Genomic DNA, 41,855 nt, shown 5'->3' with positions numbered 1-41,855 from the left:
AGCGCCAGGATGCCGGCCGGCAGGCCGGCGGCGACCGCGGCGGGAGACAGCGCGCTGGCGGCGCAGATGTCGCCAGCGCCCACGCCGTGGCCGCGATCCACCCCGGCGTCGGCGCCCGGGCCATTGGTTTCCAGCGCCACGGACCGCAGGCCCAGGCGCACGGCGGCGGCCTCGAAGTCCTGGCGCAGGCCGGCATCGCCGGCGGGCAGGCTCAGGAACAACGGCAGGTCGGCGTCGGCGACGGCCGGCGCGTCATCGGCGGCGAACGCGGCCGCCGCGTCCAGCAGCCGTTCGACATGGCGTCGCGGCAACCCTTCCGTCGTCAGCAGATGCAGCAGTTCGCCACGGCGGTCGAGTTGCGGATTGAGCATGGGCGGGCCGGCGTCGGCGTCAAGGCGCCGGCGGCTTGTCCAGGTAACGTTGCAGGATGACGGCGGCGGCCATCGCGTCGTCGGCCGCGTGGGTGCCCAGCAGGCGCTGGGCCTCCATGCTGGAGCCGCGCTCGTCGACCAGCTCCACCGCCACGCCGAAGCGGCCGTGCAGCTGGTTGGCGAAGCGGCGGCAGCGCGCGGTGGCGGGCTGTTCGCCGCCATCGGCGTCGAGCGCCAGGCCGACCACCACGCGATGCGGCTGCCATTCCCGCAGCAGCGCCTCGATGCGCGCGAAGCGCACGTCGCGCACCTCGCTGAAGATGATCTCCAGCGGCCGCGCGTGGCCCGTCAGCGTATTGCCGATGGCCACGCCGATTTTCTTCTCGCCGAAATCGAATGCCAGCAGGGTCTCTTCAGGCATGGCCCGCGTCGCCGGCCAGCATCACGGGATCGATGCCCAGCAGCTTGAGCGCCGCGGGGTAGCGATCCTCGGGCGGCACGTCGAAGATGATGTGGTCGTCGGCGCCGACCGACAGCCAGGCGTTCTGGCCCATTTCGCTTTCGAGCTGGCCGGCGCCCCAGCCGGCGTAGCCCAGCGTGACCAGCATGCGGGCGGGCCCGTTGCCGTCGGCCACCGCCTGCAGCACGTCGCGCGAGGTGGTCAGGGCCATGGCGCCGAGCTTGATGCTGGAGCTGTAGTCGCCCGCGGGCGCGTGCAGCACGAAACCGCGGTCGGTCTGCACCGGACCGCCGAAGAACACCAGCGTGTCCTTGACCGGACCGATCTCGAGCGACAGTTCGATGCGCTCGAACAACGTGCCCAGGGTCAGGTCGGTGGGCCGGTTGATGACCAAGCCCAATGCGCCGCGTTCGGTGTGCTCGCAGATATAGATGACCGAGCCGGCCAGGCTGCCTTCGACCATGCCCGGCATGGCGATCAGGAACTGGTTGGCGAAGTTGGCGGCCTGTTGCGTACTGGCCTCTTCGTGGTGTTTTTCCGTCATGGCAACCCCCTCTATGGGTAGTCAGATCGAACCGCCTTGGCGGAAGACGTCGGCGCTGCGCGTCAGATTTCCATCAGTTCGAAGTCCTCTTTGCGGGCGCCGCATTCAGGACAGACCCAGTTCGGCGGCACATCTTCCCAGCGGGTGCCGGGCGCGATGCCTTCGTCGGGCAGGCCGGCCTCTTCGTCGTAGACCCAGCCACAAATCAGACACATCCAAGTACGCATAGTTCTCTCTTACATCAATTCCCTGCCGTTGTCCCCGCGACGGGGCAAAGGCGGGAGGCATCCATTAGAATGGGGACAATCTTACCGAAACCCAATAGGGGTTCCCCTGATTCTCCGCAAATGAGTCCGGGCACCCTTACTCTAGCGCTGTCCACGTGGCCCCCGTTACTCCCCCTCTCGTTTTGGTCTTCGGTCCGCTCGATCCCTCGGGCGCCGACGGTTTGCCCGCGGACGCCGTGACCTGCGCCCGCCTCGGCTGTCATGGCCTGGCGGCCGTCACGGCGTTGACCGTGCAGGATACCGCCGGCATCGAAGAAATCCATCCCGTTTCACCCGACCTGCTGGACGACCAGGCGCGCTGCCTGCTCGAGGACATGTCCGTACAGGCCATCAAGGTGGGCGGACTATACACCGCCGAAACGGCAAGCGTCGCCGCGCAGGTTGCCGCGGATTACAGCCAGGTGCCGCTGGTGCTGCACCTGGGCCAGCGCGCCCAGGTGCCGGCCGACGCCGCCGACGAGGATGACGCCGACGACCTGCTGGCCGCCATCCTCGAACTGGTGCTGCCGCAGACCGACCTGCTGATCGTCGAGCACCTGCGGCTGGCCCAATGGCACGCCGACGGTGATATCGATATCGGGGACGCACCATCGCCGATGCACGCCCTGGTGGCCGCCGGCGCCGAATGGGTGCTGGTGCTGGGCAGCCCGCAGCGGCCCGGCCACCACGCCAACGTGCTGCTGGGCCCCAACGGCCAGACCACCACCCTGCCCTGGCAGGCGCCCCCGGACCGCAACGGCGACGCCGGCGGCCTGGCCGCCACCGCCATCACCGCCCTGCTGGCGCGCGGACTGGACATGCCCGAGGCCGTGCGCCAGGGCCTGGCCCACGCCGACGCGGCGGTCGCCGCCAGTTTCCTGCCGGGCATGGGCCGGCGCATTCCCAACCGGATCCAGCCGCAATGAAAGCCTTGCGATTCCCCGCCGGCCTGTATGGCGTCACCCCCGAATGGGACGACACCGAGCGCCTGATGCGCGCGGTGCGCCAGGCGGCCGAGGGCGGCATGCGCGCGCTGCAGCTGCGCCGCAAGGACGTGCCCGACGCGGTGCGCGCCGAGCAGGCGCGCGCCCTGGCGCCCCTATGCCGCGAGCTGGGCGTGGTGTTCCTCATCAATGATGACTGGCGCCTGGCGCTGGAAGTCGACGCCGACGGCGCCCACGTCGGCCGCGACGACGACAGCCTGGCCCGCATCCGCGCCGAAGCCGGCCCCGACCTGATCCTGGGCGGCTCCAGCTACGACGACCTGGGCCGCGCCCGCGAACTGCTGGACGCCGGCGCCGACTACATCGCCTTCGGCGCCATGTTCCCCTCGCGCGTCAAGCCCGACACCGTGCGCGCGCCGCTCTCGGTCCTGACCGAGGCCCGCGCGCTGGTCGAGGAACGCGATGCGCCGCGCCCCGCCGTGGTCGCCATCGGCGGCATCACGCCCGAGAACGTGGCGCTGGTGGCCGCCGCCGGCGCCGATTCGGTCGCCGTCATCACCGGCCTGTTCGAGGCGCCCGCGATCCGCGCCGCCGCCGCGGCCTGCGCCGCGCCCTACTCCATCAACCGCAACCTGAAGCCCTGACCGCCATGTCCCGTAACGCCCAGCTCTTCGAACGTGCCAGCCGCAGCATCCCCGGCGGCGTCAACTCGCCCGTGCGCGCCTTCCGCTCCGTGGGCGGCACGCCGCGCTTCATCAAGCGCGCGCAGGGTCCGTACGTCTGGGACGCGGAAGACAAGCAATACATCGACTACGTCGGCTCCTGGGGCCCGGCCATCCTGGGCCACTCGCATCCGGAAGTGGTGCGCGCGGTGCAGGAAGCGGCCGTCAACGGCCTGTCGTTCGGCGCCCCCACCGAGGCCGAGATCGAACTGGCCGAAGTGCTGATCGCGCGCCTGCCCTCGCTGGAACAGGTGCGCCTGGTCAGCTCCGGCACGGAAGCCACCATGACGGCCATCCGCCTGGCGCGCGGCGCCACCGGCCGCAACAAGATCGTCAAGTTCGAGGGCTGCTACCACGGCCATTCCGACAGCCTGCTGGTCAAGGCCGGCTCGGGCCTGCTGACCTTCGGCAACCCCAGCTCGGCCGGCGTGCCGCCCGAATTCGTCTCGCACACGCTGACCCTGGAATACAACAACCTGGACGCGGTGCGCGAAGCCTTCGCCCAGCACGGCGCCGACATCGCCTGCATCATCGTCGAGCCGATCGCCGGCAACATGAACCTGATCAAGCCGGCCGCCGGCTTCCTGGAAGGGCTGCGCGAGGTCTGCACGCAGCACGGCGCGCTGCTGATCTTCGACGAGGTCATGACCGGCTTCCGCGTCGGCCCGCAGGGCGTGCAGGGCCTGTCGGGCGTCAAGCCCGACCTGACCACGCTGGCCAAGGTGATCGGCGGCGGCATGCCGGTGGGCGCCTTCGGCGGCAGCGCCGAGATCATGAAGCACATCGCGCCGCTGGGCGGCGTCTACCAGGCGGGCACGCTGTCGGGCAACCCGGTGGCCGTGGCCGCCGGCCTGGCCACGCTGCGCCTGATCGCCGCCCCCGGTTTCTACGACAAGCTGGCGGCGCAGACCGCCAAGCTGGCCCAGGGCCTGCAGGAACGCGCCCGCGCCGCCGGCCTGCCGTTCTCGGCCGACTCGGTCGGCGGCATGTTCGGCCTGTACTTCAGCGACAAGGTGCCGGCCACGTTCGCCGAGGTCTCGGCCTGCGACACGGCGCGCTTCAACCGCTTCTTCCACGCCATGCTGGACCACGGCGTGCATTTCGCGCCGTCGGCCTTCGAAGCCGGCTTCGTCTCGGCCACCCACGACGACGCGGTCATCCAGGCCACGCTGGATATCGCCGAAAAGGTCTTCGCGACGATCTGAGCGCCGCGCGGGGTTGGGCCTTGCCCGCCGCGCGCCGACACGCCCTGGCGGCCCGACAAGGGCTTCCAGGGCGTTTTTGCATCGATCACTAGGGCGTCTTGTACTGCTGGTACAGCGCCGTGACGTTGCGCACGTACTGCTGGGTCTCGGCATAGGGCGGCACCGCGTCGTACTTGCGCACCGCGCCCTCGCCCGCGTTGTAGGCGGCCAGCGCCAGGTCCAGGCGGTTGGGGTATTGGTCGATCAGGCGGCGCAGCAGGCTCGACCCCGCCTTGACGTTGGTGGCCGGGTCGACCAGCGCCCGCTCGATGTCGTCCGAGACCAGCAGGGTGGCCGCCGTCGCCGGCATCAGCTGCATCAGGCCCAGCGCCCCCTTGGGCGAGCGCGCGTCGCTGCGAAAACCCGATTCCACCGCGATGACCGCGGTCAGCAAGGCCCGGTCCACCCCTGAATCCCTGGCCGCCTGCGCGATCAGTTCGTCATGCGCGGTCGATGGCGGCGCCGGGCCCCAGCCCGCGGCCCGGTCGCCCAGGGTCAGCAGGCTGGCGCCGTCGCCCGAGCGCGGCTCGCAGTCCAGGCAGACCTTGATGCGGTTGCCGCGCAGCGCGGTGCGGACCTGGGCCCGCTTGTAATACTTGGCGTAGCCGTTGGGCACCTTCATCGCGCGCCAGACGCCGAACGGATCTTTGTAACGGTAGATCTCGGTGGCGCGCGCGGCGTCCGTGGGCAGCAGCGCGCCGGCGGCCAGCATGGCCGCCACCGCCAGGCCGGCCAGGAACGTCCGCCCGGCGCGTGGCCGGGCGGGCGGAATGGGAGAGACTCGGAACATGGGGAAGGCGCTCCGGCGGCGTCCAGGGACGCGGAATCGAACGCCTATGCTGAGCCGACGCGCCGGCTTTGTCGCTCCTGCCTATGCCCTAGTACCCGGCCTGCGGGGCGCAGCAGGCCGTCCGTGGACGGCCCGCCTCGGGGTGGCTCGGGAAAATATGTCGCTGAAATAAGGGCCTGATCTACATCTTTTATCTTCATCCTCCCCGTACTACTACGCAGTAGCCCGGAGTTCCTGGGTTAACATATGTCGCAATATTTCGTTTAATTACTAAATGAATGGAACCCGGCGACAACTGCCGGGCGGGAGGCGGAGATGGGCGCAGACAACACGCTCCAGCTGGTGCTGGATGCCACTACCAACGTCCTGACGGCGATTTACTCGCCGCCACCTGCGCCGCAGACCGATGCCGCCCCGGTCGACGCTGCGGCTGACGGCGCCCCGGTCCAGGAGGCCGGTGCCCCGGATACCGAAACCGCCGACGCCACGCCGGCCGCGCCGGCCGCCGACCTGCCCAGCTGGGACACCCTCGCCGCCATGGCCACCGCCCAGGGGTGGTCGACCGAGGCGCTGGACAACCACGCCGTCATCGCCTTCATCGACCTGTGCCGCCACGCCACCGAACCCGTGCAGGTGCCGGTGGGCAAGCTGATCGACGGCTCGTTCGACCTGGAAGTGGATGCCGCCTGCATGTCGGCCCTGGTCACCCTGCATCCGCCCAAGGGCGGCAAGCCGGTGACGCTGCCCGTGCTGCGCCAGGCCATCGCCGACCAGGGCATCGTCCACGGCGTGCTGGAAAAGGAACTGGCCGAGGCCATCGAGCGCGGCGGCGCGCAGACCGTGCTGATCGCGCAGGGCACGCCGCCCACGCGCGGCACCCCCACCCGCTTCGAAAGCCTGCTGGACCGCCTGAAGCCGCGCGCCCAGGAAATCGACGAACTGGCGCAGATCGACTACCGCGACCTGGGCAGCCTGCTGCTGGTCACGCCCGGCATGCCGCTGATGCGCCGCATCCCGCCGCTGCCCGGCATCGATGGCTGCAACGTGCTGGGCCAGCCGGTGCTGCCCGACGAACTGCCGGACACGCCCTTCAACGCCGAGATGTCCGGCGTCGAGATCGACCCGGAAGACCCGAACCTGCTGCGCGCCGCCATCGCCGGTTCACCCAAGCTGATCCACCAGGGCGCGCAGGTCAATCCGGTGGTCGAGGTCGACGCGGTCGACCTGTCCACCGGCAACATCAATTTCCAGGGCTCGCTGCAGGTGCGCGGCGACATCAGCGCCACCATGGAAGTGCGCGTGACCGGCGACGTGGTCGTCAACGGCACCATGGAAGCCGCGCTGGTCGAGGCCGGCGGCAACGTCACGGTCAAGGGCGGCATCATCGGCATGGCCGAGGCGATGCAGGAAGGCACCAGCGAATCGGCCAACAACGCCGCCGCGCGCACCGCCCATATCGTCTGTGGCGGCGAAGTGCGCGCCCGCTTCATCGCCAACGCCATCATCAGCGCCGGCCAGAACGTGGAAGTGGAACGCGAGATCCGCCAGAGCAGCATCGCGGCGGGCGGCAGCGTCAACGTCGGCGCGCCCAACACCCAGCAGACCGCCATCACCGGCGGCCAGACCCGCGCCCTGCAATCGGTGCGCGCCGGCACCATCGGCTCGCCGGCCGGCGTGCCGACGCTGGTGCAGGCCGGGCTGGATCCGCATGCCGACATCAAGCGCTCGGCGCTGACGCGCAAGCGCCTGAAGATGAACGAGGAAAAGGCCAAGCTCGAACAGCTGCTGCTGTTCCTGCACGCCAACCCCGGCCGGGCCGCCGGCGACGTGGTCGAGCGCGCCCGCAACACCCACACCAAGCTGGGCCGCGACCTGATCGAGCTGGACGAGGAAGAGGCCCAGCTGATCCGCGACCTGCAGCCGCTGCATACCGCCACCATCATCGCGGCGCGGCGCTTCTGCGGCGGCGCCAAGATCCAGGTGGGCAACCGGATGCAGGAGTTCCTGGAAGACCAGGTGGGCGGCAAGGCCGGCCTGGAAGAAGGCGAGATCGTCATCCGCTGAGACTCGCGCGGCGGCCGGGGATGTACCGCCGCCGGCGCGGATGGCCCCTCCCGCCGCCAGGCGTCGATGGCGCGCCATCGACGCGCCGTCGGCAATCCGGGCGGGCCAAGCGCAGCGAACGCCGTGGGCGGCGGGCATGCCCGGCCCAGGCCGGGTCTACCGCCCGCTCAAGGCGCCAGCTGCTTGAACCACGCGCGCGGTGAAATGCCCCGGTCCGGTCCCAGGATCGAGAAGCCGCCATCCACCGGGATATCCACACCGGTCATCCACGACGCCGCGTCCGAGCAGGCGAAGCACACCGCCGCGGCGATCTCCTCGCCCGAACCGACCCGGCCCAGCGGATGGAAATGCGCGCCCACGGCGTCGGCGGCCTCGCGCGAGCCGCCCGCCAATTGTTCGACCGACGGCGACCAGGTCCAGGCCGGCGACACCGCCAGCACGCGGATGCCGGCCGGCGCCAGCTCCACCGCGAAGTTCTTGGTGATCTGCAGCAAGGCCGCCTTGGAAGCGGGATACAGCGCGCGCCCGGCCGCGCCGAACTTGCCGCCGGTGCTGCCCAGGTTGACCACCACCCCGCCGCGCGGCAGCAGCGGCGCCGCCATCTGCGTGAAGATCGCGGCCGACACCAGGTTGGTGTCGAGCGTCGCATGCCACTCCGCGCGGCTGGAGGCCAGGCCGCGGTCGTTGTACTGGCAGGCGTTGTTCACCAGGATATCGACCCGCCCGAAGCGCGCCAGCGCGGCGTTCAGGCAGTGGCGGATCTGGTCGTCCTGGCCGATGTCGGTTTCGTGGAACAGCGCCCGCTCGCCGATCTCGTCCGCCAGTGCCTGGCCGGCCTGGGCGTTGCGCCCCACCAGCACCACGTTGGCGCCGGCCGCCGCCAGCCCGCGCGCGATGTCCGCGCCCAGCCCCTGGGTGCTGCCGGTGACGATGGCGGTCTTGCCGGCCAAGCCGGGAAAGCCTGAGAAATCCATGAACAGTCCTTGATCAATGAGGCGCGGCGGCCCAGTGCATGGCCTGCGCCACCGAGCCGGTCTGCGCGATCAGCCGCATGCTGGCCAGCGACGCGTCGTGCACCGCCGGGTCCGCCGACGCGCAGGCGTCCTCGGCCACCATGACATTGAACCCGATATCGGCGGCGTGCCGCACGGTGCCCTCGACCACCGAATGCGTCGCCACGCCCGCCACCACCAGCCGGCGCGCGCCCAGTAGCCGCAGCGTTTCCTCCAGCGGCGTGCCGTAGAAGGCGCTGATGCGGGTGTGCTTGACCACGAATTCGCGCGGGCTGCCCGCCAGGGGCTGCAGCCCTTCATAGAAGGCGCTGCCCCATTGCCCCTCGGCGACCGCGCCGATGCTGGCGACGTTGCGGAAGATGTCGCAATTGGGCAGCAGGTCGGCGTAGTCCGGGCGGAAGGCGATGCGCACGTGCACGATCGGCAGGCCATGGCCGCGGGCGCTGTCCAGCAGCGCCGCCGCGCCATGCAGCACGCGCTGGCGCACCGCGCCGTCGGCATCCAGCCCGACGCGGATCTTGCCGTCGGGATGCAGCACGTCGTTCTGGTAGTGCAGCGCCAGCACCGCGGCGTCGGGCGCGCTCACACGAACACCTCGAACACGTCGTGGGCGTCGTCGCAGTTCACCAGGTCCACGCGCTTCATGCGGATGCGCCAGCCGTCGCCGTCGGCGGCCAGCTTGTGGGTGTAGCGGCCGGCCAGCTGGCGCGGCTGGCGCTTGCGCCATTCGGTCATCTGGAACGCCGAATGCACCACCAGGTTGCCGCCCGCGTCCACGCCCTCGACCTGCACCCCGCCCACCAGCCGCACGCTGCGCGTGGGCGGCTGCTGCGACCAGTTGCGCGGGTGTTCCAGCCGGCGGATGCGCACGTCGCGCAGCATGCGGTCTTCCCAGAACAGCGAAATGTGGTCGTAGGGGCTGGACTGGCCCGGCTCGCGCGGCATCCAGTACATGCCGTCGTCGGTCCACAGCGACTGCCAGTCGTCGTAGCGGCGCTCGTCCAGCAGCCGCGCCTCGCGGTACAGGAACTGGGCGATGCGGTGATAGGCCTCGGCCGGCACGTCGGCCGGCGCCAGGTCGGCGGTGGATACGTCGAATTCCAGGTCTAGCAGCATGCGCCTTCTCCTTGGCCGTGGGCGGGCGCCACGGGGCCGGCCTCCATGTAGTTCTTCCAGGCGCGGAACTGGTTGCGCATCGGCAGCTCGCTGGTGCCGTTGACCGACACCATGCCGTCGGCGTCGCTGCGGTCGGTGCCGTGGTAGCGGTGCATGCTGACCCATTCGCCGCCGCGGGTGGCGTTGCCTTCCTGGCAGCGGTTGTAGAGCTCGATGTCGTCCGGCATGACGTTGGACGACGGCGAGTTGATCACGTTGGCGTACAGCATGGCGCGCTTGAACACGCCGTCCGGCGCGCCCTTGCAGCGGAAGGTCTGGATCTCGATCAGCGTGCGGTCCACGGCGATGGGGCGGATTACGCGGAACTGCTGGAACACCGTGTGCGGCGAGCCGCTGCCGTAGATGACGGTGTTGTGGCGGTTCATGCCGAGGATCTCGCGGGCGCGGTCGGCGCCGTAGGCCGTGGTCAGCGCCTCGAAATGGGCGCGCGACACCGGATCGCGTTCGGCCGCGCCCGGGTTGAAGATGCCTTCCATGTAGCCGTGGCCGTTGTCGTAGGCGCGCAGCTCCAGCTTTTCCCAGAACTCGTAGGGCTCGCCGTTGCCGTCCATGATGTGCAGCTCGAACGGCATCTCGCCGATTTCCTTGGCCTCGTCGCGCGCGGCGGCAAAGGACGACTCGTGCGTCACGCGGGCATGCATGGTGTCATGCAGGTTCTCGTAGAACACCTTCCAGTTGGAACGCTGCATCACGCGGAAGATGCCGCCGGCCACCTCGACCTCGCCCACCGGCGAGCGGTCGCACAGGTTGTCGATCGACGAACGCACGCCGCCCAGGAATTCCTCCAGGCCCTGGCCGTCGCGGGCCTGGCTGGCGAAGACGAAGCCGCGATAGCTTTCCACGCGCGGCAGGCGCCGCATCGAGAAGCTGGGATCGGTCGGATCGTAGGAGGTGCCCTCCAGCCCCTGCTTGAGCGGCACGCCGAGATGGCTGCCGTCGAGCTTGAAGGTCCAGGCGTGGTACGGGCAGCGGAAGAACTTGCCGACACAGCCGTCGCCGTCCGCCACCACCTTCGCGCCCTTGTGCGGGCAGCGGTTGTAGAGCACGTGCACGCGGCCGTCGCTGGCGCGCACCATCAGCACGTCCTGGTCGCCCAGGCGCGTGGTGTGATAGTCGCCGGTCTTGGGCACCTGGCTTTCGTGGCCGACGTAGACCCAGGCGCGGCCATAGATGCGCTGCATCTCCAGCTCGAAGATCGCCGGGTCGGTGTACAGGGCGCGGTGCACGCTGTCGCCGCGCACCATTTCGCCCAATTGTTGATCGCTATACGGCATGGCGGTCTCCTACTTGTTCTCGCTGTCTTTCCAGCGCGCCATCAGGGTGTTGGAAGGCAGGGTCTCGTCCAGCAGCTTCCGCGCGGTCTCGCGGCCGGCCACCGGCAGGCCCTGGGGATCGAGCACGCCGATTTGCACCAGCACGCTGGCCTGGTCCCAGTAGATGTGTTCGTGGCAGAGCTTGTCGCCGCGGAACTTGACGATGGCCACCAGCGGAATCTCGACGTACTTGCCGGTAGGCGCGACGCCGGGCAGCAGCCAGTCGATCTCGGTGGTGTGGGTGAAGCAGAACAGCAGCTCGTCGACGATCTGCGTCGCGCCCACGGTGCGCGACAGCGGCACCAGCCGGGTGTCGGGCGGATTGCTGCTGACGAAGTGGTGCTGGTAGAAGCGCGACAGCTCGCGGTAGCCCACGCCGCCCGTCATGGTGGGGATGTGGTTGACGTAGGGCTCGGCCACCATCGTGGCCATGGTCGCGGCCACGTCGCGCGTGCCGAATTCGTATTCGCAGTGCTTGTCCCATAAGTACGAATAGTCGAACTGCGGACCGATTACGCGTTGCAGCGCGGCCATGCTGCGCTGGTGCGCCATCAGCGCCGACGGCTTGTCGTAGTGCGCGCCGCCGGTGCGGGCAAAGGCGTGGTCCATGCCGGGATAGACATACAGCTCGACGTTGGCCTTGCCGCCCAGCGCCTCCAGGATGCGCTGGCGCGCCGGCGGCGGACAGAAGCCGTCCTGCTCGGCGATGTGCAGCACCAGCCGGCCGCGCAGATTGGCGGCTTCTTCCAGGCTGTCCTCGATGCCCACGCCGTAGTAGCCGATGGCTACGTCGGCGTCGGTGCGGCAGGCGGCCAGGTAGGCCAGCTTGCCGCCCAGGCAATAGCCCAGCACGCCGGCGCCGCCCTGCTGCTCGGGCAGCGCGCGCAGCGCGGCCAGGGTCGCGGCGATGTCCTTGATGCCCAGGTCGACGTCAAAGCCCTGGTACAGCTCGAACGCGCGCGGCATGTCGGCCGGGCCGTCGGTCAGCTGGATGCCGGGCTGCTGGCGCCAGAACAGGTCCGGCGCCAGCACCACGTAGCCTTCCTCGGCCAGCGACTGCGCGGTGCGGCGCATGAAGTCGTTGATGCCGAAGATCTCCTGGCACAGCACCAGCCCCGGCCCGTGGCCCGCGGCGGGCACGGCCAGGTAGGCGCTGAATGATTGGCCGTCGTGCGAGGCGATGGTCACCTCGCGCGTCGTGATGGTTGCGGTCATGCGTCTCTCCTTGATGCGTGCGTCGCCTGCCTTACTTCATCTGGCAGGCGGCGGCGAACGGGTCGTGATACTGCGTCAGCACCGTGCCCGACAGCTTGTTGGCCAGCTTGCCGTCCGCGCCCTTGACGATGGTGCGCAGGTAGTAGTTCTGGATCGGGTACTGGTTGCGATTGAAGGTGAAGTCGCCGCGCACCGACTTGAAATCGGCGCGGCGCAGGGCCGGGCGCAGCGCGTCGGCGCCCAGCTTGCCGCCGGTCTGCCTGACCGCGCTGTCCAGCAGCATGGCGGCGTCGTAGCCTTGCGAGGCGTACAGCGTGGGCGTGCGGTTGTAGGTCTTCCTGAAGTCCTCGACGAACTTGCGGTTGGCCGGGTTGTCCAGGTCGGCCGCCCATTGCGACGAGTTGTGCAGGCCTTCGATCGGCGCGCCCACCGCGGCGATGGTGTCCTCGTCGCCCGAAAAGCCCGGCGCCAGCAGCGCGATCTCCTTGCCCAGGCCGGCGCCGTTGAACTGCTTGATGAAGTTCACGCCCATGCCGCCGGGCAGGAAGAAGAACACGGCGTCCGGCTTGCTGGCCCGCAGCCGCGTGATCTCGACGCCATAGTCGAGCTGGCCCAGCTGGGTGTAGATCTCTTCCGACAGCCCGCCCTTGTACAGGCGCTTGAAGCCGTTGAGCGATTCGCGCCCGCCCGGATAGTCGGGCGCGATCAGCGCCACCCGCTTGAAGCCCTGGTCGACGGCGTACTTGCCCATCGCGGCCGGGATGTCCTCGTTCTGCCAGGCCACCGCGAAGAAATTCGGATTGCAGCCGGCGCCGGCATAGTTCTCCGGCCCCGTATTGGTGCTGAGATAGATGGTGCCCGACTGCAGGATGGCCGGCATCACCGGCAGCAGCACGTTCGAGAACACGATGCCCGTCATCACGTCGACCTTGTCGCGCTTGAGCAGGCGCTCGACCGCCTGGCGCCCGGCATCGGCCTTCTGCTGGTCATCGGCCACCACCACCTCGGCCGGCAGCCCGCCCAGCTTGCCGCCGGTATGCTGCAGCGCGAGATTGAAGCCGTCGCGGATCTCGTTGCCCAGCGCCGCGCCCGGCCCCGACAGCGTGGTCAAGAGGCCGACCTTGATCTTGTCCGCGGCCGATGCGCCGGCCGCGGCCGTCATACAGCCCACCGAAACCAGCGTCGCCAGCGCGCGCCGGCCCCATAGCTTTCCATTCATGAGCCACCCCGTTCGTGTCCGCCGGCGCCGCCGGCGCGATGCTGACAGAATCCGTCTGCCGTCGGTACACCCAGCCACCGATGAAAACTGCCAGCTTACGCGCCGCGGCGCCGCCTTCCAACAACCCCCAGCTTAGGGCGGCCGGGCGCGCGGCTCTATCCGAATCGGCCCACGCCTATCCGGGATTCACTTAATTCCCAACGCTTGACGATTGCATTACGCTCGACGGCGATACGGGAGCGTTCCCGTCCCGGAGGCATCCATGCACGGCTGGTCCCGCATCGAGCTGGCGCCATTGCTCAAACGACGCGTCTTCAGTTCCACCCAGCCGGCCGAAACCCGCGAGCGCGTCTCCGAAGCGCTCAAGGAACACCGGCTGACCTGGAAGGGCGGCCGCGTCGACGCCGAGCTGAACCGCGCCCGCTTCGGCGCCCTGAGCGTCTGTACGCTGCGCTACGGCGCCGAAGTCCACATCGAACCCGACCGCCTGCAGGACTTCATGCTGGTGCAGGTGCCGCTGCGCGGCCGCGCCCGCATCGAATGCGGCACCGACTGCGTCGACGCCCACCCCGACTGCGCCGCCGTCATCGCCCCCAACCGCGCCCTGAAACTGCACTGGGAAGCCGGCTGCGAACAACTGCTGCTGAAGATCCCGCGCGGCAAGCTCGAAGCCATCGGCCACCGCATCTTCGGCGACGCCGCCGCCCGCCCCCTGGACTTCAGCCCCGCGCTACGCCTGGACACCCCCGTCGGCGCCGCCTGGCGCAGCATGATGACCAGCCTGATCCACCTGCTCCCCACCCTGGACGACGGCGCGCCGAGACCGCCCGCCGCCTGGCTGGAGCACCTGGAAGACACGCTCGTCCTGCACCTGCTCTACAACCAGCCCAACACCTGGCAACGCCACGCCGGCCTGGCCCCCGCCCTGCCGCGCCGCGTCGCCCAGGCCGAAGCCTACATGCGCGCCCACCTGGCCGCCCCCCTGACCCTCACCGACATCGCCCGCGGCGCCGGCGCCAGCCCCAGCGCCCTCACCCGCCTGTTCCAGCAACACCGCGAGACCACCCCCATGCAGGCGCTACGCGTCCTGCGCCTGGACGCCGCCCGCGAAAAGCTGCAGCAAGGCGCCTGCGAAAGCGTGACCGAGGTCGCCGTCTCCGTAGGCATCAGCCACCTGGGCCGCTTCTCCGAGTATTACCGCGACCGCTTCGGCGAACTCCCCCGCGAAACCTTCCAAGCCGCCAAATAGCCAGCCCCCTGGCGCCATGCGCCAACCCCGCAGCCACAGGCACAGAATCACTAACGTAGTTAAGCCACTACATATGTGATAAATCACCCCGCAAGCGCGCAGCGTCATCCGCCCCCGCAAGACACCAAGTAAGCTTCAAAAGGCCGCCCGCGCGGCCGCCTTGAAGCGGGCCCCGCAAATCGCTCTGAACCCGAGTTGCCGCCTGTCAGAACGCCAAGAAACACCCCCTCCCCAGCACCCGCCATTAATTCTTATCGTGAGCGGGTGACGGGGCAGGCGGGGGATGGCGGGGCGTGTAGATGCGCCCGAGGGAATCCGTAGGGAGCCGAAGGCGGACGAGGATGACAACGGGGCAGTCCGGAGCGAAGGCTCCGGACCGCAATCGTAGCCCCGCCATCCCCCGCCTGCCCCGTCACCCGCGGCTAAAGAACCCAACCCGACGCAAATACCCCGCCAGGCCGGCCCACCATCAAGCCGGCACCACCGCAGTAACCTCAATCTCCACCTTGGCCCGATCCTCCACCAGATCCGCCACCTCCACCGCCGTCATCGCCGGAAAATGCCTCCCGATCAACTCCCGGTAATGCTTCCCGATCTCCGGATAAGCCGCCACATAGGCATCCTTGTCCGTCACATACCACGTCATCCGAACGATATGCTCCGGCCTGGCCCCGCCCTCGGCGAGAATCGCCACGATATTGGCCAACGTCTGCCGCACCTGGTCGGCCAGGTCATCCGACTCGAACTGCTGCTGCCCGTTCCAGCCCACCTGCCCGCCCACGAACACCAGCTTGCTCCCCACCGTCATCTCGGTCAGGATCCCATTCGAATAGCCCCTCGGCGCCATCCAATCCGGCGGTTGCAGAATCTTCATAACGTCTCATCCTATTTTCAAAAAACAAACACCAGGGTGACCCCCGCCGAACTCATTCGGCGGCGACCAGATAATCCTGCATACGTTCACGCAGATCCGCCGGCAGCGGCATCGACTTCATCGTGCGCAGATCCACCGTCACGATCGTCAGCGTCGCCGACAGGCGCAACTGCCCGTCCGGGCCCTCGAACCGCACCAGCGCCTTGAACGACGCGCCGCCGATGCGCTGCACCTGCAGCGTCTGCCGCAGCTTCTCGTGCCAGCGGCTCGGCGCGCTGAAGTCGCACGTCACCGACGCCATCGGCGTGCCGATGTGGCGATCCACGTGCAGCGCGTGGAATGGCAAGCCCATGCCCTTGTCGAACCATTCCTCGACAAAGTCATTGATCATCTCGAAATAGCGAGGATAGAAAACGATGCCCGCCGGGTCACAATGACGGAAGCGGACCTCTACCTGACTGATGAATGGTGCTGCCATGGCATTTCCTTGATGCAAAATCACGCCATCTTGCGCAGCGCGAAACGCTGCAGCTTGCCCGTCTCGGTGCGCGGCAGCGCGGCGACGAACTCGATGGCGCGGGGGTACTTGTAGGGCGCGATATTGGCCTTGACGAACTGCTGCATCGCGGCCACCAGCGCCTCGCTCGGCTCGAAGCCGGGCTTGAGCACCACGAAAGCCTTGACCAGCTGGCCGCGCTCGTCATCGGCCGCGCCGACCACGCCGCATTCGGCCACGGCCTCGTGGCGCAGCAGCGCGTCCTCGACCTCCGGGCCGGCGATGTTGTAGCCGGCCGAGACGATCATGTCGTCATTGCGCGCCTGGTAGAACAGATAGCCGTCGTCGTCCTGCATGAACGTGTCGCCGGGCAGGTTCCAGCCCTTCTGCACGAAACGCAGCTGGCGCTCGTCGGCCAGGTAGCGACAGCCCGTCGGGCCCTTGATGGCCAGGCGGCCCACCGTGCCGTTGGGCACGGGGTTCATGTCGTCGTCCACGATCTGCGCGATATAGCCCGGCACCACGCGGCCGATGGCGCCGCGGCGCACCGACTCGGGCGGGCTGGAGACGAACACGTGGATCATTTCCGTGCCGCCGATGCCGTCGATCATCTCGATGCCGCTGGCCTCTTTCCACAGCTGGCGGGTGGCGTCGGGCAGGGCCTCGCCGGCCGACACGCTCTTCTTGAGCGAGGACAGGTCGAACTTGCCCACCAGCGCCGCCATCTGGCGGTAGAACGTGGGCGCGGTGAAGACGATGGTGGCGCGGAAGTCCTGGATCAGCTGCAACAGGCTTTCCGGCGTCAGGCGCTCGGCCAGCACGGTGCTGGCGCCGACCCGCAGCGGGAAGCACAGCAGGCCGCCCAGGCCGAAGGTGAACGCCAGCGGCGGCGTGCCGCAGAAAATGTCGTCCGGGCCCGGCTTGATGACGTGCTTGGGAAACAGGTCGCACATCGCCAGCACATCGCGATGGAAGTGCATGCAGCCCTTGGGCGCGCCGGTGGTGCCGCTGGTGAAGGCGATCAGGCAGACGTCGTCGGCGGCGGTGTCGCAGGCCGTGAAGTCGTCCGGCTTGGCCGCGGCCAGCGCGTCCAGCGCGTCGGGCGCGGTGTCGTTGAAATACACGATCTGCGCCAGCCCCGGGCAATGGTGCTCGTGATCCGGCTGGGCGCAGAACTGCGCCTCGTCCTTCAGGCGCACATCGCACAGCACCGCCTGGATCTGCGCCTTGTCGATGATCTGCTTGAGTTCCTTGGCGCGCAGCAGCGGCATGGTCGGCACTGTCACCAGGCCGGCCTTGATCGCGGCCAGCCAGGCGGCCGCCATCATCGGGTTGTTGGGGCCGCGCAGCAGCAGGCGGTTGCCCGGCACCAGCTTCATGTCCTCGACCAGCACGCGGGCGATGCGGTTGGTCAGCGCGGCCAGCTCGCGGTAGGTCATGGCGGCCGGCTTGCCGTCCTGCGCCCAGCGCAGCGCGACGCGCTCGCCATGGCCTCGCTCGACCATCGCGTCGACCAGTTCCACCGCGCAATTGAAGCGCTTGGGATAGGCCACGTCGGGACCGTCCAGCAGGAATTCTGGCCATTGTTCGCCCGGGGGCAGATTGTCCCGGGTGAAGGTGTCGATGTGGGCGGATACTTCCATGGAATTCCCCTTGCTGCTGCGGTGTGGTTGACTGTGCCGAAAGCGGAAGCTCGATGGCTTCTTCAGGCTTTCAGCAGTTCGCGGGCGATGATCAACTTCTGCACTTCGGTGGCGCCTTCGTAGATACGCAGCGCTCTGATTTCCCTGTAAAGCTTCTCCACCGGCATCCCCGACACCACGCCCGCGCCGCCGAACATCTGCAGCGCGCGGTCGATCACGGTCTGCGCCGATTCGGTGGCCGTCATCTTGGCCATGGCCGCTTCGCGCGTGGTGCGTTGTTTCTGCACGTCGCGCATCCACGCGGCGCGATAGGTCAGCAGCGCCGAGGCGTCGATGGCCGTGGCCATGTCGCCCAGCGCGGCCTGCGTCAGTTGCAGGTCGGCCAGGGTCTGGCCGAACATGCGGCGAGACTTGGCGCGCGCCAGGCCTTCGTCCAGCGCGCGGCGGGCAAAGCCCAGCGCGGCGGCGGCCACCGAGGCGCGGAAGATGTCCAGCGTCATCATGGCCAGCTTGAAGCCCTGCCCCGCTTCGCCCAGCCGCTGCGACGCCGGGATGCGGCAGTTGTCGAAGGTGATGGTGGCCAGCGGGTGCGGCGCGATCAGCTCGATGCGCTCCGAGATCTCGAAGCCCGGGGTGTCGGCATCCACCACGAAGGCGCTGATGCCGCGCGCGCCCGGCGCCTCGCCGGTGCGGGCGAACACGCAATAGAAGTCGGCGATGCCGCCGTTGGAAATCCAGGTCTTGGCGCCGTTGAGCACATAGTGGTCGCCCTCCAGCCGGGCCTCGCAGGCCAGCGCGGCCACGTCCGAGCCGGCATCCGGCTCCGACAGCGCGAAGGCGGCGATGGCCTCGCCGCTGGCCACGCGCGGCAGGTAGCGCTGGCGCAGCGCGTCCGAGCCCATCAGCGAGATCGCGCCGCTGCCCAGGCCCTGCATGGCGAAGGCGAAGTCCGCCAGGCCCTCGTGGCGCGCGAACGTTTCGCGCAGGATGCAGACCGCGCGCGAATCGACCTCTGGCAGCGCGCCGCCCCAGGCGCCGCCGGGGCCGCCGGCGACCGCGTAGCGCAGCCAGCCGGCCTGGCCCATGGCCTTGACCAGCTTGCGGCAGGCCGCGTCGGCATCGTGGTGGTCGACGTGGCCCAGGGCGCTTTCGCACCAGCCATCCACCTCATGCGCCAGTTTGCGATGGGCGTCGTCGAAGAACGGCCAGTCCAGCCAGCTTGCGTCGCGCATCATCAGTTCCCCTCGAAGACCGGCTTCTGTTTGGCCACGAAGGCCTCGTAGGCGCGATGGAAATCGCGCGTCTGCATGCAGATGGCCTGGGCCTCGGCTTCGGCCTCGATGGCCTCGTCCACGCCCATGTTCCATTCCTGGTGCAGCAGTTTCTTGGTCACGCCGTGCGCGAAGGTGGGGCCCGCGGCCAGCTGCGCGGCCAGTTTGGCCGCCGCGTCCATCAGGGCGTCCGACTCGTGCAGCGCGTTGAAGAAGCCCCAGCTGGCGCCCTCCTCGGCGGTCATGGCGCGGCCGGTGTACAGCAGTTCGGAGGCGCGACCCTGGCCGATCATGCGCGGCAGCAGCGTGCAGGCGCCCATGTCGGCCCCCGCCAGGCCCACCCGCGTGAACAGGAAGGCGGTGCGCGCGGCCGGCGTGCCCAGGCGCATGTCGGAAGCCAGCGCCACCATCGCGCCGGCCCCGGCGCAGACGCCGTCCACCGCCGCCACGATGGGCTGCGGGCAGGCGCGCATGGCCTTGACCAGGTCGCCCGTCATGCGGGTGAAGTCCAGCAGCTCGGGCATGCTCATCTTCGTCAGCGGCCCGATGATTTCATGCACGTCGCCGCCCGAGCAGAAGTTGCCGCCGGCGCCGGCCACCACCACCACCTTGATGTCGGTCGCGTACACCAGCGCGCGGAACAGGTCGCGCAGTTCGGCGTAGGAATCGAAGGTCAGCGGGTTCTTGCGCTCGGGGCGGTTGAGCGTGATGGTGGCGACCTTGCCGTCGGCCGACACCTGCCACAGGAACGTCCGCGCCTGGTAACCGGCCAGCGGGCGCTTGTGGTGCTTCATGGTGTGCTCTTCGGGCTGCGTGCTCATGGTGTCTCCGTTCTGGAATCGTGGGGTGGGCGCCGGCTCAGCCGGTCATCACTTCGCCGCCGTCGACGGCGATGGCCTGGCCGTTGATGGACGACGAGGCCGGCAGCGCCAGCCAGGCGACCGTCTCGGCCACTTCCTCGGGCTGCACCAGGCGGCCCTGCGGATTGCGCTCGGCCAGCTTGGCGCGAGCCGCTTCCGGCGTCATGCCGGTCTTCTCGACGATATTGGTGACCGCGCCGCGCACGATGTCGGTCTCGGTGTAGCCCGGGCACACGGCGTTGATGGTGACGCCCTTCTGCGCCGTCTCCAGCGCCAGCGAGCGGGTCAGGCCGATCACGCCATGCTTGGCCGCGCAGTAGGCGCTGACGTAGGCGTAGCCGATCAGGCCGGCGGTGCTGGCCACGTTGATGACGCGGCCCCATTTGGCGGCCAGCATGCCGGGCAGGGCCGCCTGGATGCAGTGGAAGGTGCCGGTCAGGTTGACCGCCAGCATCGATTGCCACAGCGCGGCGTCGGTGCGGTCGAAGCGCTGGCTGACGGCCTGGCCGGCATTGTTGACCAGCACCAGCACCGGGCCGAGTTCGGCCTCGGCCTGGGCGAAGGCCTGGCGCACCGAGGCCTCGTCGGCGATGTCGGCGCTGACCGCCTGCACCTGGCCCAGGCTGGCCAGGCTGTCGACGGCCGCCTCCAGCGCGCCGCCGTCGCGGCCCAGCAGCGTGACCCGCGCGCCGCGTTCCAGCAGGGCGCGGGCGCTGGCCAGGCCGATGCCGCGGGCGCCGCCCGTCACCAGCGCGTGGCGGCCGGCCAAGGGAAGGGAGGACGTGCTCATTTGATGTCCAGTTGCGCCATGGCGGCGGCGCGTTCGAAATTGGTTTCCAGCTGGCGCTTGCCGGCGAAATACTGGCTCGGCCAGGCCACATCACGATAGCCCACGCGGGCCGCTTCGCGCAGCGTCCAGGAGGCGTCCGCCAGGTGCGGCCGCGCCAGCGCGCAGAGGTCGGCGCGGCCCGAGGCGATGATGCCGTTGGCGTGGTCGGCCTCGAAGATGGCGCCCACCGCGATGGTGGGGATGCCGGCCTCGTTGCGCACGCGGTCGGCGAACGGGGTCTGGAACATGCGGCCGTAGACCGGCTTTTCTTCCTTGCTGACCTGGCCCGACGAGCAGTCGATCATGTCGGCGCCAGCGGCCTTGAAGTGGCGCGCGATCTCGACGGCGTCATCGGCGGTGATGCCGCCCTCGACCCAGTCGCTGGCCGAGATCCGCACCGACATCGGCTTGTCCTCGGGCCAGACGGCGCGCACCGCGCGGAACACTTCCAGCGGGAAGCGCAGGCGGTTTTCCAGGCTGCCGCCGTATTCGTCGTCGCGGCGGTTGGTCAGCGGCGAGATGAAGCTGGACAGCAGGTAGCCGTGGGCGCAGTGCAGTTCGAGCCAGTCGAAGCCGGCGGCCTGGGCGCGGCGGGCCGCGGCCACGAAGTTGTCGCGCACCTCGTCCATGTCGGCGCGCGTCATGGCGCGCGGCGTCTGCGACACGCCTTCGATGTACGGCAAGGCAGACGCCGACAGCAGCGGCCAGTTGCCTTCGGCCAGCGGATGGTCGATCTTCTGCCAGCCCAGCTGGGTCGAGCCCTTGCGGCCGGCATGGCCGATCTGCACGCCGATGCGGGCGTCGCTGTTGCCGTGCACGAAGCCGACGATGCGGGCGAAGGCCTGCTGCTGCTCGTCGTTCCACAGGCCCGGGCATCCCGGGGTGATGCGGCCGTCGGGCGACACGCAGGTCATTTCCACCATCACCAGCCCGGCGCCGCCCATGGCGCGGGCGCCCAGGTGCACCAGGTGGAAGTCGCCCGGCACGCCGTCGGCGCAGGAGTACATGGCCATCGGCGACACCAGGATGCGGTTCTTCAGCGTCACGCCGCGCGCCCGGTACGGCGTCAGCATCGGCAGCGCGGGCCGCTGGCCGGCGGGCGCCGGCGCGCCGGCATGCTCGGCGATCCAGCGCTCGAAGCCTTCCAGCCAGGCCGGGTCGCGCAGCCGCAGGTTTTCGTGCGAGATGCGCTGCGAGCGGGTCAGCAGCGAATAGGCGAATTGTTCGGGTTCGAGTTCGGCGTAGCGCGCCACGTTCTCGAACCACTCGGTGGAGTTGCGGGCGGCGTTCTGGATCTTCAGCACTTCGACGCTGCGCACTTCCTCGTAGTGCTTCAGGCCGTGCTCGACGCTGCCCTCGGCGCCGCTCAGGCAGCGCGCCAGTTCGATGGCGTCTTCCAGCGCCAGCTTGGTGCCCGAGCCGATGGAGAAGTGCGCGGTATGCGCCGCGTCGCCCATCAGCACCACCGGCACGGCGCGCTTGCCGCGGCGGGTTTCGAGCTGGTTCCAGTGGACCCAGGTGTTGCAGATGACGCGCGGGAAGCGGATCCAGATGGCCGAGCCGCGCAGGTGCGAGGCGTTGCTGATGAGCGCGTTGCCGTCGAGCCAGGGCGCGAACAGCTTTTCGCAGTAGGCAATGCCCTCTTCCTGGCTCATCTGCTCGATGCCGGCGGCCTGCCAGGTCTCTTCGGGCGTTTCGACGATGAAGGTCGACATGCCGTCTTCGTAGCGATAGGCGTGGGCCTGGAACCAGCCGTGTTCGGTCTGGACGAAGGCGAAGGTGAAGGCGTCGAAGACCTTCTTGGTGCCGAGCCAGACGAAGCGGCAGCGGCGCTGGTCGATGTCGGGGTGGAAGGTGTCGGTGTAGCGGGTGCGGATCTGGCTGTTGATGCCGTCGGAGGCGATGACCAGGTCGGCGTCGTATTCGCGGGCGATGGCCTGGTCGTCCTGGACGAAGTTCTCGAACACCAGCTTGACGCCGACGTCTTCGCAACGCGCCTGCAGGATGTTGAGCAGCTTCTTGCGGCCGATGCCGATGAAGCCGTGGCCGCCGCTGCGGATGCTGCGACCCTTGAAGTGGATGTCGATGTCGTCCCAGTGGTTGAAGGCGTCGCCGATGGTCTGGGCGGAGACGGGATCGGCTTCGCGCAGGTTCTGCATGGTGGCATCCGAGAACACGACGCCCCAGCCGAAGGTGTCGTAGGGCCGGTTGCGTTCGATGACGGTGACTTCGTTGGCCGGGTCTTGCAGCTTCATGAGGAGCCCGAAATACAGGCCGGCGGGACCACCACCAATGCATACGATTTTCATTGCCGTAACGCTCCAAGAAGTGCGGCCCGGACGCGGGGGTGGGTCGCTGCTATTTTTAGGCCTTGATAGTTTAGGCTTGAAATATATACCTGGATGGGGAGGATCGCAAATGGGGGAAACGTGGGGGCCGGGAATTGGGGGACGGGCTTGAGTTGGCCTGGGTGGTTCCATGGGGGAACCGCGTTCTGGATGCGGGCGGTGTTGAGCTTCGTAGGTCGCCCCTCGGGCAGGCGGATTTCGAGGCTTGTCGCGCTGCTAGATCTGTGTGCAAGGCATGGAACCTGCGGGGCTGCCCATCGCGACCGCGCGGGCGGTCACGATGGGCGTCTGGGCAGTTGAAGGCGGGGCGGGTGCGCTGCGCGCGGGTGGGGATCGGGTTTCTGTTGTTTCCCCACGTTGGGGGAGGGGCGGTGGTGGTCGGCGCGGCGGAAAGCGGGTTGCGCGTGGCGAGTCGCTCGCGCCGACCACAAACAGTCTTGGTGCGGGCAGGCGTTCAATGGCAAAGGGTTTGGGTGCAGGTGTGCCTTGGTGGCAATGCGTCGCGGAGCGGGCATGTCTTCAATGGCAAGTGAGTCGCGGTGCTGGCATGCCTTCAATAGCAAATGCGTCGCGACGCTGGCACGCTTGCAATGAAAAACCATGCGAAGTGCCAGCAAACCTTCCAAAGAAAACAATCTCGCCGCCGCCACACGCGATAGCGTCATCACCAATCGCAAGACATCGCGTAAGCCTCAAAAGGCCGCCCGCGCGGCCGGCTTGAGGCGGGCCCCGCCCCACCATTCACCGCAAGCGCGAAGCGGCATCCTCAACCGCAAGACCCCGCGAATGCCCTCCGATGGCCGCCCGCGCGGCCGAGGAAGGGCGACCATCGCAAGATCTTCCACTTCACGCCAGCCCAACATAAGAACGCCAGCACCGTCACCCACACGCGAGAGCGCCATCGCTCAGACGCAAGACACCGCGTAAGTCCTAAAAGGCCGCCCGCGCGGCCTTTTAGGACGGGCCCCGCAAATCTCTCCCCCCAGCCTTGACGTTGCATCAGCATGCCAAGCACACCACCCGCCCCAGAGACCGGCAGTAAGTCTCATCGCGAGCGCGTGGCGGGGTCGGTGGGGGATGGCGGGGCGTGTAGATGCGCCCGAGGGAATCTGAAGGAACAGCCGAAGGCTGTGACGAAGATGACGAAGGGAAAGTCCGGAGCGAACGCTCCGGACCGCAATCGTAGCCCCGCCATCCCCCACCGACCCCGCCACGCGCGCCTTAAGAACCCACCCCGCAACAGCAAAACAAGCCCCTCACCCCCGCGCCCGCAACCAATCCTCCAAATCATTAGCCGGCAACGGCGGCGAAAACAAAAACCCCTGCCCCGCCGCACACCCCTGCTCGATCAAGAAGCGCCGCTGTTCCTCATTCTCGATCCCCTCGGCCACCACCGGCAGGCTGAGACTCTCCCCGATGCGGATGACGGCGCTGGTCAGCGCCCGCGCCGCGTCGTCGTTCTCCAGCCCCTGGACGAAACTGCGGTCCAGCTTCAGTTCGTCCACGATCAGGCGGCGCAAGTGGCCCAGGCTGGAATAGCCCGTGCCGAAATCGTCCATCGACAGGCGCACGCCCAGGCGGTGCAGCTCCGCGATCGTGCGCAGCGTGCCCGCCGTGGCGTCCAGCACCACGCCTTCCGTGATCTCCAGCATCAGGTCCGACGCCGCCAGCCCGAACTCGGCCAGCGTCGCGGCGATCATGCGCGGCAGGTTCAGGTTGTGGAAATTGGTGGCCGACAGGTTCACCGACACCGACGGCACGCGCAGGCCGTTGTTGCGCCAGATGGAGAGCTGCGAGCAGGCCTCGCGCACCGCCCAGTCGCCCAGGTCGCCGATCAGGCCGCATTCCTCGGCCAGCGGCACGAAGCGCGCCGGCGAGATGTCGCCCAGCGTCGGGTGGCGCCAGCGGGCCAGCGCCTCGACGCCGTACAGGCTGCCGTTCTTCAGGCCCACCTGCGGCTGGTAGTGCAACCGCAACGCGCGACCTTCCAGCGCGTCGCGCAGCGCCGCCTCCAGCGCCAGGCGTTCCTGCGCCTGGCGGTTCATCTCGGCACTGAAGAACGAGATGCGGTTGCGGCCCGCCGTCTTGGCCTGGTACATGGCCATGTCGGCATGGCGCAGCAGCGTGTCCATGTCGCGGCCGTTCTCGGGGAACACGCTGATGCCGATGCTCACCGACGGATTGAGCGTGATGCCGCCCACCACGAACGGCTGCGCCAGCGACACCAGGATGTGCTCGGCGGCGGCGGTCAGGCGGCCATGCTCGAAATCGGGCATCAGCATCACGAACTCGTCGCCCGACAGGCGGCCGACGATGTCGGTGGCGCGCGCCAGGCGTCGCAGGCGCTGGGCGATGTCGCGCAGCAGCGCGTCGCCGATGGGGTGGCCGAGCGTGTCGTTGACCTGCTTGAAGCGGTCCAGGTCCAGGAACAGCACCGCCACGCGCTTGCGCTCGGGCTCGGCGCGGGCGATGGCCTGCTCGGCCTGGGCCAGCAGCAGGTTGCGGTTCGGCAGGCCGGTCAGCTCGTCGTAGAACGCCAGCTGGCGGATGCGGGCGCGGGCCTCTTCGCGTTCCAGCGCCAGCGCGCACAGGTACACGCAGACGTCCACCAGGCGGTGGTGGAAGTCGTCCGGCAGGCGGCGTTCGCGGAAGTAGAAACCGAAGGTGCCGATGACGCGGCCGTCGCTCGACTTGATCGGCGAGGACCAGCAGGCCTTGATATCGTCCGGCAGCGGCAGATGGCGGTAGTCATCCCACAGCGGATCGGTGGCGATGTCGGGCACGATCACCGGCCGCCCGAGGAAAGCCGCGGTGCCGCAGGCGCCCACCTGCGGGCCGATGGCCATGCCGTCCAATGCTTCGTTATAGGCCGGCGGCATGCTCGGCGAAGCCAGCGTCCGCAGCTTGCCGGCCTCGTCCACCCGCAGCACCGTGGCCGCGACTTCGGGCGCCAGGCGCTCGACCTCGCGGCACACCATGTTCATCACTTCCACCACCGAGGCTTCGTTGACCATTGCCTGCAGCACGCGGCGCTGCAGCACCTCATGCACCTTGGTGGGGGTGATGTCGGTCAGCACGTCGACGATGTTGACCAGCGAACCGCGCTCGTCGAACACCGAGTTGGCCATGACCGACACCCACAGCGGCTTGCCGCTGCGGTCGTAGACCAGCACGTCCTTGTGATAGCCCTCGCGGCAGGCGATGCGGCGGTCCAGCTCCTCGCGGGTGCCGCCGTCGTGGCGGGTGCCGGCCAGCAGCTCGCCGAGCTCCTGTTCCAGCGCGTCGGCGCGCGAGAAGCCCAGCATGCGCTGGAAGCCGTCGTTGACGTAGACGATGCGGCCGTCGCGGCCGGACACGGCCACGGCGTTGCCGGTTTCGTTGATGCCCAGCAGCAGCAGGCGGACTTCCTCCTGGCGCTCGGCGTCGGCGATCGACTTGCGCGAGATCACCGCGATGCGGCGCACTTCGCCGCTTTCGTCGCGCATCGGCAGGTAGGTCGCCTCGATCCACAGCGACGCGCCGCTCTGCTTGCGGTAGCGGCAGGTGCCGGAAAAGACCTCGCCGCGGCGCAGCCGCGCCCAGATATGTTCGGCGCTGGCGATGCCCTTGCCTTCGTCCATGCTGTCGCACAGCAGGTCGTGGCGCAGCCCGGCGATGTCGGCGCGGGCATAGCCCAGCGCGGCCAGGAAGTTGTCGTTGGCGTTGATGAGAGCGCCGGCGGCATCGAAATCGAACAGCAGCAGTGCCCGGTCCATCGACGCCAGATAGTTGCTCACCTGCCACGCGGCGCCCTGCGGGGCCGCGCTCGAACCGCCTGGATGAGAATCAAGCATAAGGGGCTCCATACCGGAAGAACAACGATTCCGGGTTCATTTCAGGGCCGGGGGAAGCCAAGTGCGACGCGGTCGCGTCCGTCCTGTTTGGCCAGGTACAACGCCTGGTCCGCCCGGCTGAGCGTTTCTGAAAAGGTTTCTCCGAGCTGGTGACAGGCCATGCCGATGCTGACGGTCAGGCGCAACACATCGGCGCCGACATCGATGGCCAGGCCGCGCACCGCGCCGACCAGCCGGTCCATCACGCCCTGCGCCGTTTCCGGCGGGGTCGCGGGCAGCAGCACGAGGAATTCCTCGCCGCCCCAGCGGCCGCACAGATCGTATTCGCGCACGCTGCGGCGCATGGCGCCGGCCAGCTCGACCAGGGCGCGGTCGCCAATCTCGTGGCCGTAGCGATCGTTGACCGACTTGAAATGGTCGACGTCGAGCATGGCCACCACGAAAGCCTGGCCGCCGCGGGCGGCGCGCTGGACTTCCTGCTTGATCATTTCCATCAGGGCGCGGCGGTTGAGCAGGCCCGTCAGGGGATCGCGGCGCGAGGTTTCCTCCAGCGTGGCGTTCAGGTCGCGCATCATGCTCTGATAGTGGTCGGAGATGCGCGCGATGCGCGCCAGCCGCCGCAGCTGCCGGTCGAATTGCTCGCACAGGCCCATTTCGCGCTGGTGCGCCATGGACTGGTAGGCATCCGACAAGTGCGTGACGCGCTCGATCCGCGCCATCTGTTCCGCCGTGTGCCGCCACAGATCCTGCAACGCCTCGCGCAACGGATGCCCGGCATAGGCCGGATCCGCCAGCAAGCCGACGATGCGGTCATCCAGCTCGGCGTTGCCGGCCTTCATTGGCGGCCGACGACGGAGAACGGGAAGGAGCAGTCTTCCTTGAATTCCTCGGCCAGCTCGCCGACGCGCTCGTTGCGCATGTCGTAGAACCAGGTGACGCTGACGCTGCGGCCCTTGCCGTGGGCGGCCTCCAGCACATCGAAGATGTCCATGACGGACTTGATGCTGCTGGTGTTCAGATAGAGCAGTTCGAGTTCCAGGTTCAGCGGCGCGGCGCTGCTGAGCAGGTAGGCCTCGACCCACTCGATCACCGGGCCGAACAGCTCGAACGAATTCTCGGGGTAGGAGTCGCCGCGCATCGCCAGCACGCCGGCGGCGGCGTCCGCGGTGATGGCGGGCGTGGACTGGGTCCCCGCGATATTCAGGTCTTTCATCAGTAACTCCGAAAAGGGTCTAAGGCTCAGGGGCGGCGGTCAGATCACGACGCTCAGGCTGAAGAACGCCTGGCCCTCGCCCGCGGCGGGCGTCAGGCTGGCCTCCAGCGGCGCGCCGGCCCGACGCGCGATATCGATCAGTCCCAGGCCGGCGCCCGAGGCCACGCCTGGGGTGCGCGGCTTGTGCAGCTGGGTCTTGTATTCCGCCTTCAGGGCGGCCTTGTCCAGCGCGGCCAGCTGCTGGATGCGGGCCACCAGGCTGCGGCCGTCCTCGGCCTTGACCAGGTTGCCGGCCGACACCACGTAGCGGCTCTCGCCGCGGCGCCCGATGACCACGGTGGCGGCGGCGTCCGTGTCGCCGTTCTGCGCGGCGTACTGGCGGATGTTCTGGATCATCTCGATGTAGACCGAGAACACGTCCATGGCCTCCGCCGGCCGGGCATGCTCGGCGTTCAGGTAATTCTTCAGCGCATTGCCGATTTCCTCGATCAGGCTGCGGGAGATCGGCCCGTTGAAGCACAACAGCGTGCGATTCTGGTCGAACCGCTCGCCCAATGCGTAGAGATCGGAGGCATTCATGGGAGTTACCGCCCTGATAACGATTATTCGAAACGGAAAGACAGCAAGGTAATGTCGTCGCGCTGCGGCCGTTCGCCCTGGTAGCGAGCCAGGGCCTCGGTAAACGCGGCCGCCTGGTCAGTTAACGGCTGCCGCGCGTGTCTCTTGAGCATTTCGGCGAAACGCGTGTTGCCAAAGCCGAAACCGTGCTCGCCGCCGGCCTGGTCCAGGAAGCCGTCGGTCGCCAGGTAGTAGGTCCAGCCCGGCTCCATGCGCAACTCGATGTTCTGGTAGGCCCCGGTCCGCTTGTCGCCCAGCGCGCGCTTGCCCCCGGGCACTTCGCGCAGGGTTTCGCCGTCGCTGGCAAACAGGCTGATCTTGGCGCCGGCATACCGCAACATGCCGGACTGGCGGTCAATATATACCAGCCCCGCGTCGGTATTTGTCGCGAGGGCCCGCGGCAGTTGCGCATCGGCAAGCATGGCGCGGATGGCGCTGTCGGTGCGGGCCAGGATCCCGGCGGGATCGGCCGGGCCGGCCTCGGTGATGGCCAGGTCGATGGCGGCGCGCGCCAGCATGGTCATCAGGGCGCCCGGCACGCCGTGGCCGGCGCAGTCCATGATGCCCAGCAGGCAGTTGGGGCCGTCCGAGCGGAACACGTAGAAGTCGCCGCCGACCACGTCGCGCGGCTTCCACAGCACGAAGTGATGGGCGCCGAGCGACTGGGTCAGCTGGCGGTCCGGCAGGATGGCGCGCTGGATCAGGCTGGCGTAGTCGATCGAATCGCCGATCTTCTTGTGCGCCGCCGCCATGGCGCGGTTGGCGTCCTCCAGCTCGGAGGTGCGCTCGCGCACCTTGCTTTCGAGTTCGGCGGTGTGCTGACGCACCTTGTCGGCCATGACGCCGAAGGCGCGGCTCAGGTCGCCGATCTCGTCCTGGCCGCCCGGCGGCAGGCGCACGTCGTAGCTGCCGTTGGCGATGGCGCGGGCCGACTGCTGCAGGCGGCGCAGCGGCCGCAGCATCAGGCGCTCGATGGCGTAGCCGAAGCACAGCAGCAGGGCCGCGAACAGCAGCACCAGGCCGATCGCGGCCGGCCACAGCCAGTCGGTATCGAGCACCCGGGCGGCGCCCAGGTCCACCACCGTCAGCACGTGTCAGTGCAGCTCGGGCATGTAGGCCACCGACACCAGCTGGCGCACGCCGTCTATCGCGACCCAGGCGGTCTGCACCGATTGCGGGTCGGCCTGGGCGGCGTGCAGCGCCGAACGCAGCTCGTCGCGGCCGCTGCCGGGGTCGAGCAGGTTGAACACCATGCCGCGGCCGTTGGCGCCGCTGGCCCCCGAGTTGTAGGCGATCAGCGTCGGATCCATGTGCGCCTGGATCGCCCCCTCCTCGTCGACGATGATGGGGGTGACGCCCGGCTGGCCGCTGTTGACGAAGTCGCGCAGGAAGCCGCCCACGTCCAGGCCGGCGCCGGTCAGGCCGATGACCTTGTCGCCGTCGCGCACCTGCACGTTGATCCAGACCCGCGTGGTCTTGAGCTTGAGGTCCGGATTGACGTTGATGTTGTAACGCGCGCTCGCCTTGAGCGAGTTGTAGAACCAGCCATCGTCGGCCGCCTCGCGGCTGAGCGTATAGCGCGGCGCTTCCGACAGCGGCTGGTCATCGTTGAAGTAATAGTGGCCGGTGGCGGCGCTGGCGATGAAATAGGCGCGGCCCAGCAGGTCGCGGCGGTAGCCGTCGGCCTCGCGGAAGAACAGCTCGCGCGCGGCCGGATCGGCTTCGTTGCGCAGCCAGCGGCGCGTCACCTCGCTGTCGGCCAGCCGCTGCGACAGCGCCAGCTCGCGCGACACCGGCGCCAGGATGCGCTGGCGGTTCAATTGCGTGAAGTTGTCGGCGAAGGCGCGCCCGAAGTGGTCGCGGACCCCGTCCAGCACCTGCCAGCCTATCAGCGCGGCCGGCGCCAGGGCGACCAGGCACGCCAGCAACAGCGCCATCAATGATTTTTTGCGCAAACCCCATTTCGCCATGCGAAGTCTTCCCTGACAGCTTGATAAGACGTGACGCATCCACGCGGTACGCACGGCGCGCTAAGTGTAGAGAACCACGAGATGAATTGAAACAGGCGTAAACACGCGGATTTGCCAAAGGTCAGCCTATTTCAGGCCCTGCCCCGCAAACCGCGCATTTATTGCGTTTTATATCGAAAGAAAGGCCGCGCTCCGCGCCGGGATTGCGGCTTTCGCGCTACACGCCCAGGTAGCGTTCCCACAATCCGCGGTCGGCATCGAGCGCCGCGGAGTCGCCGGTCCAGACCACCTTGCCGCGTTCCAGGATGACATGGCGGTCGGCCAGGCTCAGCAGGCGCTCGACGTACTTGTCGATCACCAGGATGGTCTGGCCGGCCTGGCGCAGGCGCGCCAGGCAGCTCCAGATCTCCTCGCGGATCTTGGGCGCCAGGCCCTCGGTGGCCTCGTCCAGGATCAGGAGGCGCGGGTTCGTGACCAGGGCGCGGCCGATGGCCAGCATCTGCTGCTCGCCGCCCGACAGCTGGTTGCCCATGTTGCGGGCGCGCTCGCCCAGGCGCGGGAACAGCTCGAACACGCGCTCGGGCGTCCACGGCTCGCCGATGGCGGGATTGCGCGCCGCCACGAAGGCCGTCAGGTGTTCGCGCACCGTCAGGTTGGGAAAGCACTGGCGCCCCTCGGGCACGATGGCCATGCCGGTGCGGGCGATGCGGTCGGGGCTCCAGCCGCTGATGTCCTGGTCGACGAAGCGGATCTTGCCGCCGCGCAGCGGCAGCTGGCCGAACAGGGTGCGCAGCAGCGTGGTCTTGCCCATGCCGTTGCGGCCCAGCAGCGTCACCACCTGGCCCGCGCCGATCTGCAGGTCCACGCCGAACAGCACCTGGCTGGCGCCGTAGCCGCTCTGGGCCGATTCAATGCTGAGCATCAGGCAAGCTCCTGGCGCGCGGGCGCCGTTTCGTCATCGCCGAGGTAGGCCTGGCGCACATCCGGGTTGGCGCGGATCTCGTCCGGCGTGCCGGTGGCGATCACGCGGCCGTACACCAGCACCGAGATGCGGTCGGCCAGCCGGAACACCGCCTGCATGTCGTGCTCGACCAGCAGCATGGCGGCGCGGCCGCGCAGGGATTCGATCAGGTCGGTCAGGCGCAGGGTCTCGTCGGGCCCCATGCCGGCCATGGGTTCGTCCAGCAGCAGCACGCGCGGCCGCGCGGCCAGGGCCAGCGCGAATTCCACCTTGCGCTGCTCGCCATGCGGCAAGGTGCCGGCGGCGCGGTCCAGCAGGGCGGGATCGATGGCGCATTCGCGCGCCAGCTCGCGGGCCTGCTCGTACAGGGCCGACTCGGCGGCGCGCGGCCGCCAGAAGCGGAAGCTGCTGCCGGCGTGGGCCTGCACCGCCAGCACCAGGTTATCCAGCACGCTGGACTGCTTGAAGATGTTGGTGATCTGGTACGAGCGCGACAGGCCCGCCGCCACGCGCTGGTGCGCGTTCATGGCGGTGACGTCGCGGCCGTCCACGGCCAGCGCGCCGGAGTCGGCCGCCAGCGTGCCGGACAGCAGGTGGATCAGGGTCGACTTGCCGGCGCCGTTGGGGCCGATCAGGGCATGGATCTCGCCCGGGTTCAGGGAGATCGACACATTGTCGGTGGCCACCAGCGCGCCGAAGCGGCGCACCAGGTTGCTGGCCTGCAGCGCGGGGGCCTGCGTCGAGGTATGGGTCTGGTTCATGATCCCGCCTTGCCGGTTTGGGCGGCGGCGCGGCCGCCGAACAGCGGGCCGAACAGGCCCACCAGGCCGCGCGGCGCGCCGAACACCACGCACAGCAGCAGCACGCCCAGGGGCAGGTGCCAGTATTCGGTCCACTGGCGCAGCACTTCCTCCAGCACCAGCATCACCACCGCGCCGGCCACGCCGCCGTAGCGCAGGCCGATACCGCCCACCAGCACCATGATCAGCAGGTTGGCCGACTGGGTCCAGTGCATCAGGCTGGGCGAGATGAACAGGTTGTGGTTGGCCAGCAGCGCGCCGGCCAGTCCGGCCACGGCGCCGCTCAGCGTGAAGGCGGTGAGCTTGATGCGGTAGACCGGGTAGCCCATGGATTCCATGCGCGACTCGTTTTCACGGATGCCCTGCAGCGCGGTGCCGAAACGCGACAGCGTCACCCGCCCGAACAGCCACATCATCACGGCGAAGATCACCAGCACCAGGTAATAGAACGCCACGTCGTTGGCCAGGTCGATGCCCGGCAGCGACGAGTAGCCCGGCAGGTTCAGGCCGTCCTCGCCGCCGTACTGGCGCAGCGAGATGAAGATGTAGAACAGCATCTGCGCGAACGCCAGCGTGATCATGATGAAGTACACGCCGCGGGTGCGCAGCGAGATCGCGCCCGTGATGAAGGCCAGCAGCGCCGCCAGCAGCATCGCCACCGGCCACGACACCAGCGCCGAAGTCACGCCCGACATCGCCAGGATGCCGACCGCGTAGGCGCCGGCGCCGAAGAAGGCCGCGTGGCCCAGCGCCACCATGCCGCCGTAGCCCAGGATCAGGTTCAGGCTGGTGGCGGCCAGCGCGTAGATCAGCACGCGGCGCACGAAGGAGATATAGAAATCCAGGCCCAGGGCCGGCGCCACCAGCGGGAACGCCGCCAGCGCGGCCAGCAGGGCCAGGGTCCAGAGGATCGAAGAGGTCCGCATGCTCAGCCTCGCGCCGGAAACAGGCCGGAAGGCCGGAACACCAGGACCGCCGCCATCAGCACGTAGATGGCGATGGCCGCCAGCGTCGGGCCGACGCTGGACGCGACCGCCGGCGAGAACACCTGGCGCAGCAGCATCGGCAGGAAGGCGCGCCCGGCCGTATCGACCATGCCCACCAGCAGCGCGCCGACGAAGGCGCCGCGGATCGAGCCGATGCCGCCGATGACGATGCACACCAGCACCAGGATCAGGATTTCCTCGCCCATGCCGACCTGCACCGAGGTGATCGGGCCCAGCAGCGCGCCGGCCACGGCCGCCAGCATGGCGCCCAGCACGAACACGCCCAGGAACAGCAGCGGCACGCGCACGCCCATCAGGGTGGCCATCTGCCGGTTCGAGGCGCCGGCCCGCACCAGCACGCCGGCGCGGGTGCGCGTCACGAACCAGTACAGCCCCACGGCCGAGGCCACGCCGAAGACGATGATCATCAGGCGGTAGGCCGGATACAGCAGGTCGGGCAAGAGGCGCACCGGCCCGGACAGCAGCGCCGGCATGTTCAGCATGACCGGGGCCGGGCCCCAGATCATCTTGACTAGGTCATTGGCGATGAGGATGACGGCGTAGGTGCCCAGCACCTGCGCCAGGTGGTCGCGCAGCGCCAGGCGGCGGATCAGCGTCAGTTCCAGCGCCACCCCGACCAGCCCGGTGGCGACGGCGGCCACCAGGACGGCGGCGGTGAAGGACCCCGTGCGCTGCATGGTTTCGGCGGCGACATAGGCGCCTGCCATATAGAGCGAGCCATGCGCCAGATTCATGATGTCCATGATGCCGAACACCAGGGTCAGCCCGGCCGCAATCAGAAACAACATCAACCCAAACTGCAGACCGTTCAGCAATTGCTCGATGATGAGCGTGAACGTCATGAAAAATCCCCTGGTGGGCCCACCCCCGAAGCGCTGCGCGCTTCCCCCTCAAGGGGGTGTCGCGACGGACCGGCGAAGCCGGATCCGTGCGACCCCGCGGGGCCGGGCTGCATCGTGTAGCCGCGGCGCTTTACGCGTCCCGCCGCCTTTTATAGCTTGCAGTCGCCGACGTAGACGTCCTGGTACTTGTCGAACACCTTGCCGACCAGCTTGTTGGTGATGCGGCCGTTGGCGTCCTTGTCGACCACGCGCAGGTAGTAGGCCTGGATGGGGTAGTGGTTCTTGCCGTAGGTGTAGCTGCCGCGCACCGAGGGGTAGTCGGCCTTGGCCAGCGCCTGGACGATGGCCTCGCGGTCGGAAGCCTTGCCGCCGGCCTGCTTGACGGCGGCGTCCATGGCCATGATGACGTCATAGGCCTGGGCGGCGTAGACCGACGGGTAGCGGCCGTTGTATTCCTTGCGGAAGGCCTCGACGAAGGCCTTGTTCTGCGGCACGTCCAGGTCATGCGCCCACTGCGCGGTGTTGTACATGCCCAGCATCGGCTCGCCCACGGCCTGGATCACGTCCTCGTCGGCCGAGAAGCCCGGGCCGATCAGCTTGACGCTCTGCGACAGGCCGGCCGACACGAACTGCTTGACGAAGTTGATGCCCATGCCGCCCGGCAGGAAGATGTAGACCGCGTCCGGCTTGGCGGCGCGGATCTGGGCGATCTCGGCGGCATAGTCGATCTGGCCGAGCTTGGTGTAGACCTCGTCGCCCGGGGCGGTCTTGTAGCCGCGCTTGAAGCCGGTCAGCGCATCCTTGCCGGCCGGGTAGTCCGGGGCCATGATGAACATCTTCTTGAAGCCGCGGTCGGCCGCGACCTTGCCGGCGGCTTCGTGGAAGGCGTCGTTCTGGTACGACGAGCCGAACCAGTAGTTGTTGCACTGGGCGCCGGCGAACTGGCTGGGGCCCGGGTTGTTCGACAGGTACGGCACCTTGGCGGCGAACAGCGCGGGGCCGACGGCCAGCGCCACGTTCGAGCCGATCGGGCCGGTGAAGAAATCCACCTTGTCGCGCTGGATGTAGCGCGTCACCAGCTGGCGGGCCTGGTCGGGGTTGCCGCCCATGTCGGTCTGCAGGAATTCGGCGGGCTGGCCGCCCAGCTTGCTGCCCAGCTGCTTGATGGCCAGGTTGAAGCCATCGCGGGCTTCGGCGCCCAGCGCCGAGAACGGGCCGGAAATGTCATTCGCGATGCCGACCTTGACCGGATCGGCGTGCGCCAGGGCCGGGATCAACGCGGCGGCGGCAACGAGGGAAGTGATGAAACGCATGGTGGTGTGCTCCGTGCGCGAGCCGCGCAGAGGGTGTTTTTCTGGGATTGCGATTCGAAGGACTTCTATGCCCGGCCTGCCGGCCCGATCAGGCGGCCATCAGACCGGCGCCCGCAGCAGCCGATCCCGGGGTGCGGCATGGGGAGAACTGGCGTGGTTCATAGTTTAGGTTTAAAGTATTCGGCAAAACAAGTCTAGGGTTTTTACCAATGATCCGCGGCGCGGGCCCGCCCGCGCGGACATTACCCGACATCGGCCCGATACTCAAGAATACAGACCTCTCCACGCATTCCCGGTAACCTTCCCGACCATGACAGACGCTCCCGACCTGGAATCCCGCGCCGCCCCCGACGATCACCATGCGCTGCGCCTGTGGCTGCGCATGCTGACCTGCGCCAATCTCATCGAAGGCGAGATCCGCAGCCGGCTGCGCAACGAGTTCGACACCACCCTGCCGCGCTTCGACCTGATGGCGCAATTGCAGCGCGCGCCCAAGGGCATGAAGATGGGCGAGCTGTCGCGCCACATGATGGTGACCAACGGCAATATCACCGGCATCACCGACCAGCTCGAAAAGGAAGGCCTGGTGGTGCGCACCAAGGTCGAGTCCGACCGCCGCAGCTCGCTCATCAAGCTGACGCCGCAAGGCAGGAAGAGCTTCGCCAAGATGGCGCGGGCCCACGAGACCTGGGTCAAGTCGATGTTCGGCGAACTGCCCGAGGCCAGCCGCAATGCACTGTTCCAGGCGCTGGGCGAACTGAAGCTGCAGGTGGTCGCCACCCGCTCGGCCGCCGCCGGCGACTGAGCCGCGTCCCGCGCGCCGCCCGGCCGGTCCGCCGCCGGCGCGTTTGCGCCCCTGCCGGCCCCTCGGGCCGGCAGAAAAACGACAACGGTTTGGCGCATAATTGCCGCCATGATTCCGGTATCTCTTCCTGGCGGTAATTACTACGTGCTGATGGCCGTCTCGCTGGCCTGCCTGTCCACGCTGCTGACCTGGCTGGCCGTCCTGGCCACCAGCCGCGGCGCCCGGCTGTGGCTGGGCGACCATCGCCGCGGCGGCACGATCCTGATGGCGCTGCTGGCCCTGGTCGGCGGCATCTTCCCCTACCAGCAACTGAGCCAATGGCTGGTCGCCCAGCGCGACGCCCGCCTGGGCGCCAGCCTGGACCGCGTGCTGGACCAGCCCACCCGGCTGGCCGGGATCGACATGCCGGCCGGCACGGTGCTGCGCCTGACCACCGCCGGCGATCCGGCCTCGTTCGACCGCGCCACCTTCCCGGAAGGCCATCCGGCCAGCGTGCAGGGCCTGAGCGCCACCCGCCTGTTCCATTACCCCGCCAGCGCCCGCCAGCCCGAGGCATTGTCGGCCGAGATCGCCCGCGACCAGGCCCAGGAGGGCTGGCTCTGCGCCCACGGCCACCGGGTCGAATTCGTCATGCTGGGCGGCCAGCCGCGCTTCGCCAGCTGCCACCTGGCCATCGGCAACACCCTGAATCAGCAGCCGATCCCGCCCGGGGCCTGGCTCAAGGTCGACGACGCCGCGCGCGGCAGCGCCCCGGACCCGGCCAGCCCGGCGCCGCGCTGGCTGCTGCGCGCCGAGGGCAGCGAGCCGCTGTCGGTGGACGGCATGCCGCTGCTGAAGGTGGACATGACGCTGGACGCCCAGCGCCGCCTGCTGGCGTTCGAGGGCCTCCTGGGGCGCGAAAGCGCCTTCGGCGGCATCACCTACCCCACCGGCACCCGCATGCTGACGGCCGGCCCGCGCGTGCCCGGCATGCAGCCCGGCGACCTGCTGTTCTCGCCCTCGCGCGGCCGCTCGGCGCGGCAGGCCGACGGCAAGGAAGTCGCCGCCGGCATGTCGGTGCTGCAGGCGCCCGACGGCACCGTGCGCCGCGTGCTGTCCAACCGCGAGGCCGGCGTGCTGGACGTGGCGGCCATGCGGACCGCTCCCTGACAACCGGCTTTCAGGCCGGCGCCGCCGGCTGTCGCAAAGCAGTGGGATAATACGAAGCTTTCCCCCGCGCGCCGCCTTGCCCTGGCGGCGATTCCGTCCTGCTCATTCATGAGACGAAGTCATGGCCGTTAACCTGCAGATCCCCTCCGAGTCCGAAATTTTCCCTGTTGCCGGCGTTGAAATCGGCGTCACCGAGGCCGGCATCCGCAAAGCCAACCGACGCGACCTGACGGTATTCCGCCTGGCCGAAGGCAGCAGCGTGGCCGGCGTGTTCACCCGCAACCGCTTCTGCGCCGCCCCGGTGCAGGTCTGCCAGGCCCACCTGGCCGACGGCGGCCCGATCCGCGCGCTCGTCATCAACACCGGCAACGCCAACGCCGGCACCGGCGCCGAGGGCCTGAAGAAGGCCCAGGACACCTGCGCCGAGCTCGGCCGCCTGCTCGGCGTGCCCGCCGCCCAGGTGCTGCCGTTCTCGACCGGCGTGATCCTGGAGCCGCTGCCGCTGGACCGCCTGTTCGCCGGCCTGCCGGGCGCCATCGCCAACCTGGGCGCCGACCACTGGTCGAGCGCCGCGCACGGCATCATGACCACCGACACGCTGCCCAAGATCTCGTCGCGCCGCGTCCAGATCGGCGGCAAGACCGTCACCTTCACCGGCATCAGCAAGGGCGCCGGCATGATCCGCCCCAACATGGCGACCATGCTGAGCTTCCTGGCCACCGATGCCGGCATCGCCCAGCCGCTCTTGCGCAAGCTGGCGGTCGAGATCGCCGACGCCTCGTTCAACCGCATCACCGTGGATGGCGACACCTCCACCAATGACTCGTTCATCATCGTCGCCACCGGCAAGTCGGGCGTCGAGGTCAACGCCGAATCGGACGCCGCCTACGCCGCCGTGCGCGAGGCCCTGACCGCCGCCGCGCTGGAACTGGCGCAGAAGATCGTGCGCGACGCCGAAGGCGCCACCAAGTTCATGACCATCCGCGTGGAAGAAGCCGGCACCACCGAGGAAGCCCTCAAGGTGGCCTACGCCGTGGCCCACTCGCCGCTGGTCAAGACCGCCTTCTTCGCCTCGGACCCCAACCTGGGCCGCATCCTGGCCGCCGTCGGCTATGCCGGCATCGACGACCTGGACGTGTCGAACATCCGCCTGTGGCTCGACGACGTGCTGGTGGCCAAGGACGGCGGCCGCAATCCGGCCTACCAGGAAGCCGACGGCCAGCGCGTCATGAAGCAGGCCGAGATCACCGTGCGCATCGCGCTGGGCCGCGGCCAGGTCAACGACACCGTCTACACCTGCGATTTCTCGCACGAGTACGTGTCGATCAACGCCGACTACCGTTCCTGATCAAGACCCGCCATCCGCCCGGCTGACCCCGGGCGCGGGGCGCTGGCGTGCAAGGGCGCGCCGGACTCCGCGGGATGGCGGCAGCAATGAAATCCAGTGGCTGCGCCTTACCCATCGCCGGTCACTGCCCCCGGGGGATCCGTGGCATCACCGCGGTCCCCGGCAGGTGACAGCCGTTGAGCGGCGCGCGTCCCCACGACGCCTTGCGGCGGGACACGCGCCCTCTTCTTCCGACGATGCCCGCGAATGCGACGCGGGCCCGGTGCCGGGCCCGCCCGTTCGCTCTTCCAGGATCACACCGTGACCGCGACCGAATTCACCACCCTCATCCAGCGCGCCGAGCGCGTCCTGGCCCAGCTCGAAGCCTGGCTGCCCCCGGCGCCCCCCGATATCGACTGGAACGCCCACGCGTTCCGCTGGCGCAAGCGCGGCTCGCGCGGCTGGCTCGACGCCGTGCGCCACGTGGCCCGCATCGAACTCGAGGACCTGCAGCACATCGAACGCCAGAAAGGCATCATCGAGCGCAACACGCAGCAGTTCATCGACAAGAAGCCCGCCAACAACGTGCTCATGACCGGCGCCCGCGGCACCGGCAAGAGCTCGCTGGTCAAGGCCATGCTGGCCGCCCACGGCGACCGCGGCCTGCGCCTGATCGAGGTCGACAAGTCCGACCTGGGCGACCTGGCCGACATCGTCGAGCTGGTGGCCTCGCGCCCCGAACGCTTCATCGTGTTCTGCGACGACCTGTCGTTCGAGGAAGGCGAGGCCGGCTACAAGGCGCTCAAGTCCGTGCTGGACGGCTCGGTCGCCGCGTCGGGCGACAACGTGCTGATCTACGCCACCTCCAACCGGCGCCACCTGATGCCGGAATACATGAGCGAGAACCTGCAGGCCAAGCACCAGCCCGACGGCGAGATCCACCCCGGCGAGACCGTCGAGGAAAAGATCTCGCTGTCCGAGCGCTTCGGCCTGTGGCTGTCGTTCTATCCCTTCAAGCAGGACGACTACCTCGACATCGTCTACCACTGGCTGCGCGAGCTGGGCTGCCCGGAAGACCAGATCGAGCCGTCGCGCACCGAGGCGCTGCAATGGACCATCGAGCGCGGTTCGCGCTCGGGCCGCGTCGCCTACCAATTCGCCCGTGACTGGGCTGCCCGCCATGTCTGACAAAATCATCGATGTCGCCGCCGGCCTGATCCTGCGTCCGGACGGCATGCTGCTGCTGGGGCAACGTCCCGAAGGCAAGCCCTGGTCGGGCTGGTGGGAGCTGCCCGGCGGCAAGCTCGAACCCGGCGAGACCGTGCTGCAGGCGCTGGCGCGCGAACTGCAGGAAGAGATCGGCATCCGCGTGACGCAGTCGCGGCCGTGGGTGACCTATGTGCACGCCTACCCCCACACCACGGTGCGCCTGGCGTTCTGCCACGTCACCGGCTGGGAAGGCGAGCCGCGCAGCCTGGAGAACCAGCGCCTGGAATGGGTCGACCCGGCCAACGCCGCGTCGGTCGGCGACCTGCTGCCGGCCACGCTGCCGCCGCTGCGCTGGCTGCAGCTGCCGACGGCCTACGGCATCAGTTCCATCGGCGCGCGCGCCGGCCTGTCGGCCTTCCTGGACCGGCTGGACGCGGCACTGGCGCGCGGCGTCAAACTGGTGCAGCTGCGTGAACCGCAGTGGCCCGACGGCCCGGCCTCGGCCTCGCTGCACGAGGCGCTGCAGCAGATCGTCAAGCGCTGCCGCGCCGCGGGCGCGCGGGTGCTGGTCAACAGCGCCCATCCGGCCGCCTGGTGGCGCGAGGCCGATGGCGTGCACCTGCGCGGCGCCGACGCCGCGCGGCTGACCACCCGCCCCGAATTGCCGGCCGGTGCGCTGGTCGGCGTCTCGGCGCACGACAACGCGCAGGTGGTGCATGCGCGCGAACTGGGCGCGGACTTCGCCGTGCTCGGCCCGGTGCTGGACACCCCCAGCCATCCCGGCGCGCCGACGCTGGGCTGGGACGGCTTCGTCGAAGGCAACCGCGACGCCGGCATTCCGGTGTTCGCGCTGGGCGGGCAATCCGCCCAGACGGTCTCGCACGCCCTGCGCCACGGCGCGCACGGCATCGCCGGCATCCGCGGCCTGATCTGACGCCCGCGGGCCGGCAGCCGGCAACGCCGGCCCGGCCCCTCTGCCGGAACCGCGAAGTCTGGCAAGATGGCAGCCACATCGGCCCTTCCCCCGCACGCCAGCGGCGGTTGCGGCCGACGGCCGGGTGCCCGGTTCACCGGACCCCGTCCGCTCCCACCTCACCAAGAAGGAACCGGCCCATGTCCCGACGTGAGAATACCGAGCGCCAGATCCTGCAGGCGCTCGAAGAGCAGATCAAGGAAACCGGCATGGGAGGCGTCGGCATCAACGCCATCGCCAAGCGCGCCGGCGTCAGCAAGGAACTCATCTACCGCTATTTCGACGGCATGCCCGGGCTGATGCTGGCCTGGATGCAGGAACAGGATTTCTGGACCCGCAATCCCGACCTGCTGGCGGCGGACGAGTCCAGCCAGCGCAGTCCCGGCGACCTGGTGCTGTCGATGCTGCGCGCGCAGATCGAGGCCCTGTCCGGCAACGAGACGCTGCGCGAAGTGCGGCGCTGGGAACTGATCGAACGCAACGAGGTGTCGGCGCCGCTGGCCGAGCGCCGCGAACGCGCCGCGCGCGGTTTCATCGACCGCGTCGACGGCCTGACCCCCGACATGGACGTGCCCGCCGTCGTCAGCGTGATGCTGGCGGGCGTGCTGTACCTGATGCTGCGCGCCAAGACCGAAAGCCATTTCCTCGGCGTGCCGCTGCGCACGGCGGAAGGCTGGGCGCGCATCAACGACGCGCTGGAACACCTAGTGAAACAGGGCTTTCCGGACGCGCTCAACCAGCAATCCCTGGCCCACCTGGAGGCGCGCCGCAAGAAAGCGCGGCCGCCCGCCGAGCCCGTGGCCTGAGTTCGCCCCGGATCCAGGCCGTTGCGGCTCACCGGGCCGTCGCCGGCCGTTGGCGCCGCCGCGTCTATCTGGCGGGCGCCGCCGAAGCGGCAGGCGCCGCGTCGGTCGCCGCCGGGCC

General features: G+C 68.9%; 39 protein-coding genes and 1 pseudogene. 11 read left to right on the top strand and 29 right to left on the bottom strand.

Features of this window, described 5'->3' with window-relative positions; translation table 11 throughout:
• The 4 genes and pseudogenes from H0523_RS32355 to H0523_RS23115 form a co-directional block, all read right to left on the bottom strand.
• Positions 1-371 (bottom strand): annotated as a pseudogene (locus H0523_RS32355) (aspartate carbamoyltransferase); the annotation flags it as partial.
• Positions 372-390: 19 nt separating this feature from the next.
• On the bottom strand, positions 391-792 hold the full coding sequence (ruvX, locus tag H0523_RS23125) for a Holliday junction resolvase RuvX (protein WP_054435651.1): 402 nt from the start codon (positions 790-792) through the stop codon (positions 391-393).
• Positions 785-1,375 carry a YqgE/AlgH family protein gene (locus H0523_RS23120; protein WP_054435648.1) on the bottom strand — a complete coding sequence of 197 codons (591 nt, stop codon included), beginning with the start codon at positions 1,373-1,375 and terminating at the stop codon, positions 785-787. The genes ruvX and H0523_RS23120 overlap by 8 nt, the downstream gene beginning before the upstream one ends.
• 62 nt (positions 1,376-1,437) lie before the next feature.
• On the bottom strand, positions 1,438-1,602 hold the full coding sequence (locus H0523_RS23115) for a rubredoxin (protein ID WP_003814980.1): 165 nt from the start codon (positions 1,600-1,602) through the stop codon (positions 1,438-1,440).
• 155 nt (positions 1,603-1,757) lie between these two features.
• Between H0523_RS23115 and H0523_RS23110 the strand changes: the two genes are divergently transcribed.
• Genes H0523_RS23110 through hemL form a run of 3 tightly spaced genes read left to right on the top strand, consistent with a single transcriptional unit; the run spans position 1,758 to position 4,512 of the window.
• Entirely contained in the window at positions 1,758-2,567 is an 810-nt protein-coding gene (locus tag H0523_RS23110) for a bifunctional hydroxymethylpyrimidine kinase/phosphomethylpyrimidine kinase (protein ID WP_085943734.1), read from the top strand.
• A complete protein-coding gene (thiE, locus tag H0523_RS23105; protein WP_054435646.1) occupies positions 2,564-3,229 on the top strand; it encodes a thiamine phosphate synthase in 666 nt (221 codons plus the stop codon). Before H0523_RS23110 ends, thiE begins: the two co-directional genes overlap by 4 nt.
• Positions 3,230-3,234: 5 nt before the next feature.
• Positions 3,235-4,512 (top strand): glutamate-1-semialdehyde 2,1-aminomutase, encoded by a 1,278-nt coding sequence (gene hemL, locus H0523_RS23100; RefSeq protein ID WP_054435621.1) that lies wholly within the window; start codon positions 3,235-3,237, stop codon positions 4,510-4,512.
• Between the two features lie 88 nt (positions 4,513-4,600).
• On the opposite strand, the gene H0523_RS23095 is transcribed toward hemL, so the two are convergent.
• Entirely contained in the window at positions 4,601-5,341 is a 741-nt protein-coding gene (locus H0523_RS23095; RefSeq protein WP_054435619.1) for a lytic transglycosylase domain-containing protein, read from the bottom strand.
• A 315-nt stretch (positions 5,342-5,656) separates the two neighbouring features.
• Here H0523_RS23095 and H0523_RS23090 point away from each other — a divergent pair, with 315 nt between their 5' ends.
• The gene (locus H0523_RS23090) at positions 5,657-7,405 is read left to right on the top strand and encodes a flagellar assembly protein A (protein WP_054461409.1); all 1,749 of its coding nucleotides are present in this window, start codon (positions 5,657-5,659) and stop codon (positions 7,403-7,405) included.
• Between the two features lie 167 nt (positions 7,406-7,572).
• On the opposite strand, the gene H0523_RS23085 is transcribed toward H0523_RS23090, so the two are convergent.
• From H0523_RS23085 to H0523_RS23060, 6 genes are read right to left on the bottom strand one after another with little or no spacing between them, the layout of a single operon-like run.
• Positions 7,573-8,379, bottom strand: coding sequence for an SDR family oxidoreductase (locus H0523_RS23085; protein WP_054435615.1), 807 nt, complete (start codon positions 8,377-8,379; stop codon positions 7,573-7,575).
• A gap of 13 nt (positions 8,380-8,392) precedes the next feature.
• Positions 8,393-9,004 (bottom strand): cysteine hydrolase family protein, encoded by a 612-nt coding sequence (locus tag H0523_RS23080; RefSeq protein WP_054435613.1) that lies wholly within the window; start codon positions 9,002-9,004, stop codon positions 8,393-8,395.
• Positions 9,001-9,534, bottom strand: coding sequence for an aromatic-ring-hydroxylating dioxygenase subunit beta (locus tag H0523_RS23075; protein ID WP_054435611.1), 534 nt, complete (start codon positions 9,532-9,534; stop codon positions 9,001-9,003). The genes H0523_RS23080 and H0523_RS23075 overlap by 4 nt, the downstream gene beginning before the upstream one ends.
• The gene (locus tag H0523_RS23070; RefSeq protein WP_054435609.1) at positions 9,525-10,868 is read right to left on the bottom strand and encodes an aromatic ring-hydroxylating dioxygenase subunit alpha; all 1,344 of its coding nucleotides are present in this window, start codon (positions 10,866-10,868) and stop codon (positions 9,525-9,527) included. The genes H0523_RS23075 and H0523_RS23070 overlap by 10 nt, the downstream gene beginning before the upstream one ends.
• Before the next feature lie 9 nt (positions 10,869-10,877).
• Positions 10,878-12,122: a dienelactone hydrolase family protein gene (locus H0523_RS23065; RefSeq protein WP_054435607.1), complete on the bottom strand. Its 1,245-nt coding sequence runs from the start codon at positions 12,120-12,122 to the stop codon at positions 10,878-10,880.
• 31 nt (positions 12,123-12,153) lie between these two features.
• The gene (locus H0523_RS23060; protein ID WP_054435605.1) at positions 12,154-13,341 is read right to left on the bottom strand and encodes an ABC transporter substrate-binding protein; all 1,188 of its coding nucleotides are present in this window, start codon (positions 13,339-13,341) and stop codon (positions 12,154-12,156) included.
• Between the two features lie 262 nt (positions 13,342-13,603).
• Between H0523_RS23060 and H0523_RS23055 the strand changes: the two genes are divergently transcribed.
• Positions 13,604-14,590 carry an AraC family transcriptional regulator gene (locus H0523_RS23055; protein WP_054435603.1) on the top strand — a complete coding sequence of 329 codons (987 nt, stop codon included), beginning with the start codon at positions 13,604-13,606 and terminating at the stop codon, positions 14,588-14,590.
• A gap of 469 nt (positions 14,591-15,059) precedes the next feature.
• On the opposite strand, the gene H0523_RS23050 is transcribed toward H0523_RS23055, so the two are convergent.
• The 18 genes from H0523_RS23050 to H0523_RS22970 all read right to left on the bottom strand — a co-directional run bounded on the left by H0523_RS23050 (position 15,060) and on the right by H0523_RS22970 (position 35,468).
• On the bottom strand, positions 15,060-15,464 hold the full coding sequence (locus H0523_RS23050; RefSeq protein ID WP_006388562.1) for a RidA family protein: 405 nt from the start codon (positions 15,462-15,464) through the stop codon (positions 15,060-15,062).
• 52 nt (positions 15,465-15,516) lie between these two features.
• The gene (locus tag H0523_RS23045; RefSeq protein ID WP_054435697.1) at positions 15,517-15,942 is read right to left on the bottom strand and encodes an acyl-CoA thioesterase; all 426 of its coding nucleotides are present in this window, start codon (positions 15,940-15,942) and stop codon (positions 15,517-15,519) included.
• A gap of 20 nt (positions 15,943-15,962) precedes the next feature.
• Positions 15,963-17,603 carry an AMP-binding protein gene (locus tag H0523_RS23040; RefSeq protein ID WP_054435699.1) on the bottom strand — a complete coding sequence of 547 codons (1,641 nt, stop codon included), beginning with the start codon at positions 17,601-17,603 and terminating at the stop codon, positions 15,963-15,965.
• A gap of 62 nt (positions 17,604-17,665) precedes the next feature.
• Positions 17,666-18,835, bottom strand: coding sequence for an acyl-CoA dehydrogenase family protein (locus H0523_RS23035; protein ID WP_054435701.1), 1,170 nt, complete (start codon positions 18,833-18,835; stop codon positions 17,666-17,668).
• A 2-nt stretch (positions 18,836-18,837) separates the two neighbouring features.
• On the bottom strand, positions 18,838-19,695 hold the full coding sequence (locus H0523_RS23030) for an enoyl-CoA hydratase family protein (RefSeq protein WP_054435703.1): 858 nt from the start codon (positions 19,693-19,695) through the stop codon (positions 18,838-18,840).
• A gap of 37 nt (positions 19,696-19,732) precedes the next feature.
• Positions 19,733-20,524, bottom strand: a complete 792-nt coding sequence (locus H0523_RS23025) for an SDR family NAD(P)-dependent oxidoreductase (protein WP_054435706.1) — start codon at positions 20,522-20,524, stop codon at positions 19,733-19,735.
• Positions 20,521-22,872, bottom strand: coding sequence for a bifunctional salicylyl-CoA 5-hydroxylase/oxidoreductase (locus H0523_RS23020; protein WP_054435708.1), 2,352 nt, complete (start codon positions 22,870-22,872; stop codon positions 20,521-20,523). Before H0523_RS23020 ends, H0523_RS23025 begins: the two co-directional genes overlap by 4 nt.
• A 1,295-nt stretch (positions 22,873-24,167) precedes the next feature.
• A complete protein-coding gene (locus H0523_RS23015; RefSeq protein ID WP_180180153.1) occupies positions 24,168-26,744 on the bottom strand; it encodes a sensor domain-containing protein in 2,577 nt (858 codons plus the stop codon).
• A gap of 41 nt (positions 26,745-26,785) precedes the next feature.
• Positions 26,786-27,583, bottom strand: a complete 798-nt coding sequence (gene siaD / locus H0523_RS23010; protein WP_054433241.1) for a biofilm regulation diguanylate cyclase SiaD — start codon at positions 27,581-27,583, stop codon at positions 26,786-26,788.
• Positions 27,580-27,957 (bottom strand): biofilm regulation phosphoprotein SiaC, encoded by a 378-nt coding sequence (gene siaC, locus H0523_RS23005; RefSeq protein WP_054433238.1) that lies wholly within the window; start codon positions 27,955-27,957, stop codon positions 27,580-27,582. The genes siaD and siaC overlap by 4 nt, the downstream gene beginning before the upstream one ends.
• Positions 27,958-27,996: 39 nt before the next feature.
• Positions 27,997-28,536 (bottom strand): biofilm regulation protein kinase SiaB, encoded by a 540-nt coding sequence (gene siaB / locus H0523_RS23000; protein WP_054433236.1) that lies wholly within the window; start codon positions 28,534-28,536, stop codon positions 27,997-27,999.
• A gap of 23 nt (positions 28,537-28,559) precedes the next feature.
• A complete protein-coding gene (locus H0523_RS32350) occupies positions 28,560-29,666 on the bottom strand; it encodes a SpoIIE family protein phosphatase (RefSeq protein ID WP_257225166.1) in 1,107 nt (368 codons plus the stop codon).
• 3 nt (positions 29,667-29,669) lie between these two features.
• Complete coding sequence (locus H0523_RS32345) at positions 29,670-30,512, bottom strand: hypothetical protein (RefSeq protein ID WP_257225165.1); 843 nt, start codon at positions 30,510-30,512, stop codon at positions 29,670-29,672.
• 250 nt (positions 30,513-30,762) lie between these two features.
• Positions 30,763-31,467 (bottom strand): ABC transporter ATP-binding protein, encoded by a 705-nt coding sequence (locus H0523_RS22990; protein ID WP_054433232.1) that lies wholly within the window; start codon positions 31,465-31,467, stop codon positions 30,763-30,765.
• Complete coding sequence (locus H0523_RS22985) at positions 31,467-32,267, bottom strand: ABC transporter ATP-binding protein (RefSeq protein WP_054433231.1); 801 nt, start codon at positions 32,265-32,267, stop codon at positions 31,467-31,469. Before H0523_RS22985 ends, H0523_RS22990 begins: the two co-directional genes overlap by 1 nt.
• On the bottom strand, positions 32,264-33,232 hold the full coding sequence (locus tag H0523_RS22980) for a branched-chain amino acid ABC transporter permease (RefSeq protein ID WP_054433229.1): 969 nt from the start codon (positions 33,230-33,232) through the stop codon (positions 32,264-32,266). The genes H0523_RS22985 and H0523_RS22980 overlap by 4 nt, the downstream gene beginning before the upstream one ends.
• A 2-nt stretch (positions 33,233-33,234) precedes the next feature.
• Positions 33,235-34,155 (bottom strand): branched-chain amino acid ABC transporter permease, encoded by a 921-nt coding sequence (locus H0523_RS22975; protein WP_006392702.1) that lies wholly within the window; start codon positions 34,153-34,155, stop codon positions 33,235-33,237.
• A gap of 149 nt (positions 34,156-34,304) precedes the next feature.
• Positions 34,305-35,468, bottom strand: coding sequence for an ABC transporter substrate-binding protein (locus tag H0523_RS22970; RefSeq protein ID WP_054433227.1), 1,164 nt, complete (start codon positions 35,466-35,468; stop codon positions 34,305-34,307).
• Positions 35,469-35,778: 310 nt separating this feature from the next.
• Between H0523_RS22970 and H0523_RS22965 the strand changes: the two genes are divergently transcribed.
• From H0523_RS22965 to H0523_RS22940, 6 genes are all read left to right on the top strand, one after another.
• On the top strand, positions 35,779-36,273 hold the full coding sequence (locus H0523_RS22965; RefSeq protein ID WP_054433226.1) for a MarR family winged helix-turn-helix transcriptional regulator: 495 nt from the start codon (positions 35,779-35,781) through the stop codon (positions 36,271-36,273).
• Positions 36,274-36,381: 108 nt separating this feature from the next.
• The gene (locus H0523_RS22960; RefSeq protein WP_054433224.1) at positions 36,382-37,422 is read left to right on the top strand and encodes a hypothetical protein; all 1,041 of its coding nucleotides are present in this window, start codon (positions 36,382-36,384) and stop codon (positions 37,420-37,422) included.
• A gap of 121 nt (positions 37,423-37,543) precedes the next feature.
• On the top strand, positions 37,544-38,770 hold the full coding sequence (gene argJ / locus H0523_RS22955; RefSeq protein WP_054433222.1) for a bifunctional glutamate N-acetyltransferase/amino-acid acetyltransferase ArgJ: 1,227 nt from the start codon (positions 37,544-37,546) through the stop codon (positions 38,768-38,770).
• A 300-nt stretch (positions 38,771-39,070) separates the two neighbouring features.
• Positions 39,071-39,937, top strand: a complete 867-nt coding sequence (locus tag H0523_RS22950) for an ATP-binding protein (RefSeq protein ID WP_054433221.1) — start codon at positions 39,071-39,073, stop codon at positions 39,935-39,937.
• Entirely contained in the window at positions 39,930-40,892 is a 963-nt protein-coding gene (locus tag H0523_RS22945) for a Nudix family hydrolase (protein WP_054433219.1), read from the top strand. Before H0523_RS22950 ends, H0523_RS22945 begins: the two co-directional genes overlap by 8 nt.
• A gap of 179 nt (positions 40,893-41,071) precedes the next feature.
• Positions 41,072-41,737 (top strand): TetR/AcrR family transcriptional regulator, encoded by a 666-nt coding sequence (locus H0523_RS22940; RefSeq protein WP_054461413.1) that lies wholly within the window; start codon positions 41,072-41,074, stop codon positions 41,735-41,737.
• Positions 41,738-41,855: the final 118 nt, after the last annotated feature.

It is taken from the genome of Achromobacter insuavis (assembly GCF_902859645.1).
Classification (GTDB): domain Bacteria; phylum Pseudomonadota; class Gammaproteobacteria; order Burkholderiales; family Burkholderiaceae_B; genus Achromobacter; species Achromobacter insuavis.
This window is presented reverse-complemented; position numbering and strand designations above follow the sequence as displayed.

Coding starts and splice junctions, on each gene's coding strand:
- H0523_RS22945 (WP_054433219.1), top strand. CDS start 39,930: ATGTCTGACAAAATCATCGATGTCGCCGCCGGCCTGATCCTGCGTCCG.
- H0523_RS23065 (WP_054435607.1), bottom strand. CDS start 12,122: ATGACCGCAACCATCACGACGCGCGAGGTGACCATCGCCTCGCACGAC.
- H0523_RS22940 (WP_054461413.1), top strand. CDS start 41,072: ATGTCCCGACGTGAGAATACCGAGCGCCAGATCCTGCAGGCGCTCGAA.
- H0523_RS23045 (WP_054435697.1), bottom strand. CDS start 15,942: ATGGCAGCACCATTCATCAGTCAGGTAGAGGTCCGCTTCCGTCATTGT.
- H0523_RS23055 (WP_054435603.1), top strand. CDS start 13,604: ATGCACGGCTGGTCCCGCATCGAGCTGGCGCCATTGCTCAAACGACGC.
- H0523_RS23015 (WP_180180153.1), bottom strand. CDS start 26,744: ATGCTTGATTCTCATCCAGGCGGTTCGAGCGCGGCCCCGCAGGGCGCC.
- hemL (WP_054435621.1), top strand. CDS start 3,235: ATGTCCCGTAACGCCCAGCTCTTCGAACGTGCCAGCCGCAGCATCCCC.
- siaD (WP_054433241.1), bottom strand. CDS start 27,583: ATGAAGGCCGGCAACGCCGAGCTGGATGACCGCATCGTCGGCTTGCTG.
- siaC (WP_054433238.1), bottom strand. CDS start 27,957: ATGAAAGACCTGAATATCGCGGGGACCCAGTCCACGCCCGCCATCACC.
- H0523_RS23035 (WP_054435701.1), bottom strand. CDS start 18,835: ATGCGCGACGCAAGCTGGCTGGACTGGCCGTTCTTCGACGACGCCCAT.
- H0523_RS32345 (WP_257225165.1), bottom strand. CDS start 30,512: ATGGCGCTGTTGCTGGCGTGCCTGGTCGCCCTGGCGCCGGCCGCGCTG.
- H0523_RS23040 (WP_054435699.1), bottom strand. CDS start 17,603: ATGGAAGTATCCGCCCACATCGACACCTTCACCCGGGACAATCTGCCC.
- H0523_RS23120 (WP_054435648.1), bottom strand. CDS start 1,375: ATGACGGAAAAACACCACGAAGAGGCCAGTACGCAACAGGCCGCCAAC.
- H0523_RS22990 (WP_054433232.1), bottom strand. CDS start 31,467: ATGCTCAGCATTGAATCGGCCCAGAGCGGCTACGGCGCCAGCCAGGTG.
- siaB (WP_054433236.1), bottom strand. CDS start 28,536: ATGAATGCCTCCGATCTCTACGCATTGGGCGAGCGGTTCGACCAGAAT.
- H0523_RS22960 (WP_054433224.1), top strand. CDS start 36,382: ATGATTCCGGTATCTCTTCCTGGCGGTAATTACTACGTGCTGATGGCC.
- H0523_RS23090 (WP_054461409.1), top strand. CDS start 5,657: ATGGGCGCAGACAACACGCTCCAGCTGGTGCTGGATGCCACTACCAAC.
- ruvX (WP_054435651.1), bottom strand. CDS start 792: ATGCCTGAAGAGACCCTGCTGGCATTCGATTTCGGCGAGAAGAAAATC.
- H0523_RS22970 (WP_054433227.1), bottom strand. CDS start 35,468: ATGCGTTTCATCACTTCCCTCGTTGCCGCCGCCGCGTTGATCCCGGCC.
- thiE (WP_054435646.1), top strand. CDS start 2,564: ATGAAAGCCTTGCGATTCCCCGCCGGCCTGTATGGCGTCACCCCCGAA.
- H0523_RS23050 (WP_006388562.1), bottom strand. CDS start 15,464: ATGAAGATTCTGCAACCGCCGGATTGGATGGCGCCGAGGGGCTATTCG.
- H0523_RS23075 (WP_054435611.1), bottom strand. CDS start 9,534: ATGCTGCTAGACCTGGAATTCGACGTATCCACCGCCGACCTGGCGCCG.
- H0523_RS23025 (WP_054435706.1), bottom strand. CDS start 20,524: ATGAGCACGTCCTCCCTTCCCTTGGCCGGCCGCCACGCGCTGGTGACG.
- H0523_RS22985 (WP_054433231.1), bottom strand. CDS start 32,267: ATGAACCAGACCCATACCTCGACGCAGGCCCCCGCGCTGCAGGCCAGC.
- argJ (WP_054433222.1), top strand. CDS start 37,544: ATGGCCGTTAACCTGCAGATCCCCTCCGAGTCCGAAATTTTCCCTGTT.
- H0523_RS22965 (WP_054433226.1), top strand. CDS start 35,779: ATGACAGACGCTCCCGACCTGGAATCCCGCGCCGCCCCCGACGATCAC.
- H0523_RS23060 (WP_054435605.1), bottom strand. CDS start 13,341: ATGAATGGAAAGCTATGGGGCCGGCGCGCGCTGGCGACGCTGGTTTCG.
- H0523_RS23030 (WP_054435703.1), bottom strand. CDS start 19,695: ATGAGCACGCAGCCCGAAGAGCACACCATGAAGCACCACAAGCGCCCG.
- H0523_RS23095 (WP_054435619.1), bottom strand. CDS start 5,341: ATGTTCCGAGTCTCTCCCATTCCGCCCGCCCGGCCACGCGCCGGGCGG.
- H0523_RS23020 (WP_054435708.1), bottom strand. CDS start 22,872: ATGAAAATCGTATGCATTGGTGGTGGTCCCGCCGGCCTGTATTTCGGG.
- H0523_RS22975 (WP_006392702.1), bottom strand. CDS start 34,155: ATGACGTTCACGCTCATCATCGAGCAATTGCTGAACGGTCTGCAGTTT.
- H0523_RS23115 (WP_003814980.1), bottom strand. CDS start 1,602: ATGCGTACTTGGATGTGTCTGATTTGTGGCTGGGTCTACGACGAAGAG.
- H0523_RS23070 (WP_054435609.1), bottom strand. CDS start 10,868: ATGCCGTATAGCGATCAACAATTGGGCGAAATGGTGCGCGGCGACAGC.
- H0523_RS23085 (WP_054435615.1), bottom strand. CDS start 8,379: ATGGATTTCTCAGGCTTTCCCGGCTTGGCCGGCAAGACCGCCATCGTC.
- H0523_RS22980 (WP_054433229.1), bottom strand. CDS start 33,232: ATGCGGACCTCTTCGATCCTCTGGACCCTGGCCCTGCTGGCCGCGCTG.